This is a genomic window from Streptomyces sp. NPDC079141 (assembly GCF_040686775.1).
Classification (GTDB): domain Bacteria; phylum Actinomycetota; class Actinomycetes; order Streptomycetales; family Streptomycetaceae; genus Streptomyces.
The window spans coordinates 666956-723719 of the sequence record NZ_JBFBLP010000002.1 but is presented as its reverse complement, the minus strand read 5'-3'; the positions used below and the strand labels follow the sequence as shown (position 1 = coordinate 723719).

The 56764-nt window shown below is 70.8% G+C and carries 53 protein-coding genes and 1 tRNA gene (2 of these 54 cut by a window edge); 25 read left to right on the top strand and 29 right to left on the bottom strand.

The window, feature by feature from the left end; all coding sequences use genetic code 11:
- Both AB0Q90_RS08385 and AB0Q90_RS08380 read left to right on the top strand, forming a co-directional pair.
- Window positions 1–829, top strand: the 3' portion of a protein-coding gene (locus tag AB0Q90_RS08385; protein WP_363158233.1) for a hypothetical protein. 92 nt of this gene lie to the left of the window's left edge; 829 of the gene's 921 nt are visible here — the last part of the coding sequence; the start codon falls outside the window, past its left edge; its stop codon occupies window positions 827–829.
- A 129-nt stretch (window positions 830–958) separates the two neighbouring features.
- Window positions 959–1642: a dual specificity protein phosphatase family protein gene (locus tag AB0Q90_RS08380; RefSeq protein WP_363158232.1), complete on the top strand. Its 684-nt coding sequence runs from the start codon at window positions 959–961 to the stop codon at window positions 1640–1642.
- 21 nt (window positions 1643–1663) lie between these two features.
- Here AB0Q90_RS08380 and AB0Q90_RS08375 read toward each other — a convergent pair whose 3' ends face one another.
- From AB0Q90_RS08375 to AB0Q90_RS08365, 3 genes are all read right to left on the bottom strand, one after another.
- Complete coding sequence (locus tag AB0Q90_RS08375; protein WP_363158231.1) at window positions 1664–2470, bottom strand: SAM-dependent methyltransferase; 807 nt, start codon at window positions 2468–2470, stop codon at window positions 1664–1666.
- A 72-nt stretch (window positions 2471–2542) separates the two neighbouring features.
- Entirely contained in the window at window positions 2543–2797 is a 255-nt protein-coding gene (locus AB0Q90_RS08370) for a DUF397 domain-containing protein (RefSeq protein WP_015661207.1), read from the bottom strand.
- Window positions 2798–3658 carry a helix-turn-helix transcriptional regulator gene (locus tag AB0Q90_RS08365; RefSeq protein ID WP_363158230.1) on the bottom strand — a complete coding sequence of 287 codons (861 nt, stop codon included), beginning with the start codon at window positions 3656–3658 and terminating at the stop codon, window positions 2798–2800.
- A 201-nt stretch (window positions 3659–3859) separates the two neighbouring features.
- Between AB0Q90_RS08365 and AB0Q90_RS08360 the strand changes: the two genes are divergently transcribed.
- The 3 genes from AB0Q90_RS08360 to AB0Q90_RS08350 all read left to right on the top strand — a co-directional run bounded on the left by AB0Q90_RS08360 (window position 3860) and on the right by AB0Q90_RS08350 (window position 6969).
- Window positions 3860–4480 (top strand): ATP-binding protein, encoded by a 621-nt coding sequence (locus tag AB0Q90_RS08360; RefSeq protein WP_363158229.1) that lies wholly within the window; start codon window positions 3860–3862, stop codon window positions 4478–4480.
- Window positions 4477–4899, top strand: coding sequence for a hypothetical protein (locus AB0Q90_RS08355; RefSeq protein ID WP_363158228.1), 423 nt, complete (start codon window positions 4477–4479; stop codon window positions 4897–4899). The genes AB0Q90_RS08360 and AB0Q90_RS08355 overlap by 4 nt, the downstream gene beginning before the upstream one ends.
- 123 nt (window positions 4900–5022) lie before the next feature.
- A complete protein-coding gene (locus AB0Q90_RS08350) occupies window positions 5023–6969 on the top strand; it encodes an ABC transporter ATP-binding protein (protein ID WP_363158227.1) in 1947 nt (648 codons plus the stop codon).
- 6 nt (window positions 6970–6975) lie between these two features.
- On the opposite strand, the gene AB0Q90_RS08345 is transcribed toward AB0Q90_RS08350, so the two are convergent.
- The 3 genes from AB0Q90_RS08345 to AB0Q90_RS08335 form a co-directional block, all read right to left on the bottom strand.
- Window positions 6976–7158 (bottom strand): hypothetical protein, encoded by a 183-nt coding sequence (locus AB0Q90_RS08345; RefSeq protein WP_363158226.1) that lies wholly within the window; start codon window positions 7156–7158, stop codon window positions 6976–6978.
- Between the two features lie 155 nt (window positions 7159–7313).
- Entirely contained in the window at window positions 7314–8003 is a 690-nt protein-coding gene (locus AB0Q90_RS08340) for a DUF899 domain-containing protein (protein ID WP_363158225.1), read from the bottom strand.
- A 98-nt stretch (window positions 8004–8101) separates the two neighbouring features.
- Complete coding sequence (locus AB0Q90_RS08335; RefSeq protein ID WP_363158224.1) at window positions 8102–9466, bottom strand: amidohydrolase; 1365 nt, start codon at window positions 9464–9466, stop codon at window positions 8102–8104.
- A 126-nt stretch (window positions 9467–9592) separates the two neighbouring features.
- Between AB0Q90_RS08335 and AB0Q90_RS08330 the strand changes: the two genes are divergently transcribed.
- On the top strand, window positions 9593–10543 hold the full coding sequence (locus AB0Q90_RS08330; protein ID WP_363158223.1) for an endonuclease/exonuclease/phosphatase family protein: 951 nt from the start codon (window positions 9593–9595) through the stop codon (window positions 10541–10543).
- Between the two features lie 135 nt (window positions 10544–10678).
- Here AB0Q90_RS08330 and AB0Q90_RS08325 read toward each other — a convergent pair whose 3' ends face one another.
- On the bottom strand, window positions 10679–11149 hold the full coding sequence (locus AB0Q90_RS08325) for a nuclear transport factor 2 family protein (RefSeq protein WP_363158222.1): 471 nt from the start codon (window positions 11147–11149) through the stop codon (window positions 10679–10681).
- Window positions 11150–11211: 62 nt separating this feature from the next.
- On the opposite strand from AB0Q90_RS08325, the gene AB0Q90_RS08320 reads away from it, so the two are divergent.
- Complete coding sequence (locus AB0Q90_RS08320) at window positions 11212–11712, top strand: helix-turn-helix domain-containing protein (RefSeq protein WP_363158221.1); 501 nt, start codon at window positions 11212–11214, stop codon at window positions 11710–11712.
- Here the strand turns inward: AB0Q90_RS08320 and AB0Q90_RS08315 are convergent.
- From AB0Q90_RS08315 to AB0Q90_RS08305, 3 genes are all read right to left on the bottom strand, one after another.
- Window positions 11709–13553, bottom strand: coding sequence for an FUSC family protein (locus AB0Q90_RS08315; RefSeq protein WP_363158220.1), 1845 nt, complete (start codon window positions 13551–13553; stop codon window positions 11709–11711). The two genes, AB0Q90_RS08320 and AB0Q90_RS08315, sit on opposite strands and share 4 nt — an antisense overlap.
- A 180-nt stretch (window positions 13554–13733) precedes the next feature.
- Window positions 13734–14405, bottom strand: coding sequence for a thermonuclease family protein (locus tag AB0Q90_RS08310; protein WP_363158219.1), 672 nt, complete (start codon window positions 14403–14405; stop codon window positions 13734–13736).
- 293 nt (window positions 14406–14698) lie between these two features.
- Window positions 14699–15475 (bottom strand): nucleotidyltransferase domain-containing protein, encoded by a 777-nt coding sequence (locus AB0Q90_RS08305; RefSeq protein ID WP_363158218.1) that lies wholly within the window; start codon window positions 15473–15475, stop codon window positions 14699–14701.
- Between the two features lie 189 nt (window positions 15476–15664).
- Between AB0Q90_RS08305 and AB0Q90_RS08300 the strand changes: the two genes are divergently transcribed.
- Together AB0Q90_RS08300 and AB0Q90_RS08295 are read left to right on the top strand one after the other, a co-directional pair.
- The gene (locus tag AB0Q90_RS08300; protein WP_363158217.1) at window positions 15665–16090 is read left to right on the top strand and encodes a RidA family protein; all 426 of its coding nucleotides are present in this window, start codon (window positions 15665–15667) and stop codon (window positions 16088–16090) included.
- Window positions 16087–16545, top strand: coding sequence for a GNAT family N-acetyltransferase (locus tag AB0Q90_RS08295; protein WP_363158216.1), 459 nt, complete (start codon window positions 16087–16089; stop codon window positions 16543–16545). Before AB0Q90_RS08300 ends, AB0Q90_RS08295 begins: the two co-directional genes overlap by 4 nt.
- Window positions 16546–16569: 24 nt before the next feature.
- Here AB0Q90_RS08295 and AB0Q90_RS08290 read toward each other — a convergent pair whose 3' ends face one another.
- Together AB0Q90_RS08290 and AB0Q90_RS08285 are read right to left on the bottom strand one after the other, a co-directional pair.
- Entirely contained in the window at window positions 16570–17283 is a 714-nt protein-coding gene (locus AB0Q90_RS08290; protein WP_363158215.1) for an aspartate/glutamate racemase family protein, read from the bottom strand.
- Between the two features lie 5 nt (window positions 17284–17288).
- A complete protein-coding gene (locus AB0Q90_RS08285) occupies window positions 17289–18740 on the bottom strand; it encodes an NCS1 family nucleobase:cation symporter-1 (protein ID WP_363158214.1) in 1452 nt (483 codons plus the stop codon).
- Window positions 18741–18900: 160 nt separating this feature from the next.
- Between AB0Q90_RS08285 and AB0Q90_RS08280 the strand changes: the two genes are divergently transcribed.
- Entirely contained in the window at window positions 18901–19560 is a 660-nt protein-coding gene (locus tag AB0Q90_RS08280; RefSeq protein WP_363158213.1) for a GntR family transcriptional regulator, read from the top strand.
- A gap of 156 nt (window positions 19561–19716) precedes the next feature.
- Here AB0Q90_RS08280 and AB0Q90_RS08275 read toward each other — a convergent pair whose 3' ends face one another.
- Window positions 19717–20409: a uracil-DNA glycosylase gene (locus tag AB0Q90_RS08275; protein ID WP_363158212.1), complete on the bottom strand. Its 693-nt coding sequence runs from the start codon at window positions 20407–20409 to the stop codon at window positions 19717–19719.
- A 54-nt stretch (window positions 20410–20463) separates the two neighbouring features.
- Here AB0Q90_RS08275 and AB0Q90_RS08270 point away from each other — a divergent pair, with 54 nt between their 5' ends.
- Window positions 20464–20937, top strand: coding sequence for an RNA-binding S4 domain-containing protein (locus AB0Q90_RS08270; protein WP_363158211.1), 474 nt, complete (start codon window positions 20464–20466; stop codon window positions 20935–20937).
- A gap of 111 nt (window positions 20938–21048) precedes the next feature.
- Here the strand turns inward: AB0Q90_RS08270 and AB0Q90_RS08265 are convergent, their stop codons facing one another.
- Together AB0Q90_RS08265 and AB0Q90_RS08260 are read right to left on the bottom strand one after the other, a co-directional pair.
- The gene (locus tag AB0Q90_RS08265; protein WP_363158210.1) at window positions 21049–21495 is read right to left on the bottom strand and encodes a DoxX family protein; all 447 of its coding nucleotides are present in this window, start codon (window positions 21493–21495) and stop codon (window positions 21049–21051) included.
- 66 nt (window positions 21496–21561) lie between these two features.
- Window positions 21562–22482 (bottom strand): acyltransferase domain-containing protein, encoded by a 921-nt coding sequence (locus tag AB0Q90_RS08260; protein ID WP_363158322.1) that lies wholly within the window; start codon window positions 22480–22482, stop codon window positions 21562–21564.
- A gap of 71 nt (window positions 22483–22553) precedes the next feature.
- Between AB0Q90_RS08260 and AB0Q90_RS08255 the strand changes: the two genes are divergently transcribed.
- Entirely contained in the window at window positions 22554–22814 is a 261-nt protein-coding gene (locus AB0Q90_RS08255; protein ID WP_363158209.1) for a DUF6343 family protein, read from the top strand.
- Window positions 22815–22827: 13 nt separating this feature from the next.
- Here the strand turns inward: AB0Q90_RS08255 and AB0Q90_RS08250 are convergent, their stop codons facing one another.
- From AB0Q90_RS08250 to rpsA, 4 genes are all read right to left on the bottom strand, one after another.
- Window positions 22828–23208 (bottom strand): tetratricopeptide repeat protein, encoded by a 381-nt coding sequence (locus tag AB0Q90_RS08250; RefSeq protein ID WP_363158208.1) that lies wholly within the window; start codon window positions 23206–23208, stop codon window positions 22828–22830.
- Between the two features lie 50 nt (window positions 23209–23258).
- On the bottom strand, window positions 23259–23876 hold the full coding sequence (gene coaE / locus AB0Q90_RS08245; RefSeq protein WP_363158207.1) for a dephospho-CoA kinase: 618 nt from the start codon (window positions 23874–23876) through the stop codon (window positions 23259–23261).
- A 31-nt stretch (window positions 23877–23907) separates the two neighbouring features.
- On the bottom strand, window positions 23908–24846 hold the full coding sequence (locus AB0Q90_RS08240) for a PAC2 family protein (protein WP_363158206.1): 939 nt from the start codon (window positions 24844–24846) through the stop codon (window positions 23908–23910).
- Window positions 24847–25075: 229 nt separating this feature from the next.
- Window positions 25076–26575 carry a 30S ribosomal protein S1 gene (rpsA, locus tag AB0Q90_RS08235; protein WP_363158205.1) on the bottom strand — a complete coding sequence of 500 codons (1500 nt, stop codon included), beginning with the start codon at window positions 26573–26575 and terminating at the stop codon, window positions 25076–25078.
- 369 nt (window positions 26576–26944) lie between these two features.
- Between rpsA and AB0Q90_RS08230 the strand changes: the two genes are divergently transcribed.
- Complete coding sequence (locus AB0Q90_RS08230) at window positions 26945–27757, top strand: class I SAM-dependent methyltransferase (RefSeq protein WP_363158321.1); 813 nt, start codon at window positions 26945–26947, stop codon at window positions 27755–27757.
- A 55-nt stretch (window positions 27758–27812) separates the two neighbouring features.
- The gene (gene hrpB / locus AB0Q90_RS08225; protein WP_363158204.1) at window positions 27813–30341 is read left to right on the top strand and encodes an ATP-dependent helicase HrpB; all 2529 of its coding nucleotides are present in this window, start codon (window positions 27813–27815) and stop codon (window positions 30339–30341) included.
- Here hrpB and AB0Q90_RS08220 read toward each other — a convergent pair.
- The 3 genes from AB0Q90_RS08220 to AB0Q90_RS08210 form a co-directional block, all read right to left on the bottom strand.
- Entirely contained in the window at window positions 30331–31323 is a 993-nt protein-coding gene (locus tag AB0Q90_RS08220) for a DUF3068 domain-containing protein (RefSeq protein ID WP_363158203.1), read from the bottom strand. The genes hrpB and AB0Q90_RS08220 overlap by 11 nt on opposite strands.
- A 21-nt stretch (window positions 31324–31344) precedes the next feature.
- A complete protein-coding gene (locus AB0Q90_RS08215; RefSeq protein WP_363158202.1) occupies window positions 31345–31479 on the bottom strand; it encodes an SPW_0924 family protein in 135 nt (44 codons plus the stop codon).
- Between the two features lie 138 nt (window positions 31480–31617).
- Window positions 31618–33327 carry a lytic transglycosylase domain-containing protein gene (locus AB0Q90_RS08210; RefSeq protein WP_363158201.1) on the bottom strand — a complete coding sequence of 570 codons (1710 nt, stop codon included), beginning with the start codon at window positions 33325–33327 and terminating at the stop codon, window positions 31618–31620.
- Window positions 33328–33611: 284 nt separating this feature from the next.
- On the opposite strand from AB0Q90_RS08210, the gene AB0Q90_RS08205 reads away from it, so the two are divergent.
- On the top strand, window positions 33612–34451 hold the full coding sequence (locus tag AB0Q90_RS08205; RefSeq protein WP_363158200.1) for a DUF4184 family protein: 840 nt from the start codon (window positions 33612–33614) through the stop codon (window positions 34449–34451).
- Here AB0Q90_RS08205 and AB0Q90_RS08200 read toward each other — a convergent pair.
- The 3 genes from AB0Q90_RS08200 to AB0Q90_RS08190 all read right to left on the bottom strand — a co-directional run bounded on the left by AB0Q90_RS08200 (window position 34387) and on the right by AB0Q90_RS08190 (window position 41239).
- Window positions 34387–34731, bottom strand: a complete 345-nt coding sequence (locus tag AB0Q90_RS08200; protein WP_363158199.1) for a hypothetical protein — start codon at window positions 34729–34731, stop codon at window positions 34387–34389. The two genes, AB0Q90_RS08205 and AB0Q90_RS08200, sit on opposite strands and share 65 nt — an antisense overlap.
- Window positions 34732–35100: 369 nt before the next feature.
- Window positions 35101–37827, bottom strand: a complete 2727-nt coding sequence (gene polA / locus AB0Q90_RS08195) for a DNA polymerase I (protein WP_363158198.1) — start codon at window positions 37825–37827, stop codon at window positions 35101–35103.
- Window positions 37828–37873: 46 nt separating this feature from the next.
- Complete coding sequence (locus tag AB0Q90_RS08190) at window positions 37874–41239, bottom strand: trypsin-like peptidase domain-containing protein (protein ID WP_363158197.1); 3366 nt, start codon at window positions 41237–41239, stop codon at window positions 37874–37876.
- Between the two features lie 75 nt (window positions 41240–41314).
- Here AB0Q90_RS08190 and AB0Q90_RS08185 point away from each other — a divergent pair, with 75 nt between their 5' ends.
- The 8 genes from AB0Q90_RS08185 (at window position 41315) to AB0Q90_RS08150 (ending at window position 51000) form a co-directional block, all read left to right on the top strand.
- A complete protein-coding gene (locus tag AB0Q90_RS08185; protein WP_363158196.1) occupies window positions 41315–41704 on the top strand; it encodes a CU044_2847 family protein in 390 nt (129 codons plus the stop codon).
- A gap of 110 nt (window positions 41705–41814) precedes the next feature.
- Entirely contained in the window at window positions 41815–44094 is a 2280-nt protein-coding gene (locus AB0Q90_RS08180) for an FdhF/YdeP family oxidoreductase (RefSeq protein ID WP_363158195.1), read from the top strand.
- A gap of 44 nt (window positions 44095–44138) precedes the next feature.
- The gene (locus AB0Q90_RS08175; protein WP_363158194.1) at window positions 44139–44627 is read left to right on the top strand and encodes a hotdog fold thioesterase; all 489 of its coding nucleotides are present in this window, start codon (window positions 44139–44141) and stop codon (window positions 44625–44627) included.
- A gap of 688 nt (window positions 44628–45315) precedes the next feature.
- Window positions 45316–46530, top strand: coding sequence for a branched-chain amino acid ABC transporter substrate-binding protein (locus tag AB0Q90_RS08170; RefSeq protein ID WP_363158320.1), 1215 nt, complete (start codon window positions 45316–45318; stop codon window positions 46528–46530).
- A 114-nt stretch (window positions 46531–46644) separates the two neighbouring features.
- Complete coding sequence (locus AB0Q90_RS08165; RefSeq protein ID WP_363158193.1) at window positions 46645–47574, top strand: branched-chain amino acid ABC transporter permease; 930 nt, start codon at window positions 46645–46647, stop codon at window positions 47572–47574.
- A 5-nt stretch (window positions 47575–47579) separates the two neighbouring features.
- On the top strand, window positions 47580–49409 hold the full coding sequence (locus AB0Q90_RS08160) for a branched-chain amino acid ABC transporter permease (RefSeq protein WP_363158192.1): 1830 nt from the start codon (window positions 47580–47582) through the stop codon (window positions 49407–49409).
- A gap of 5 nt (window positions 49410–49414) precedes the next feature.
- Window positions 49415–50287 carry an ABC transporter ATP-binding protein gene (locus tag AB0Q90_RS08155; protein ID WP_363158191.1) on the top strand — a complete coding sequence of 291 codons (873 nt, stop codon included), beginning with the start codon at window positions 49415–49417 and terminating at the stop codon, window positions 50285–50287.
- Window positions 50284–51000: an ABC transporter ATP-binding protein gene (locus AB0Q90_RS08150; protein ID WP_363158190.1), complete on the top strand. Its 717-nt coding sequence runs from the start codon at window positions 50284–50286 to the stop codon at window positions 50998–51000. The genes AB0Q90_RS08155 and AB0Q90_RS08150 overlap by 4 nt, the downstream gene beginning before the upstream one ends.
- Before the next feature lie 69 nt (window positions 51001–51069).
- Here AB0Q90_RS08150 and AB0Q90_RS08145 read toward each other — a convergent pair whose 3' ends face one another.
- Complete coding sequence (locus tag AB0Q90_RS08145; RefSeq protein ID WP_363158189.1) at window positions 51070–51726, bottom strand: response regulator; 657 nt, start codon at window positions 51724–51726, stop codon at window positions 51070–51072.
- Window positions 51727–51825: 99 nt separating this feature from the next.
- On the opposite strand from AB0Q90_RS08145, the gene AB0Q90_RS08140 reads away from it, so the two are divergent.
- Window positions 51826–51900 (top strand) — tRNA-Leu (locus tag AB0Q90_RS08140).
- Window positions 51901–51965: 65 nt separating this feature from the next.
- On the opposite strand, the gene pyk is transcribed toward AB0Q90_RS08140, so the two are convergent.
- Together pyk and AB0Q90_RS08130 are read right to left on the bottom strand one after the other, a co-directional pair.
- Window positions 51966–53402, bottom strand: coding sequence for a pyruvate kinase (gene pyk / locus AB0Q90_RS08135; RefSeq protein WP_363158188.1), 1437 nt, complete (start codon window positions 53400–53402; stop codon window positions 51966–51968).
- Window positions 53403–53538: 136 nt separating this feature from the next.
- Window positions 53539–54261, bottom strand: a complete 723-nt coding sequence (locus AB0Q90_RS08130) for an SIMPL domain-containing protein (RefSeq protein ID WP_363158187.1) — start codon at window positions 54259–54261, stop codon at window positions 53539–53541.
- 200 nt (window positions 54262–54461) lie between these two features.
- Between AB0Q90_RS08130 and AB0Q90_RS08125 the strand changes: the two genes are divergently transcribed.
- On the top strand, window positions 54462–56267 hold the full coding sequence (locus tag AB0Q90_RS08125) for a 5'-nucleotidase C-terminal domain-containing protein (protein WP_363158186.1): 1806 nt from the start codon (window positions 54462–54464) through the stop codon (window positions 56265–56267).
- Window positions 56268–56311: 44 nt separating this feature from the next.
- Here AB0Q90_RS08125 and AB0Q90_RS08120 read toward each other — a convergent pair whose 3' ends face one another.
- Window positions 56312–56764 carry the final stretch of a SidA/IucD/PvdA family monooxygenase gene (locus tag AB0Q90_RS08120; protein WP_363158185.1) on the bottom strand. Its footprint extends 957 nt past the window's final position, so 453 of the gene's 1410 nt are visible here — the last part of the coding sequence; its start codon lies beyond the right edge, outside the window; it ends in the stop codon at window positions 56312–56314.

Below are 56764 nucleotides of genomic sequence, written 5' to 3'. Positions count from 1 at the left end.
GGCGATGATCTGCGGGGTGCTGCTGCTGGTCGTCGAGGTGCTGCTGTTCGGTCTGGTGCTGCTGGGGCGGCTGACGCGCATCGAGGAGCGGCTGCGCGACTCCGACCGGCGGCAGCGGGAGCTGGCCGCGCGCCAGGAGGACGCGCTCGCGCGGCTGCGCTCCGCGCCCGAGCCGGAGCACAGCGGCAGCGGACGGTTCCGCTGGCTGGACGAGCCGGCGGAGCGGACGTACGTCTTCGTGCCGGTGCTCATGGTCGCCGGTGTGGCGTTGTCCGGGCTCGCCTGGGTGGTCCAGCGCATCGCGTCGAAGACGGCCGGCCCCGCGGAGCGGCGGCTGGCCGGGCGGCTGGCCGTTCTCACCGCGCCCGATCCGGCCGCACCCGACGATCTGGACGACCTGCCGCCGCTCGGCGCCCGCCCCTCCCGGGGCCGCACGGTACGGACCGCGGCGGCCGGGGTCGTCGGCGCCTCCGTGCTCGCCGCGCTGGTCGTGGGACTCGCCGATCTCACCCAGACCCGGGCGGAGAAGGCGGACGAGAGTGCGGCGACCTCGCTGGTCCTCCAGGTCGAGCTGCGCGGCGCGGACATGACGGACGCGCGGCGGTCGCTGGCCGCGCAGCAGGTCTGGGAGCGCTGCCGGGACTCCACGTCCGTACCGCTGCGCCACGCGGCCCTCGGCGACCTGGGGGACGGCCTGTACGCCGGGGTCGTGCGGCCCGCCCTCACCGAGCACGACCGGATGCGGCTGCGCGGCTGTCTGGAGGACGCGACCCTCGAACGCGCGCATCTCACGGTGGTCGGCATCGGCGACGCGGACGCCGACGACTGAACATGACAAGTGAGATATACGGCACAAAACGGACGTAATATATAGATGATCATCAACCCGGGGTACTCTGCATAGGCGCCCACCGTCCCCTAGTCCCCCGGGTCGCTCATGGCTGTCCTCACCGCAACCTTGCCCACCCCTGCCCTCCAGAAGCGTCCGCTGTCCAAACGTGCCCTGCGGATCGTTGCCTCCGTCGTCATCGGTTACCTGCTTCTGTGGGCCGTCGGCGCGGGCGGCATCCTGGGACTGTCGTTCTGGGCCAAGGCGGAGACCCCGGCGCCCGCCGGAACCCGCACCGTCCAGGGCGTGCACAACTTCCAGCCCGTGGACACCTCCGGAAAGCTGTGGCGAGGCGCCGCACCCTCCCCGGCCGGTTACCGCGAGCTGGCGAGCATGGGCTTCACCACCGTCGTCGACCTGCGCGCCGAAGACCTCAGCGCCGCCCAGCTCGCCGAGCCCGGCGAGGCCGGTCTCGACGTCGTGCACCTGCCCATCCGCGACGGCCAGACGCCGACGCCGCACCAGGTCCAGCAGCTGCTCGACGTGGTCAAGGACGCGTCCGGCCCGGTGTTCGTGCACTGCGGCGCGGGAGTCGGCCGTACGGGCACGATGGCGGCGGCCTATCTCGTGCAGACCGGTGAGGAGTCGTCCGCGCAGGCGGTCCGGCGCAATCTCTCGGTCGGACCGCCGTCGATCGAGCAGATCTACTACGGCCTGAACCTCAGCCCCAGCAAGGCCGAACAGCCGCCGCTCCCGGTGGTCGTCATCAGCCGTCTGGTGGACGCCCCGCGGCGCATCGCCTCCTACTTCTGACCCCGCGGACCCCGCGGTCCGTCAGGGCTTTCGCCCCACCGCCGCGTACCCGGGCATGACCCCGTCGTCCTGTCCGGGCACGGGGTCGCCCAGCTCGGGATGCCACCGGTGGGGCAACTCGATGCCGGGCTCGACCAGTTCGAGCCCGTCGAAGAAGCGGGCGAACTCCTCGCGGGAGCGCAGGGTCAGGCCGACCCCGGAGGCCCTGAGCTTCTCCACGGCGATCCGCGACTCCTCGGGAGAGAAGTCCGCGGTCCCATGAGTGACCGTCAGAAAGCTGCCGGAGGGCAGGGCCGCGATCAGTCGGCCCACCGCTTCGTGCGCACCGTCCTCGTCGGGGACGAAGTGCAGCAGCGCCACGAGGGAGAGCGCCACGGGCCGGTCGAAGTCCAGGACTCTGCGCGTGCCCTCCAGGATCTTCTCCGGCTCGCGCAGGTCGCACCGGAGGTACTCGGTGGCGCCCGCGTCCGTGCCGCGCAGCAGCGTGACCGCGTGCGCGAGCAGCACCACCGGGTCGTTGTCGCAGTAGACGACGCGCGCCTCGGGCACGATCGCCTGGGCCACCTGGTGCAGGTTGGGGTCGGTCGGGATTCCGGTGCCGATGTCCAGGAACTGGTCCACGCCCTGGTGGGCCAGCCAGCGGGTACTGCGGTGCATGAAGGCGCGGTTGACCCGCGCCATCACCGGAACGCGCGGGTCGAGGTCCACCAACTGCTGCGCCATGGCCCGGTCCGCGGGGTAGTTGTCCTTGCCTCCGAGGTACCAGTCGTACATCCGCGCGGAATGGGGCTTGTTCGTGTCGATCTCGGCTGGGGGCTGTCCGGTCATGTCGGACTCCAATGTGTGCCGTGATTAGTCATCAACTCAGCGCTGTACAAGGGGAACACAAGGGAACAAGGCTCACGAGAGCAGGAAGTCGGCCACCCCCGCCTTGGCACCCTCGATGAAGGCCGTCATCTCGTCGGTGGTGTAGATCAGCGCCGGACCGTCCGGGTCCGTCGACTGCCGGACGGCGATCCGGCCGTCCGCCAGCTTCATCGCCTCCAGGCAGTTCCCGCCGTTGCCGCCGCTCCACGGCTTGTGCCAGCCTTCGCTGCCCAGCTCCCGCGCGGGCATGCCGTTGTAGACGGGTATGCGCGGCTTGATGCGATCCATTCACAGCTCCTTGCGGAGATCCCGGAGGATCTCCTTCGTGCGATGTGCCGTAGCGGCCTGCGCCGCCATGCGGTCCATGACCTCCAGGTGGGTCGCCACCTCGGGGCGCGCGTCGAGATAGACGGCGCCGGTCAGGTACTCGCTGTAGACCATGTCCGGCAGTTCTGACATGGCAAATCGGAACAGCACGAAGGGCCCGTACGTGCCGGGGTGCGGTCCGCTCTCGAACGGGGCGACCTGCAACGTCACATGGGGCAGCTTCGTGGCTTCGAGCAGTCGGTCGATCTGGGCACGCATCACCTCCGGGCCGCCGACCTGGCGGCGCAGCACGGTCTCGTCCATGACGACCCACAGCCGGGGGGCGCCCTCACGGGTGAGCAGTTCCTGGCGTTGCATGCGCAGCGCCACATGGCGCTCGATGTCGTCGGGCTTGGTCTGGCCGATGGCGCCCGACCGCAGCACCCCGCGCGCGTAGTCCTCGGTCTGCAGCAGACCGGGCACGAAGTGGGGCTCGTAGGACCGGATGAGACTGGCGGCGCCCTCCAGGCTGACGTACATGGAGAACCAGCCCGGCAGGATGTCGTGGAAGCGCTGCCACCAGCCCGGTTTGTTGGCCTCCTCGGCGAGCTGGACGAACAGGTCGGCCTCTTCGTCGCCGACGCCGTAGGCCTTCAGCAGCAGCTGGAGGTACGGGATCTTGAGCGCGACCTCGGCCATCTCCATGCGGCGGACCGTGGCGGGGGCGACACGGAGGACACGGGCGGCCTCCTCGCGCTTGAGCCCAGCGCGTTCCCGCAGGTCCAGCAGGCGCCGGCCGAGGACGACCTGGCCGACCGTCGGCGCGGACCGCGGCTCGCTCACGCTCCCACCTCCACAAGGAATCCTGACAGCCCGGCGGCGCCATTCGAAGACCTATTCGAAGATCCGGGCAGACCTCCGGCGATCCCAATTGGCGCCGCTCAACACGCTGTTGCGAGCAGTGTGCCACGGCCACCCACCGCGTCACACAGCACTCTGCAATTTTCAGAGTGACACTTGCCAAGTGTTCACGGCGGGGCGATAGTGGCAAGCGTGATTCCGTCCGCGCCCTTAGGAACAGACGTCGCCGCAGACCTGATCGGCCTCGGTGCGGCCCCGGGAGTAGGCCCTCAGCGGGCCGCTGCCGAGCGCCGGTTCCGCTTCGAGCTGGCCGCACATCCGGGCTCCCCCGCACAGGCCAGACGCCTGACCCGGGGGCGGCTGAGCGGCTGGTCGGTCTGCGAGGACACCTGCGACTCGGCGGCCCTGGTGGTCTCCGAGCTCGTCACCAACGCGATCGTGCACACCGCGAGCAGGCACATCGTCTGCGAGCTGCACGACGGCGAGGACCTGGTGCGAATAGCCGTGCGCGACCAGGGCTGCGCACCGGGTGAGCCGCATCCGGCCGCGCAGCGCCCCGACGAGGAGCACGGGAGGGGACTGCTCCTGGTCGACGCCCTCTGTCACGCCTGGGGAGCCCATGAGCACGGCCCCGGGCTGCTGGTCTGGGCGGAGCTGCCCCGCAAGGCGGACGGCCCCCGCACGGACTCCGGCCCGCGCAACGACCTGGGCTGGGGAGCCCGCCCGAAGCCCGGCCCCACCGGTGGCTCGGGCGGCGACGACGAGGCGGAGGCGCAGGCATTCACTCCACGGGGTTCCGAGTGAGCAGCGGCCAGGTTCTGAGCCTGGACACGCTGGTCCGTGTGCAACGCGAACTGCGCACGTCGGGGGTACCGAAGGCGAGACGGCTGCCGGTGCCCGACGGCATGACGGCTCCCCTCGGCTTCGACGCCGTGGCGGTGCCCGCCCGCTTCGGTCCGCTGGTGCTGCCCCGGCTGCCCCGCGTGGGGTGCGTCTACGCCGACGACGCGCACTGGTGGTGGATCGTTCCGTCCGACTCCGACTACGCGCTGGAGTGGCCGGCGCCGGTGCGGTACGCGACGGGGGCGGTCGTCTTCGACACCCCGCGACTGATTCACAAACCGGATGACACGGTGCCGTACACGCCGCCGATTCCGCTGTATCTCGCTCTGTGCCGGTTGATGGGTACGACGCCGTCCTGGTCCCGGCACGTGAGCGCCTGAGGGAGGCTGCGGGCCGGTTGGGGGCTTGTCGCGCAGTTCCCCGCGCCCCTGGAGGGCGCTGGTGTGCGCCCCTCCCTGTCGTATGCGCCCTGCCTCGGAGCGCGCCTCGCCGCGATAGTGGCGATGGTGGGGAACAAGCATGACGCGGACAAACCCGGGGTCTCCGAATCGGAGCAGCTGCTCTTCGGTGGGCCCCTTCGGTACGACACGGGCTGGAATCAGTACGGGGACGCGTTTCTGGAACTGAACCTCCGGTCGATGGTGACCCGGCTGCCCGCCCTGCTGGCGTCCAGTTTCCGGCTGGCCTGGCAGGCCGACCGGCGGGCCGCGCGGACCGTACTGACGGCCGAGGTCGCCCGGGGCCTCGCCCAGGCGGTCGGCCTGCTCGCCGTGAACAGCGTCCTGGGCCGGCTGGTCTCCGCCGGCCCGATCGAGGACCGGCTGCGCGACGCCGTCCCGGCGCTGGTCACCATGGCCGCCGTACTGCTGGTCGGGGCGCTGCTGCGGGCGATGTCGACCTATGCCACCGGTCGCCTGGAGCCCAAGGTGGAGCGGGTGGCGACCGAGCTGTATCTGGAGCGGGCGGCGGCGGTGGAGCTGGCCGCGATCGAGGACCACGCCTTCCACAAACTGCTGGACACCGCCCAGTACGGCGCCTCCTCCGCGCGCCGCATGATCGCCCACAGCGCACGCGTCATGAACGCGCTGATCTCACTGATCGCGGCGGCCGGGGTACTGACCGTGCTGCACCCGGCCCTGCTCCCGCTCCTCGCGACGATGACCCTGCCCAGCGCATGGAGCGCCCTGACGAACGCCCGGCGCCGCTACGAGTCCTTCCACACCTGGGTGCAGCACGCCCGGGCCGGCTATCTGATCAGCGGCCTGCTCACCGAACCGGCGGCCGCGCCGGAGATCCGGGTCCACGGCGTCGGCCCGTTCCTGCTGCATCACTTCCGGGCGATGTCGGAGACGGCCGAGACGGAGCAGGCGCGGCTGGCCCGGCTCGCCGCCCGGACCGGGCTGATCGCGGCGGCCTGGACGGGCCTCGCCACGACGGCGACGTATCTGACGCTCGGCGGGCTGCTGCTGACCGGGGCGACGGCCCTGTCCGTGGCGGGCACGGCGGTGATCGCCATCCGTACCGGGTCCGCCAGCCTGAACAGCCTGGTCCTGGAGATCAACCAGCTGCACGAGGAGGCCCTGTTCGTGGGCGACCTGCAACGGCTGTACGTCGAGGCGGCCGAACGGGCGATCCCGGTCGGCGGCGAGCCGCTGCCGGAGGACCCGCGAGAGATCCGCTTCGAGAACGTCACCTTCAGCTATCCGGGCGAGTCCGCCCGCCCCGCCCTGGACGACGTCACCCTCACCCTGCCGCTCGGGCGGATCGTGGCGCTCGTCGGCGAGAACGGCTCCGGCAAGACGACCCTGGTCAAGCTGCTCGCGGGCCTGTACCGCCCGGACCGGGGCCGGATCCTGTGGGACGGCGTCGACGCGGCCGACGCCGACCGGCGTCTGCTCGCCGAGCGCATCGCGATGGTCGCGCAGGACTTCAAGCGGTGGCCGTTCACGGCGCGGGTCAATGTCGCCGTGGGCCGGTCCTCGGCGCCGCTGACCGAGGACCGCCTGGCCACCGCGATCGCCGAGGCCGGGGCCGAGGAGGTGGTGGCCGATCTGCCGCGCGGCCTGGACACGCTGCTGGCCCGCCAGTTCAACGGCGGGCACGAGCTGTCGGGCGGGCAGTGGCAGCGGCTGGGCATCGCGCGGGCCGCGTACCGGCGCGGGCGCATCCTGGTCGTGGACGAGCCGACCGCCGCGCTGGACGCGCGGGCCGAGCTGGAGGTCTTCGACAAGATCCGCGCCCTGGCCTCGGCCGGGCAGACGGTCGTCCTCATCACCCACCGGCTGGCGTCGGTCCGCCATGCCGACCTGGTGCACGTCCTGGACCAGGGCCGACTGGTGGAGTCCGGAACGCCCGACGAGCTGCTGGCCACCGGGGGGCTCTACGCGGAGCTGTACGCGCTCCAGGCGGAGCAGTTCACGATGCCGGTGCCCGCCCGGAAGGCGGGCTGACAGCCGTCAGGCGGCCGCGTCGGCGGCCAGGTCGCCGCGCACGATGACCAGGAAGGCGTCCGTCGCCAGGTCCATCACGACCTCGGCGGGCAGGCCCTCCGACCGCCGCGCCTGCGCGAACTCCTCCGCCGGCCATGAGCCGCGCGGCCCGCCGGCGGGAAAACGCTCAAGCACCTTTCGCCCGTTCACCCTGCACCTCCATGTAGCGCTGTACTCGATGAGTTAAACGCCAACGACGGGGTGAACGCCTCGCGAAGTGACGGTACTGAGACATAGTTGACACTCGTCCACCACCAGGTGTGAGCCGCGTCTCAGCTTTGCCCTGGTTTCGGTTACTTTCCGCGTCAGTCCTCGTACTCGTCGTGATAGCGCACGCGTTCACTGCCCGCAGGCGCCCCAAGAGCCGACGCGCGTCCCTTGGGCTCCTCCCACTCCTCCTGCCGGCCGAGCGCGGTCAGGTCCAGGAAGCTGGTGGTCGAGCCCAGCCCGTCGAGTCCGCGCTCGTACGTCGAGTAGGTGTGGAAGACCCGGTCGCGCTCCCGCAGGAAGCAGCTCACCCCGGGCCGCTCGACGAGCTCCCCCTCGTGCTCCAGGGTCACCTCGAAGTCACGGTTGAAGTCGCTGCCGTAGGACGAGTACCAGGGCAGCGTCCAGCCCATCCGCGCCTTGAACGGCAGGATTCTGGTGTACGGCGCCCTGGACACCACGGCGAACGACGTCCCGCGCGCGTGCAGATGCGCGAGGTGCCCGATCTGGTCCAGGAACGCCGAGCAGCTGCGGCAGCCGGCGTCCCACTCGGGGGCGAACATGAAGTGGTGGACGACGAGTTGGCTGCGTCCCTCGAAGAGGTCGAGCAGGGTGGCCTTTCCGTCGCCCCCTTCGAAGACGTACTCGGTGTCGATCTCGACCATGGGCAGCCTGCGCCGCTCGGCGTTGAGCGTGTCACGCGCGCGCGTGGCCGCCTTCTCCCTGAGCAGTAACTCCTCGCGTGCCGCACGCCACTGGCGGCGCGAGACGATCTCCGGAAGCGACATGGGCCCTCCTGTGCAACGGTCCGTTCCGGGTGGTGACCGGCCGGAGGAGCGGAACTCATCGCTCGGCCCCAAGATTTTTTCGGCGGACTATGTGCGGACTATGTGTCGTAGTCCTGGATCCGTTTGCCGTGACCGCGGTCCAGGAGGCCGGGAAGTCTCTCCCGCAACTCCTCGACGACGGACGGCACGTCGAGGGTGAGGAGCTCCCGGTCGCGCATCAGGATGCGGCCGTCGACGATCGTGGTGCGTACGTCGGAGGAGCGGGCGCTGTGCACCAGGGTGGCGGCGAGGTCGTGGACGGGCTGGGTGTGCGGGCCGCCGAGGTCGACGAGGATGATGTCCGCCCGCCGTCCGGGGGCGATGCTGCCGACGCGGTCGCCGAGCCCGACGGCCCGCGCGCTCTGGAGGGTGGCATGGTGGAGGGCCTGGCGGGAGGTCAGCCAGCGGGGGTCACCGGTGGTGGACTTCTGAACGAGGGCGGTGAGCGCCATCGACTCCCACACGTCGAGGGAGTTGTTGGAGGCGGCGCCGTCGGTGGCGAGTCCGACGGGGATGCCGAGCTCGTGCAGGGCGCGGACCGGTGTGGTGGTGGGCCAGGCGAACTTGAGGTAGCCGCGGGGCGCGGTGGCGACGGCGGTGAGGCCGTCGGCGGCTTCGAGGAGGGGCAGGTCGCGGTCGAGGATGCCGGTGCCGTGCGCGATGAGGACGTCGGTGTCGAGGATCCCGGTGCGCTGCAGGACCCCGATGGGGGTGACCCCGTGCCGGGCGAGGCTGGTCTCGGCCTGGTCGCGGTTCTCGGAGGCGTGCAGATGCACGGGCAGGCCGTGCGCGCGGGCGAGTTCGGCGGTGGCGGCGAGGTCGGCGTCGGTGACGGTGTAGGGGGCGTGCGGGGCGAGGGCGGTGGTGATACGGCCGTCGGCGCCGCCTCGGTGCCGTAGCGCGAACTCCAGGGATTTCTCCCGCCCTTGGGGGCCCTGGGAGGAGAAGAACGCCTCGCCCAGGTGGGCGCGCAGCCCGCACTCGGCGACGACGGCGGCGACCGCGTCCATCGCGAAGTAGTGGTCGGCGAAGCAGGTGACACCGCCGCGGATCATCTCGGCGCAGGCCAGCCGCGCCCCCAACTCCACATCCCGTTCCGAGAGGTTGGACTCGACGGGCCAGACGACGTCGTTGAACCACTCCTCGGTGGGCAGGTCCTCGGCGACCCCGCGCAGCGCCACCATCGGGGCGTGCGTATGGCAGTTGACCAGGCCGGGCAGGGCGACCTGGCCGCGGGCGTCGAGGCGTTCGGCGGCGGGCCGGTCCGCGGCCTCCGCGGCGGTCGTGACGGCCTCGACGACCCCGTCCCGTACGACGATCGCGGCGTCCTCCGCGAACCCGGTCCGCTCTTGATCGTCGTGCGTGAGGACGGTACATCCGGTGATGATGAGATCGGCGGTTCTCTGGACAGCAGAGGACGTCATCCCGCCAACGTACGACGCCGTACAGGCCTCGCGTGAGCCGAACCGTGCATGTCGGCGCGGCTCTGTCGTCGCGGGGCCCGGGCGAGCACTCTGGCCTCACCTCAGCGCGACGGATGGGAGCCCGGCATGATCCTCGGTACCTGGAACCTGGAGAACCTCTTCCTGCCCGGCGGCCCGTCGGGGCCCAAGGACAAGGCCGCGTACGAGACGAAACTGGCCGCCCTCGCCGCCGTGATCACGGAACTCGATCCCGTGCTGCTCGGCGTGCAGGAGGTCGGGGAGGCGGAGGCGCTGCGCGACCTGGTCGGGATGGTGGGCGGCGACTGGCACACCGCGCTCTCCGAGCACGCCGACCGCCGGGGCATCCGGGTGGGCTTCCTCAGCCGGGTGCCGCTGGAGGTACTGGCCGACACGACGGCGTTCCCGCCGAAGCTGCGCCCGGTGCAGACCGACGACACGGGCGGTGAGACGGCCGCGGCGGGCCGGGGCTTCCTGGCGGTGGAGGCGGCGACGGAGGCGGGGCCGCTGCGGGTGGCGGTCTGCCATCTGAAGTCGAAGCTGCTGACGTATCCGGGCGGCCGGTTCCAGCCGCGCGACGAGGGCGAACGGGCTCGTTTCGGCGCGTACGCGCTCTACCGGCGGGCCGCCGAGGCGGCGTCCCTGCGGGCGCTCGCGGACGAGCTGCTGGACGGGGACGGCCGGGAGCGGGACGTGGCGGTCCTCGGCGATCTGAACGACGAGGTGCAGGCGGCCACCACGCAGATCGTGCTGGGCCCTGCCGGCTCCGAGATCGGCTCGCGCGGCTTCGAGACACCCGACAAGGGCGACGCGGCCCGGCTGTGGAACGTGGCCCCGCTCATCCCGCCGGAGGAACGGTTCTCCCGTATCAATTCCGGGCGGCGCGAGCTGATAGACCACGTGCTGGTCAGTCATCGGCTGGTCCATCGCCTGACGACGGCGGGCACGGGCCTGCCGAACGGAGCCGACCTCCATCTGCCCTCGGTCGGCCCCGACCCGTCCGAGCGGCGCGGCAAGCCGGGCTCGGACCACGCGCCGGTGTGGGTGCGGGTCGGCTGATCTCCAGCGGTCTGCCTGGGCGGATCCGGTACGCGCGGCCGGGCCCGGAGGGCGGCTGACCTCCGGCCGTCTGCGCACCGGCGTGGGTGCGGGTCAGCCGGCCTCCAGCCGTCTGCGCACCGGCGTGGGTGCGGGTCAGCTGATCTCCAGGGCCGCCTGCTGGATCCGGTACGCACGGTCGAGGCGCAGGGTGTCCTCCAGGACCGTGTCCTCGACCATGCGTCCCCAGCGCAGCCGCACCCACTGCATGGCCTCGTTCTCGTACCCGCTGCCGTCCGCGAGCGTGCCGCGGACGTGCAGCCGGGTCACGACCGTGGTGTTCCAGGGCGGGCCCTGCACGGCGACGTCCCGCAGGGTCAGCCGGAGCCCGGGGAAGACCTCCTCGAACCGCCGGAACCACTCGGCGAAGGCCTCGCGGCCGCGCACATCGGCTCCCATCGGGGTGTCGCCGACGAACCTGAAGTGCACGTCGGGGGCGGCGAGTTCGACGGCCTGCCGGTAGGCGCCGTCACTGCCGCCGACGGCGCGCCAGAGGTTGCGGACCTTGCGGCGGACGATGGCGTGGTACACGCGGCACACCTCCAGGAAGTCACTTGCTCTTTGCAAGGAACTCTCCCCATCGAGGCTAGGCAGATCCCTTGCACATTGCAAGGCACTACCCTGACGGCATGAGAGGTGAGCGCTTCGCCCGCATGCACTGCTCGGTCGCGCGCGCGGCGGCCGTCGTCGCGGACCAGTGGACGGTCGTGATCCTGCGCGACCTCTTCCTCGGCCTGAGCCGCTACGAGGACCTCCGCGCCGACCTGGGCATCGCCACGAACATCCTGGCGGACCGGCTCGACCACCTCGTGGCCGAGGGGATCGTGGAGCGGGTGGCCTACCAGGAGCGCCCACCGCGCCACGAGTACCGACTGACGGACTCCGGCCGCGAGTTGTACGGCGTCACCCTCACGCTCCTGACCTGGGGCGACCGGCATCGGGCAGTGGCCGGCCCGCCGCTGGTGCTGTTCCACGAGACGTGCGGGAGCGCGGCCGAGGCGCGGGTGACGTGCTCCGAGTGCGGCACCGAGCTCCGCCCCGACGAGGTCAGACACCTGCCCGGGCCGGGCGGACGGACGGGGCCGGGGACGGCGCTGGTGCATACGGTGCTGGCCCCCGCCCCCGACTAGACCGCCAGCGACAGCCCTTCAGAAACCCGCGGCTCCCCCAGCCCCGCGCGCTCCCGCAGCACGGCCAACTCCTCCAGCAGCGCGGCGAGTTGGTCGGCATGCCGGAGTGTGAGCCGGCCCGTGTCGTCGAGGTGGACGGCGCAGGCGGTGGTGGTGTCGACGAGCCGCTCCAGAACCGCTGCCACTTCCTCCGCGCCCTCGGAGTGCCGTGCGAGCGCGGGGAGTTCGGCAGCGGCGAGGGAGACGGCGGCGCGGGCTTCGGACAGCGTGCGGTAGGCCTCGCGCCGGAGGGTCCAGCGGGCGGCACGGTCGCCGGACTCGCCGAGGACATGGGCGAGGTAGGCGTGCGCGGCACCCTCGGCCACGCCGAGCCGCGCCCGCACTCCCCCACCGCGCTGCCCCGGCATCGGCAGATGCCCGACGACGAGGACGATCGCGCAGGCCAGCAGCGTCTCCCCGATCCGGCCGGCGGAGGCCTGCGGCTCGCCCCCGACCATCACCAGGGCGAGTACGAGCACGGTGACGACGGCGGTCTGCGCGGCGAAGTGCCGGGTGGCGACGGGAATCAGCGCGCCGCTGACGGCGACGAGCACGACGAGCCCCTCCGGCCGGGGCAGAACGGCCGCGAACCCCGCGAACAGCAGCGCCCCCAGCACCGTCCCCGCGGCCCGGCACAGCACCCGGGACACCAGCGGCCCGAGGTCGGGCTTGACGAGGAAGACGACGGTGGCGGGCAGCCAGTACCAGTGCACGTGGTGCAGAGCCTGGGCGATGGCGACGGCGGCCCCGAAGCACAGGGCGACCCGCAGCCCGTACTCCCGCCCACCGGCCCCGAGGGCCACCCGGACGAGCGCGGCGACGGAGAGCCTACGGGTGTGCAGGTCCCCGCCCCCGGCCTGGTCGAAGGCCTCGGCGGCGTGCAGGAGGGCGTCGTCGAGGGCCCGCAGGGCGGGCGCGGAACGGGAGGGCGCGGGCAGCGGCCCGGTGTGCGTGTTCCCGCGTACGGCGGCCGCGAGCCGCCGGGGCCCTTCGGCCGCCTGCCCGGACCTGGCCTCCCCCGCCCAGGCGAGCGCGGTCGCGGCCTCGGCGAGCGGCAACGCGGCCGCGTACTGGGCATGCAGCCGCCGCTCGGCCGCGGACGAGGCGTACCGCCGCAGCCGGGGCCCCGCGAGCGCGTCCTGCGCATGATCGAGAGCGGCGGTCAGAGCGGCCCGCCGAGCGGTGGCGTCCGGAGTGCCCGCAGCATCGAGGAGCGCGGCTACGGCGTCGTAAACGGCGGCGACGGCATGGCGCTCCCCGTCGAACCGGTAGTCCCCGGCGATGGCCCCGGGCGTGGGCAGCACGAGCCGCAGGACGAGCAGCCAACCGGCCCCGGCGACATAGGCGAGCGCCCGCTGCCACCCCGTACCGGGCAGGGGCATCCCGGCGCCGATCGCAGTAGCGACGAGCAACTGCGTACCGGCTCCGGAGGCAACGGGCCCGACGGCGCTCACACTCCCGGCGACGAGCCCGACGAGGGTGAGAAGCAGAGTGAGGGCGACCGCCCCCGTCCACTCTCCGGCATACGTCCCGACGAACAGCCCGACCGCCCCGGCGAGCGCCGGCACCCCGAGCCGCCTGACCGCCGCCCGCCGGCTGCCGGGCCGGTCGTTGATCCCGGCGAGCATCGCGGCGATGGCGGCCACGACCCCCACAGAGGCATGACCGGCAAGAACGGCCACGAACAACAGCGGCCCCGCAGCAAGCCCGCCCCGCACCACCGCACTCCAGGGAACGGGCCCCCGCTGAGCACGCAGGGCATGGGCAAGCCAGGGCGGAAGGACGAACGCGGCGCGGGACACAGGGCTCCTGTCGAGTCGAGGCGGGGTGTGCCTTCGGGCGACGGTGGCCGGGCTGTGAGGTGTGATGTCCACGGTAGATCGCGAACTTGGAGGAGATGGAACGTCCGTATTTCAACGGTGTGACGATGAGCGGGAGACCGGCGTTCTTTATGAACGCAACCCCTCGCGGCAGCGCGTCGCTCAGTTGCTGTCGCACCCGATTCCGTCACCGTCGCGGTCGAGCCGATGCGGGTCCTCCTGGCCGACCCATACCGGACCGGACAGATCGGAGCAGTCGACGTCGGGCACACCGGCCGGGGGCCCGTCGGGCAGATCGGGACGTGCGGGCGTGTCGGGTACTGCGGGCTCGGGACTCTCGGAAGCGGCCCCGGCGCAGGCGGTCCACAGACCGGCCCCGCGCTGCTTGGCGACCTCCTCGGCACGGGAGATCTCGGGCCAGTGCTTGTCATTGGGCTGGTAGAGAACCGCCTCGGCGTGACCACTGCGGACGAGCGACTCGTTGACGAAGACGCCCTCGTCGTTCCAGACGTACAGCAGATGACGGTCGTAGCGGTCGGTCAGGTCGACATCCCGCTGAATACGTACGGTGCTGCCCGGGGGCAGCAAGGCGGTCGTACGCTCGGTCGCGGCCTCGGCGAAGCAGGCGCCGCTCTCCGGCGTGTCGATCTCCAGGAGACGGACGCGCACCACGCTGTCCTTCGGCACGATGCGGCCGTCGCCGCGTATCTCGACGGTGTCGCCGTCGATCACGCGCACGATCTCCGCGGTCGGCGGCGCCTGCGCGGACGCCGGGGCGCCGCCGAGCCCCACGAAGGCGGCGAGAAGGAGCATGACCGGGGTGGAAGGACTCATGACGCCCTCCAGAGGGTTGAGGAGAAATACCCTCCTCAACCCTCTGTCTACATTTCCCCCCATTTGTAGAGGCTCAACGGCCCAAGGACGGACCCGAACGTCCCGTCAGCCGTGTGCCCGCGCCGTGAGATACGGATCCCGACGCAGCACCTCCCAACTGCCCAGAACCGTACCCACGGCCAGCCCGCCCCCGGGAAGCAGCAGCGCCGCGGCGGCCGAGACCGGGCTGGGTAGGGCACCGGCCGGCCACCCGGCCTCGACCGGATTCACGCCCAGGGGCGATGCGCGGCCGGTTACGAGCGCCGCGCCTCCGTAGCCCCGCTGAGGATTCCCTCCACATCGGCGACGGCCGACGTCAGCGTCTCCGGATCTGTGTTCAGCCTGGCCACGACCGCGTCGATCTCCCGCAATCCCGCGCGCTCCAGCAGGCGCTTCTCGTTCGTCACCCACTCCCCCCGCGCCGCCAGCACTCCGTGCGCGGCCTGTGCCGCGGCTGTGGCGATCGCGCCTGTGACCTCTGTGAGGCGGCCTTGCGGGGCGTGGTTGGACTTGGCGTAGGCGAGGGTGGCACGAGCCGTACCGAGCCAGCGTTCGGGGGCCGAGCTGCGCAGTTTCGGCGGGTAGGCCGTGGGCTGCGGCAGGTCGCCTCGCAGCACCTGATTGATCGCCAGCTCCGCCACCACCAAGTAGCTGGGGATCCCGGCCAGATGGAACAGCAACGGCTCCACCCGGAACCGGCCCTCCTCCGCCTCCGCCAACTCCCGCCCTACGACGTCGAGATCGCGGTAGTGGACGTCGACACGTCGGCCGTCGACGGTCAGCCACGCGCCGCCGTTGAAGACCCCGCCGCCCCAGCCGCCGATCTCCGACACCTCGCCTTCCCAGCCGAGTGCACGGAGGTCGGCGGGATCGAAAGCACCCCGGTAGTAGATCGCCAAGTCCCAGTCGCTGTCCGGTCGTTCGGTGCCCTGTGCGCGGGAGCCGCCGAGTGCCACCGCACACACGGCGGGGAGGGCGGCGAGGCGGTCGGCGGTCGCGTCGAGGAATGCGGCGTCGGAAATCGTGGCCATGGCCGCAGCGTAGGCAACCCTGCGCCATACCTCCACGCGATTACGCCCGCCCCCGGCGCCCCGCCGGGAGCGCCCGGCAGGGAGAAATTCGGATGCGGTGGTGGCCCCGGGCCTCGAAGATCAGTGGGTTGTCCGCCGTTCGCTGCCCGCCACCCGTCACTCCGCCGCCCACCCCCTCAAGGAGCCGCCGTGATACGCCGCGTCACCAGCCCCGCCCTCTTCCCACCCCCCACCTACTCCCACGCCTCCGTCGTCGAGGCCGGGACCAGGCTCGCCTTTCTCGCCGGGTCGGTGCCGCTGGATGCGCAGGGGAACCTCGTGGGGGAAGGAGACCCCGTACGGCAGGCCAAGCAGGTCGTTGCCAATCTTGAGGAGCAACTGCGGGCGGTCGGCAGCGACTTGGGGCACGTGGTGGCGACCGAGGTGTATGTCGTGAGCGGTGAGACCTCGGTGCTGTCCGCTGTGTGGGAGGTCGTCGAGGCGTCGGGGCTCAGCAGTGGGCCGCATTCGTCGACGCTCCTCGGGGTGGCCTGCCTCGGGTACACGGGGCAGTTGGTGGAGATCACCGCCACGGCTGTTGTTCCGAACGACCTGGCGGAGGGCGCGCGGTCATGAACGCCATCGCACTCCGCCGAGCCACGGCGAGCGACGCCGGCGCTGCGGCCGACGTCTGGCTCCGTTCCTTCAATGCCGCGCTGCCCACGGTCGTCCGGCCGCGCACCGACGACGAGGTGCGGACGTACTTCCGGGAGGTGGTGGTACTGCTGCGGGAGACCTGGGTGGCCGAGACCGCCGACCGTGTGGTCGGGCTGATGGTGCTCGACGGCGGCCATCTCTCCCAGCTCTACCTCGACCCCGACTGGCGCGGCCGGGGCCTCGGGGACCGCTTCGTCGAGCTCGCCAAGCAGCGCAGTCCGGAAGGGCTCGACCTGTGGACCTTCCAGGTCAACAAGCCCGCCCACCGCTTCTACGAGCGCCACGGCTTCGTCGCCGTGGAGCACACGGACGGCAGCGGGAACGAGGAGCAGGAGCCGGACGTCCGGTACGTCTGGCGGCCGGGGCACCCGTAAGACGCCCCCAGGCGACCGTCACCCCTACGGCGCCCCCCAACTCCGCCGCTTGGGCACCGGCTTCGCATAGCTCCCGACCCGGCTCGTCGTCAGCCCCAGCGCCACCAGGGACTCGGCGAGCCTGACGGCCGCTCCCACCCCGTCGACCACCGGAACCCCCAGCTTGTCCCCCACCGCCCGCTGGAGTCCCGTCATGCCGGCGCAGCCGAGCACCAGCACCTCGGCCCCGGCTGCCCGGACCCGCTCGGCCGCGGTCAGGAAGGCCGCCTCCGTACGAGCGCCGTCTCCGAGGTCGAGCACGCTCAGGCCCGTGCCGACCACGGCGACGCAGTTGCGCCCGACTCCGGCGAGCTCCAGGCTGTCCTCGATCTGCCCGCAGGACCGTTCCAGCGTGGTGACGACCCCGTACCGCCGGCCCAGCAGACAGGCCAGGTGTGCCGCGGCCTCCGTGATGTCGACGACCGGTACGTCCACCAGCTCCCGTACGCCCTCCCGCCCGTGCTCGCCGAAACCGGCCATGACGACCGCGTCGTAGGAGGGACCCTCGTAGGTCCGCAGCGCGTCCATCACCGCCGCCGCCGACAGGTGGCTGTCCAGCCAGCCCTCCGCCGACTCGGGGCCCCACGCGGGGGTCAGCCCGGTCACGGTGGTGCCCGGGCCTGCGGCGGCCCGGGCACCTCGCACGATCTCCTCGGTCATCTCCTGCGTGGTGTTGCAGTTGGTGACGACGATGCGCACGTCCGTCAGACCTCCGCCGCCGTGCGCTCGGACCGGCACAGGACGGCGTACAGGCCCGCCGCCAGCGCCGTACCGATGAACCACGAGTACGGGGCCACATCGCTGAAGGTCTTCACCAGCGCCAGCACCGCCGCGACCCCGGCCGCCGGCAGGAACGCCCACAGGGCCTTGGGGTTGACGCCCTTGCGGTAGTAGTAGCGGGAGCCGGGCTCTGCGGAGAACAGCTCGTCCACGTCCACCCGGCCGCGCTTGACCAGGTAGTAGTCGACCATGATCACCCCGAACAGCGGGCCCAGGAAGGCGCCGAGGCCGCCGAGGAAGTACTGGACGACCGTGGGGTTGGAGAAGAGGTTCCACGGCGTCACCAGCAGCGCGGCGACCGTGCTGATCATGCCGCCGACCTTGAAGGTGATCTTCTGCGGCCAGACGTTGGCCAGGTCGTACGCCGGTGAGACGAAGTTGGCGACGATGTTGACGCCCATGGTGGCGATGGCGAAGGTCAGGGCCCCCAGGACCAGGACCCACGTGTTGCCGACCTTGGCGACGAGCTCCGCCGGGTCGGTGATGGCCCCGCCGAACACCTCCAGCGAGCCCGCCGTGACGATCACCGAAACGACCACGAACGCCGTTGAGTTGATGGGCAGGCCCCAGAAGTTGCCCTTCCGGACGGTCCGGTAGTCGGGCGCGAAGCGGGAGAAGTCGCAGAAGTTCAGCATCAGCGTGCCGTACGTGGCGAGGATCAGGCCGATCGCGCCGAACCACTGCCGCCACTGCTCGCCGACGGAGACGGGGTGCGGGGTGGAGGTGAGCGAGATCGTCCAGCCCGCCTTGGCCAGGATCCAGACCGCCAGCGCGATCATCACCAGCCAGATCGCCGGACCGCAGAAGTCCTGGAACTTCCGTACCGACTCCATGCCCCGGCTGATGATCGCCGCCTGGATCAGCCACAGCGCGAGGAAGGAGACCCAGCCGAGCCCGTCGAGCCCCAGGAACGAGCCGTGCGTCCAGGACTCCAGGCCGGGCCAGGCCGCGAGCAGCATGATGTTGACGGCGACGGAGGCCAGATACGTCTGGATGCCGTACCACATGATGGCGATCACGGCCCTGATCAGCGCGGGGATGTTGGCGCCCCAGACGCCGAAGCTGATCCGGCTGACGACGGGGAACGGCACACCGTGACGCTGGCCGATCTTCCCCATCCAGTTCATGCCGATGTAGATGAGCACGAAGCCGACGAGCAGGGAGGTGAAGACCTGCCACACGTTCATGCCGAGGACCAACAGCCCGGCCGCGAACGTGTAGTTGCCGAGGTTGTGGACGTCGGACATCCACATGGCGAAGAGGTCGAAGACCTTCCAGTTGCGCTTGCCCGCGGGCGCGAGGTCTTCGTTGGTGAGCCGGGGATCGGGGACGAACGCTGGGGTGCCGGTGGCTTCGGCACGGTCGGCGAGGGACACGGGGCCTCCATGGACAGGGGACGGAGGAGGGCGGACGACTGCTTTCCGAGCGTGTTTGGTATACCAAACTGCGGTCATGGTCCTCCCGTCAACCGTTCCGACAGATATCGCTGCCGTTAACGCTCCGTAAAACACCCCCGGAGTCGGAGAGGATGGGCCCATGACGAAGATCGAACCCCTCGGCGCGGTGCGCGAACGCGTCCTGACCACGCTGCGGCAGGAGATCATCGCGGGCCGGCTCCGCCCCGGCGACCGCCTGGTCGAACGCGAGCTGGCCGAGCGGTTCGGGGTGTCCCGGGTCCCGGTCCGGGAAGCGATCCGGGCCCTGGTCGCCGAGGGATTCGTCCTCTTCGAGTCCGCGCGCCGCACGGTCGTACGCCGGCTGACACCGTGCGACGTCAAGGAACTCTTCGAGCTGCGTGAGGCGTTGGAGGTGTACGCGGCGGGCCTGGCCGCGTCCCGGGCGACCCCTCAGGCGCTGGCGGAGCTGCGGGAGCTGCTGGACAGCGCGGCCGTCGCCACCGAGGCCGCGGACGCCGAGACGATCACCGACGTCAACACCCGGTTCCACGACCGCATCCTCGCCATGGCCGACAACAGCCTCCTGGTCTCGGTGCTGGAACCGCTGGACGGCCGCCTGCGCTGGATGACCCGGCGCAACGAGGAGTGGTCCCAACTCCTCCTCGAACACCGGGAGTTGTACGAGGCCATCGCCTCCGGCGACCCGGAACGCGCCCGCGCGCACGCACTGAGCCACGTCCGGGCCAACTACCGCTCGACGGTACGGCAGCTCTTCGAGGACGCCGACGGACCGGTCTGAGCGGGTCGGGTGAAGTCGGCTGCGGTTCGGTAGCGCCCCGAAGGGGCGCGGGGCCGTATCGATATGCGGCTCCACCGGGCGGGCGCGACCAGCCACGACGGCACCGCAGCCGACCGACGGCACAGCGCCGCAAGCGCCGCACTTCGAGCGGAGCGCTCAGCGCGGACTCAGCCCCGCCTCCGTGGCCGCCGTACGCAGCACGCCCCGCAGCATCTCGGGCGTGAGCCGGCCGGTGAAGGTATTGCGCTGGCTGACGTGGAAGCAGCCGTAGAGCCCGAGCCCGTCGAGCGGGACGCGCACGCCGTGGGCGAAGACCGGCCGGGGTCGCGGCACCTCCCAGCCCGCCTCCGCCAGCGCGGGCAGCGCCGCCTGCCAGCCGAACGCCCCGAGCACCACGACCGACCGCAGTGTCGGCCGGAGCAGCCGCAGCTCCTGCACGAGCCAGGGGCGGCAGGTGTCGCGCTCCCCGGGGGTCGGCTTGTTGGCGGGCGGCGCGCAGTGCACGGGCGAGGTGACGCGCACACCGCACAGCTCCAGCCCGTCGTCGGCGGCGACCGACGTGGGCCGCGAGGCGAGGCCGATGTCGTACAGGGCCCGGTACAGCACGTCGCCGGACCGGTCGCCGGTGAACATGCGCCCGGTGCGGTTCCCGCCGTGGGCGGCCGGGGCGAGACCGACGATCAGCAGCCGGGCGTCGGCCGGCCCGAAGCCGGGTACCGGACGCCCCCAGTACGTCTGCTCGGCGAACGCCGCCCGCTTGGTCCGGGCCACTTCCTCGCGCCAGTCGACCAGCCGGGGGCAGGCCCGGCAGTCCACGATCCGCCGGTCCAGCTCGGCGAGAACGTCCATGCCCCCACCGTAAGGCCCGGTCGGCCGCCCAGCTCAGCGACTAAGGTCGGAAGCATGACGTTGCAGGGTGACGAGGACAAGGCCGCCGTCGACCGCAAGAGCGACGCTGCCGCCGCCGACGCCGCCGGTCCGCAGTCCGGCGAAACCGTGCGGATCGACAGCTGGATCTGGGCCGTGCGGCTGATCAAGACGCGCTCGCTGGGCGCCGCCGCCTGCAAGGGCGGGCATGTGCGGGTCAACGGCGAGCGGGTCAAGCCCGCCTACGCCGTGCGCGTCGGCGACGAGGTGCGGCTGCGGCACGAGGGCCACGAGCGGATCGTCGTGGTCAAGCGCCTGATCCGCAAGCGGGTCGGCGCCCCGGTCGCGGTCCAGTGTTACGTCGACAACTCCCCGCCTCCCCCGCCCCGCGAGGCCGTCGCACCGGCCGGAATCCGCGACCGCGGCGCGGGCCGCCCGACCAAGCGCGACCGCCGCGACCTGGAACGCCTGCGCGCACTGGAGAAGGGCGGCCGCCCCGGGGCGCGGTGACGGGAGACGGTCGTACGGAGACAGACATACGGAGACGGACGTACGGTGACGGCCGCGTCCGCGGGACCGAGGTCCCGTGCCGGACGCAGCCGTCACCGTACGTACGCCGTGTCACGCGCCGCGCCTGACCAGCCGCAGCAGCTCCGCGTTGTGGCCGCGCCGCGCCCAGGCGATGAGGGCGAGCGGGACGATCAGGATGAGCGGGGTGGCCGCGTTCTCCCCGTCGAAGACGGAGACCTGGACGACGAACGCGCCGACCATCAGCGCGCTCAACGCGATGCCCGCCAGCGATCGCAGCACCGGGACCAACAGGGCGACGGCTCCGGCCAGTTCGAGCAGGCCGATGGTGTACATGCCCGCGCTGCCCCAGCCCATCTCGTCGAAGGCGTCGGCGGCCGAGGAGTGCGCGATCAGCTTCGGCAGCGCGCTCGCCACGGCGAAGAACAGCGCGAGCAGGATCTCCAGGCCGCGCAGGGCGATCCGGGCGCGGCGGCCGCGGGCGGTCGCGGACTCGGCGATGACGGTGCGGGCGGGGGCGGGAGCGGTGGTCTCGGACATGGGGGTCTCCTGTGGAAAGCGGTCCGTGATGCTGTCAGGGAGGTAGACCGCGCCCCGATGCAAAACTCATCGCTGTCCGGCGGAAGTTGACTCCTCCGGCGGGACGAGCGGAAACCACCCGTGCCCGACGTACCAGTGACCGCCCGCCCGCAGATGGTCCCCCACGGCCCGCTCCACGGCCGTACGCCGCGACAGCCTCTCGACCCCCAGCTCCGGGTCCCCGAACACGAACCCGACGGGATCGGTGTCGGCCGGTTCCGCGTCCTCGTGGGCGGTGCGGAAGCGCTCCTGGAAGCGGACGATGTTGGAGTCGGCCGGCAGATACCGCTTGAGCTGCGGGTCGAGCAGCCAGGAGTGACAGGTCACGACCCGGTGCTTCTCCTCCGGGAAGTGCCGGGCGAAGAACTCCCCGGCCAGCGCCACGGACCGGTCGCAGGCGGCCGGGGACAGCGGTCCGTGACAGTCGGGGATGTGCAGGTTCAGACACGGTGTGCCGGGGATCGCGCCCATTCCGGCCGCGGTGCGCCGCCCCAGTCGCGTCCGCTCGAACTGGAGCCGTCCCAGCTGGTACAGCTCCCCGCGGAAGTGGTGCGTCAGCCAGTACGGGGCCAGGACGCCCGCGCTGCCGTACCGCCTGCGGTGCAGGGCCATGTTCCGCCCGAGGTCGGCGAGGGTGCGCCGGGACACCTCGGCGGGGATGCCGCGTTCGCGGTGGTACGCGCGCGTGTGCGGCAGCGTTGCGACGAAGACGTACAGGGGGAAGCAGCGTTGCAGCGGGCCCGCCGGCCAGTCCGGCTCCAGCAGTTCGACCGTCGTGCCGGTTTCCCCGATGCCCCGGGCGAGCTCCTCGACCGACGTCTCCAGGAAGCGCCGCAGCTCCGGATCGTCGGTGACGCGTCGGCCCATGCGGGCGAGTTCGTTGATGTCCTCGTGCGGGACGCCCAGGTCGATCAGGATCTCGGGCAGATCGTCGCCGTCCGGCAGCAGCACGACGGAAACCCCCTCTTTGTGAACGCCTGTTCCAAAGAGTACGGTCCACAGCAGGAGCGGTGATTGCGATGCGTACGGGCAGTGAACCGACGACCGCGCGCAGTGCCCTGCGGACGCGGTTCTGGCTGAGCGTGTGGGGGCTGGTCTGGGCGCTCTTCGGGACGGTCGCGTTCACGCTGGCCGGACGCCCCGGCTGGGCAGTGGCCTGCGGGGCGCTGACCCTGGTGGTCACCGTCGACATGATCATGATCGTCCGGCACATCCGCCAGGGCCCGCACTACCAGCCGGGCCCGGACATCCCGCCGTACCGGCCGCCGGAGGATCGCTGACTCCGCCGGGCGCTCACGACTCGAACCGCGCCGCCTTCAGATACTGCGGATTGGGGTCCAGCGCGGCGGCCAGCCGGAAGTGACGTACGGCCTGCTCGTCCCGCCCCTGACGCTCGTAGGTGCGGGCGAGCGCGAAGTGCGCGAACGCGTTGTCCGGCTCACGCTCCAGAACGATGGTGAACTCCAGCTCGGCGGGCCTCAGTTGCGCGGCGGCGAAAAAGGCGCGCGCACGCAGCAGGCGCGCTGCGGTGTTCTCCGGATGCGCGGCGATGACACCGTCGAGCAGCTTCACCGCGCCCCGCGGATCCCGCGCGGCAAGCAGATGCTCGGCGGCACGGAAGTCGATGACATGCGTCTCCGGAGTACGTCCGGTCGAACCGCTGGTCTCGGGCACGGCAGAGTCCTTCCCTTGCTGGGTGGGTTCAACGCGCCGGTGAGGGGCGGCTATTCCCGCGCGTCCCCGGAGTCGTGCGCTCTGCCCACCAACTCGGCCCACACGTCCTTCACCCGCTGCTCCAGCTCCGGCAGGGGTACGTCGTTGTCGATGACGATGTCCGCGATGTCCCGGCGCTGCTCGCGGGTCGCCTGGGCGGCCATACGGGCGCGGGCGTCCTGCTCGGTCATGCCGCGCAGCCGGATCAGACGGTCGAGCTGGGTTTCGCGGCTCGCGTCGACGACGACCACGACGTCGTAGAGCGGCGCCAGGCCGTTCTCGGTGAGGAGCGGCACGTCGTGCACGACGACGGCGTCCTCGGCGGCGGCCTCCTCCAGCTCGCGGGAGCGGGCGCCCACCAGGGGGTGCACGATCGAGTTGAGGACGGCGAGCTTCTCGGGGTCGGCGAAGACGATCGAGCCCAGCCGGGGCCGGTCCAGGCTGCCGTCCGCGGCGAGCACCTCCTCGCCGAAGGCGTCCACGACCGCGGCAAGGCCGGGCGTACCCGGCGCCACGACCTCGCGCGCGATGCGGTCCGCGTCGATCAGCACGGCACCGCACGCCACGAGCAGCCGCGACACCTCGCTCTTGCCGGCGCCGATGCCGCCGGTCAGGCCCACTTTCAGCATGACCGGCAGCTTAGGGCCTGGCCCGTGGGCGTCAGCCGTCGCCCTCCCGCTCGGCCAGGAACTTCTCGAACTCCCGCCCGATCTCGTCCGCCGACGGGATGTCCACGGGCTCGGCGAGCATGTTCCCCCGCGTCTCGGCCCCGGCCGCCGCGTCGTACTGGTGCTCAAGGCCCTGTACGAGCGCCACGAGCTCCTCGTCGCCCTCGCGGATCTGCCGGTCGATCTCCGTCTGCGTGCGGTGGGCGTCCGTGCGCAGGGCGTGCGCGACGCCGGGGAGCACCAGACCGGTGGCGGCCGTGATGGCCTCCAGGACGGTCAGGGCCGCGTCCGGGTACGGCGACCGGGCGATGTAGTGCGGCACGTGCGCGGCGACGCCCAGCACCTCGTGCCCGGCCTCCATCAGCCGGTACTCCAGCAGCGACTCGGCGCTGCCGGGGACCTGAGCCTCCTCGAAGGGGCTGCGGTGGCCCGGGACGAGGTCGGCGCGGCTGCCGTGCGGGGTGAGGCCGACGGGACGGGTGTGCGGGACGCCCATGGGGATCCCGTGGAAGTTCACGGACAGGCGGACGCCGAGCCGCTCCACGACCTGCTGGACAGCAGCGGCGAAGCGCTCCCACTCCACGTCCGGCTCGGGGCCGGACAGCAGCAGGAAGGGCGCCCCGGTGGCGTCCTGGACGAGCCGTACCTCAATGGCTGGCACCTCGTACTCGGTCCAGCGGTCGCGCTTGAACGTCAGCAGCGGGCGGCGGGCGCGGTAGTCCACGAGCCGGTCGTGGTCGAACCGGGCCACCAGCTGGTGGGGCAACGAGTCGAGCAACCGGTCGACGATCTGGTCGCCGGTCTCACCTGCGTCGATGTATCCGTCGAAGTGGTAGAGCATGACAAGTCCGGCCGACTCCTGGGCGAGCGCCATGTCGACGACGGCCAGGCCCTTCGGCTCCCAGGCGTACAAATCCTGCGGATCAAGCACAGTGACCGCTCCTCCTCGTGTTCAAAGTGAACAACCAGGCGGAGAGCACACGCATTCCCGCGATCATGAAAACTCAGGGGAGTGCAACTCCCTCAGGGGCGCGGGGAACTGCGCGACCAGCCCCCACCGGCCGGCAGCCGACCATCAACCCAAAGGCGCACAGCAAAGGGGCCGCACCCCGAAAGGTACGGCCCCTCACAGCTAACTGCTAAGCCTCAGCGGCCAGCGTTCAGCTCTGACCACCGGCCAGCTTCTCGCGCAGCGCGGCGAGCGCCTCGTCCGAGGCCAGCGCGCCGGAGTTGTCCGGGCCCTCGGAGGAGTACGAACCGCCACCGGACGCGGCCGGAGCCGCACCCGCAGCGTCGCCGCCCTCGGCGGCAGCCGCGGCGTCCGCCTCACGGGACTTGATGACCTGCTGCTGGTGCTGCTCGAAGCGGGTCTGCGCCTCGGCGTACTGGCGCTCCCACTCCTCACGCTGCTTCTCGTACCCTTCGAGCCAGTCGTTGGTCTCGGGGTCGAAGCCCTCGGGGTAGATGTAGTTGCCCTGGTCGTCGTAGGACGCGGCCATGCCGTACAGGGTCGGGTCGAACTCGACCGACGCCGGGTCGGCACCGAAGGACTCGTTGGCCTGCTTGAGGGACAGCGAGATCCGGCGACGCTCCAGGTCGATGTCGATGACCTTGACGAAGATCTCGTCGTTGACCTGGACGACCTGCTCCGGGATCTCCACGTGGCGCTCGGCCAGCTCGGAGATGTGGACCAGACCCTCGATGCCCTCGTCCACGCGGACGAACGCACCGAACGGAACCAGCTTCGTGACCTTGCCGGGCACGACCTGGCCGATCTGGTGGGTGCGGGCGAACTGCTGCCACGGGTCTTCCTGGGTCGCCTTCAGCGACAGGGAGACACGCTCGCGGTCCATGTCGACGTCGAGAACCTCGACGGTGACCTCCTGGCCGACCTCGACAACCTCGGACGGGTGGTCGATGTGCTTCCAGGACAGCTCGGAGACGTGGACCAGACCGTCGACGCCACCCAGGTCCACGAAGGCACCGAAGTTGACGATCGAGGAGACGACGCCGGAACGGACCTGACCCTTCTGGAGGGTCGTGAGGAACGTCTGGCGGACCTCGGACTGGGTCTGCTCCAGCCAGGCACGGCGGGACAGGACCACGTTGTTGCGGTTCTTGTCCAGCTCGATGATCTTGGCCTCAAGCTCCTTGCCCACGTAGGGCTGGAGGTCGCGGACGCGGCGCATCTCGACCAGGGAGGCCGGCAGGAAGCCACGGAGGCCGATGTCGAGGATGAGACCACCCTTGACGACCTCGATGACGGTACCGGTGACGATCCCGTCCTCTTCCTTGATCTTCTCGATGGTGCCCCAGGCACGCTCGTACTGGGCGCGCTTCTTCGAGAGGATCAGGCGGCCTTCCTTGTCCTCCTTCTGGAGGACAAGGGCCTCGATCTCGTCACCCACGGCGACGACCTCGTTGGGGTCGACGTCGTGCTTGATCGAGAGCTCGCGGCTCGGGATAACGCCTTCGGTCTTGTAACCGATGTCGAGCAGGACCTCGTCCCGGTCGACCTTCACGATGACGCCGTCGACGATGTCGCCGTCGTTGAAGTACTTGATCGTCTCGTCGATCGCGGCGAGGAAGGCTTCCTCGTTACCGATGTCGTTGACCGCAACCTGCGGGGTGGTGGCGGTGGTCTCGGTGCTGCTCGTCATGTGGGAAAGGGCTCCGGTTACGGACAGAAGGTCGTAGGTACTGCTACGCCGGGAGCCCGTATCGCTCTGAAGAAGCCGGACAGCCAAGGAAGCGCCCCACCAGCAAAGTGGTGATGCGCCTCGAAAACCGAGGGGACATACAACAGATGCGAGCGCAGCCTGCTACGTCTGAGGTGCGCAGGCCCGCAGCGCAACTTGTAGCATACGGGGGCAGCCGGGCAGGGTCAATGCGCGAAGGCGCACACCCGGGGCGGATCGCCGCATTCCCGGCACAAGAACTGTCTCTGGAGGCCACACAGGCCTGAGACATCTCTCCCGTGACACCCCCCGTGGGGACGAGTTGGAGGGAAGAGTACGACGAGGGAGCCGATCATCCAAGAGCGTGAGTCGTTCGAACCGGAAGCCACCCGTCGGGCGGCCGACGTCACGGAAAGCGCCCGGGCCAACCGGGGCTGGTGGGACCGGAACGCGGACGAGTACCAGGTCGAACACGGCACATTCCTCGGCGACGACCGCTTTGTCTGGGGCCCCGAGGGCCTGGACGAGGTGGAGGCCGAGCTGCTCGGCCCGCCGGAGGAACTCAAGGGCAAGGACGTCCTGGAGATCGGCGCGGGCGCGGCCCAGTGCGCGCGCTGGCTGGCCGAGCAGGGCGCCCGCCCGGTCGCCCTCGACATCTCGCACCGCCAGCTCCAGCACGCCCTGCGCATCGGCGGCTCGTTCCCGCTGGTGTGCGCCGACGCCGGCGCCCTCCCCTTCGCCGACGCCTCCTTCGACCTGGCCTGCTCGGCGTACGGGGCACTGCCCTTCGTCGCCGACCCGGTGCTGGTCCTAAGGGAGGTGCGCCGGGTGCTGCGCCCGGGCGGCCGGTTCGTCTTCTCGGTCACGCACCCCATCCGCTGGGCCTTCCCGGACGAGCCCGGCCCGGAGGGGCTGAGCATCTCCGGCTCCTACTTCGACCGCACGCCCTACGTCGAGCAGGACGAGGCGGGCCGGGCCGTATACGTGGAGCACCACCGGACCATCGGCGACCGGGTGCGGGACGTGGTGGCCGGCGGCTTCCGCCTGGTCGACCTGGTCGAGCCGGAGTGGCCGGCCTGGAACACCTCGGAGTGGGGCGGCTGGTCCCCGCTGCGCGGAAACCTGATCCCGGGCACGGCGATCTTCGTCTGCGAGCGGGACTGACCGAGAGGCACGCGCGCGTGGAGGGGCGTTTCGGCGCCGTAAGACACTAGGGGGCGTGATCCGCTACGACGCCCTGGACGCCCTTCCCGTACGCAGTGCCCTGCCCGGGCTGACCGACGCTCTGGAGGCGCACGGCACCGCTGTCCTGGTGGCGCCGCCCGGGACCGGCAAGACGACGCTCGTGCCGCTGGCGCTGGCGGGTCTGCTGGACTCCGGCGCGCCGGCACGGAAGGTCGTCGTCGCGGAGCCCCGCCGTATCGCCGCCCGCGCCGCCGCCCGGCGCATGGCGTGGCTGCTGGGCGAGAAGGCCGGCGGGAACGTCGGCTACACGGTGCGCGGGGAGCGCGTCGTCGGGCGGCACACGCGCGTGGAGGTCGTCACGACCGGCGTGCTCCTCCAGCGCCTCCAGCGCGACCAGGAGCTGGCCGGGGTCGACGCGGTGGTGCTCGACGAGTGCCACGAGCGGCATCTGGACGCGGACACGGCGGCAGCCTTCCTGTGGGACGTACGGCAGGCGCTGCGGCCGGAGCTGCGGCTGGTGGCCGCATCGGCGACGACCGACGCGGAGGGCTGGGCGCGGCTGCTGGGCGGGGCGCCGGTGGTCGAGGCGGCGGGCGTCTCGCACCCCGTGGAGACGGTGTGGGCACCGCCCGCGCGTCCCGTACGGCCGCCGCACGGGATGCGGGTGGATCCCGCGCTGCTGACGCATGTGGCGTCGGTGGTGCGGCGGGCGCTGGGCGAGCGGGACGGGGACGTGCTGTGCTTCCTGCCCGGCGTGGGCGAGATCGCCCGGGTCGCCGGGCAGCTCGGCGAGCTCGGTGGCGTCGAGGTGCTCCAGGTGCACGGGCGGGCGCCGGCAGCCGTGCAGGACGCGGTCCTGGCGCCGTCCGAGCGGCGCCGGGTGGTGCTGGCGACGGCCGTGGCCGAGTCCTCGCTGACGGTTCCCGGAGTCCGGGTGGTGGTGGACTCCGGGCTCGCGCGGGAGCCGCGTGTGGATCACGCGCGCGGGCTGAGCGCGCTGACGACGGTACGGGCCTCGCAGGCGGCGGGACGGCAGCGGGCGGGGCGCGCCGGGCGTGAGGCGCCGGGGGCGGTGTACCGCTGCTGGACGGAGGCGGAGGACGTCCGTCTGCCGCGTTTCCCGTCCCCGGAGATCAAGGTGGCCGACCTGACGGCGTTCGCCCTTCAGACGGCCTGCTGGGGGGATCCCGACGCCTCCGGGCTGGCGCTGCTGGATCCGCCGCCGGCCGGCGCGATGGCGGCGGCACGGGCGGTCCTGACGGCCGTGGGGGCCGTCGACTCCGCCGGGCGGGCCACGGAGCGGGGCGTACGGCTGGCCCGGCTGGGCCTGCATCCCCGGCTGGGGCGGGCCCTGCTGGACACCTCCGGCGCGGGGGCTTCCCCGGGTGCGGGGGCCGAGGTGGTGGCGCTGTTGTCGGAGGAGGTTCCGCGGGAGTACGGCGTCGATCTGGCGGCGGCCCTGCGAGCCGCCCGGCGTGGGGGTGACGGCTACTCGGGGCGGTGGCGGGCGGAGGTGCGGCGGCTGCGGGCCGTCGCCGGTGCGGACCCCGGGGGCGGTCCGGGCGCGCCCGGTCAGGACGTGGCGGGCTCCGCCGACCGCCTCGCCGGACTCGTCGCCGCCCTCGCCTTCCCCGAGCGCGTGGCCAAGCGGGACGGCGGCTCGTATCTCATGGCCTCCGGGACCAGGGCCGATCTTTCCGACGGCTCCCCCCTGCACGGCGCCCCCTGGATCGCCGTCGCCGCGGCCGACCGGCCCGTCGGCAAGGGGCACGCGCGTGTGCAGCTCGCCGCGGTGGTCGACGAGGACATGGCCCGGTCGGCGGCGGCCTCGCTGTACTCCGAGAGCCAGGAGGTGCACTGGGCCGACGGGGACGTGGTGGCGCGGCGCGTGGAGCGGCTCGGGGCGATCGAGCTCGCCGCCCGGCCCCTGAAGGACGCCGACGCCGCCCTCGTACGCGAGGCGCTGCTCGAAGGGCTGCGGCAGGAAGGGTTCTCGCTGCTGCGGTGGTCGCCGGAGGCCGGGCTGCTGCGGCAGCGGCTCGCCTTTGTGCAAGCGCGTCTCGGGACGCCCTGGCCCGATGTTTCCGACGACGCGCTCCACGCGCGCGTGGACGAGTGGCTGGAGCCGGAGCTGAGCCGGGCCCGGCGGCGGGCCGATCTCGCGCGGATCGACGCCGGGGAGGCGCTCGCGCGGCTGCTGCCCTGGGCCTCCGGGGAGGCCGGGCGGCTCGACGAGCTTGCCCCCGAGCGGATCACCGTGCCCAGTGGGTCCAGGATCCGGATCGACTACTCCGACCCCGAGCAGCCCGTGCTCGCCGTGAAGCTCCAGGAGATGTTCGGACTGCACGAGTCGCCCTCCCTCGCCGGGGTGCCCGTCCTCGTCCATCTCCTCTCCCCCGCCGGCCGCCCCGCCGCCGTCACCGCCGACCTCGCCTCCTTCTGGAGGGACGGCTACAAGGGCGTACGGGCGGAGTTGCGCGGCCGCTACCCGAAGCATCCGTGGCCCGAGGACCCGGCGTCCGCGGAGCCGACGCGGCACACCAACGCCCGGCTCAGGCGCTGACCGGTTCGGGCTCGTCGGCCTTCGCGGGTTGCGGACCGGCCGGGCGGCGGCTGCGGGCCTCCAGGTACAGCGACAGGGACAGCAGCGCCAGGCCGAGGACCAGGAAGCCCCACGGCAGGTACGAGGTCATCAGCAGGACCAGGGTGCGGTTGGACTTGACCAGGTCCACCGTGTGGTCGATGTAGTCCTCGCGCATCTTCACGTGGCCGGCGAACGCCGTGACCTTGTCGCGGTCGCCGAGGAGGGTGCCGCCGCGCAGTTCCTCCCGGTGGATCTCCTCGCCGTAGACGGGGGCGCCGGTGACGGGTTCGACCCAGAACTTGCGGACCGTGGTGTACCAGCGGGTCGTGCCGGTGTCGGCGAGCGTCTCGGCGCTGACGCCGTCGACCGGCAGGACCTTGGGGTACTTCACCTTCGTCCACGGGACGGTCTGCTCGAAGTAGTAGACCTCCAGACCGCGGAAGTCCTGGGTGCCCTTGTAGTGGATGGGGGCCGAGGTCCGGGTCTGGGCGTCGAAGTACTCGTAGTCCCGTTTCTCGGTCAGGAACGGCCACTTGAACTCGATGCCCTCGCGCCGCACGGGGTCGCCGTCGACCGACTCGCCGGTGGCGTGGACGGGTTCCTGTGTGTGGGCGTCGAAGATGTAGCGCTCGGGGATCTTGGAGACCATCTTGCCGTCGGGGCCCTGGACGTAGGACAGCCCGTCCCAGACGACCACGTCGCGGCCCGCCGTCCTCTCGATCCGCTCGGAGGCCTCCACGTTGCCCTTGAGGGTCTGCACGATGGTGACCGCGGAGACCTTGCGGGCCTTCATCGTGCCGTAGTCGAGGAGGGTGACGTCCTTGGCCTCCAGGACCATGTCCTGGTACTGGTTCGCGGGGATCTTGGCCAGCCGCGGGAAGGCGTACCAGCGCAGCATCGGGGACAGCGTCGCGAAGAACACGGCGAAGGCGAGCAGGATCAGACTGGCCTTGCGGCGCATCTCGGCCTCCCTCCCGGGCGGTTACGGGTGTGCGGGCACCGTCGTCAGCAGCGGCTTCGGGGAGGTCTCGCCGGACGGGGAGCCCAGTGCGGTGAGCGTGAACACGAGAGCGAGCGCCACCGCGAGACCGGTGGCGGCGGCGATGAGGGCGCGCATGAGGCCTCCCCACGGGCCGGAACTGATGCATCGTCAGTTCCGGCACCGTAGCAACGGCCGGCCGAGATGAGAACACGTTGCACACACAACGACGGCGCCCCTCCGTGGGGAGGGGCGCCGCCAGTGTCGTACGGGGTGTTACGCGCTCGGCGACTCCGAGGTGGACTCGGACGGGGTCGGCGACGGCGACTCGGCCGCCGCCACGGTCAGCTCGACCGTGAGCGTGGCGCCGCCCGCGGTGTTGATGCGCAGCAGGAACGTGCCGGCGGTGTCGTCCGCGAACAGCTTCGGCAGCGTGAGCAGACCGTCGGCGTTGGTCTCCAGGCCGGTCAGGGTGCGTACGGCGTTGCCTTCGGCGTCCTTGAAGTAGGGGCCCTTGGTGTTCTCGGACGGGTCGTCCGCGGAGGTGATCAGCGTGGCCGTGGCCGCGACGCCGTCCGCCACCGCGCCCTGGTACGTGGCCTTCACCTGCACCTGGTCGGCGAACTCGCCGCCCGGCGTGCAGGTCAGCGCGGTGTCGCTGGTGCGGGCGAGGGCGTCGGCGACGCGCTCGGTGACGGTCGCCGTGTAGTCGAGGCCGGTGATCGAGCGGCCCACGACCGTGGCGCGGACCACGAACTCACCGGTCTTCTCGCCCGCCTGGAGCGCCGGCGCGACGGCCGTGCCGCTGCTGTTGGTGAGGGCCGTGGCGTACTTCTCGCCGCCGGTGAAGGTGGCGTCGGTGTCGCCGACGATGGTGAAACGGATCCGCACCTTGGCGACGCCCTTGCCGGCCGAGGTCTCCGCGCGGGTGCTGATCTTCTCGCCGAACGTGTCGCCCGCCATGGCGGTGAGCTTGGCGGTGGCGGCGTCCTCAAGGTGGTGCACCGTGTCGGTGGGAGTCTGCGGAGTCTCCGTGGCCGGCGGAGGCGATGACGGCGGCGGGGTGGGGCTCTGGGAGCCGCCGTTGCCGCTCGGCGGGGTGCTCGGCGGCGTCGTGTCCCCCGGGTCCGGCGACGGCGTCGGGTTGGCCCCGCCGTTGTCGTCGCTGCGGTCCTCCGGGATCGTCCCGGTGCCGTCGGGGATCTCGTGGGTGCCCTTGCGGTAGTGCTCCAGCCACGCCAGGACGGTGTTCAAGTAGTCCGTGGAGTTGTTGTAGCTGAGGATCGCGCTCTTGAGGTCGGACGGGGAGGACAGGTCCCAGCCGAAGCGGCACAGGTAGTGGCCGGCGGCGAGCGCGGCGTCGTAGACGTTGTTGGGGTCCTTCTTGCCGTCGTCGTTGCCGTCGCGGCCCGCCCACGCCCAGGTGGACGGGATGAACTGCATCGGCCCCACGGCACGGTCGTAGGAGCTGTCCCCGTCGAACGCGCCGCCGTCGGTGTCGCTGATGCTGGCGAAGCCGACGCCGTTGAGCTGCGGGCCGAGGATCGGCGAGTACGTCGTGCCGCTCGCGTCGACACGGCCCCCGCGCGCGTGTCCCGACTCGACGTGACCGATGGCCGCGAGGAGCTCCCAGGGCAGGTTGCAGCCGGGCTTGGACTCCTGGAGCGAGGTCGCGGCCTTCTTGTAGGCGTCCAGGACGGTCGCGGGTATGCCGGACTCACTGCCGGTGCTTCCCGATCCGTCCGCGCTCGGCGACGGGCTGGGGCTGTCGAGGGGCGGCAGGTCCGTGTAGTACGGCGAGTTGCCGGTCGCGCTCTCCTCGGCGGGAACGTCGGGAGACGGCTGGGAGTCGCCGGTCGTCCGTCTGCCCTGGTCGTCGACCGTCACTCCGGGAGCCTGGGACGCTGCCAGTGCCGCGACCGCCACTGCGGCAACGGCGGTGTTGGCCGCCCCCTTGCGCAGCCTCCTGCCGAAATGCGCCGACATAGAGTGAACCCCTCCCGCGGACGCCGGAGCGCCCGTCTCTACCTGTCCCGTCGCCCTGTTGTGACGAACGACCCGCCTCGGTGGTTGCACCCACAGGGCCGTTCGATACTCGGCCCGCGCAGATCCGTCCGTATTTATCCGTACGTCGCCGTGCTCCCCGCGCGTCAACCCAAGTGACCCTACGACAACTTCCGCGTCACGGGCACCCGTTCGTGCCCGATATTCACCGGTTGGCCATGCGTGATACTGGGCGGGCCGATCACATCCCCTCGCGAGGAGCCGCGTTGCCGTTCACCCTGAGCCATGCGGCGGCGGTCCTCCCCGCCGTGCGCACCGACGGAACGGGCCGGGGCCGACTGGTGCCGGCCGTCCTCGTCGCGGGGTCCTTCTGCCCCGACATGACCTACTACGCGGCGAGTGCGCTGCCCGGTGCGATGGAGTTCGGCGAAGTCACGCACTCCTTCCCGGGCGTCTTCACCGTCGACGTGGCCGTCGCCTGGGCGCTGGTGGGACTGTGGCTGCTGATGCGCGAGCCGCTGGTGGCGCTGCTGCCGCGGACCCGGCAGGGCAGACCGGCCGCCCTGCTGCGCTGCGGGACACCACGCGCGCGCGTGCGGCCCTCCTTGCTGCTGTGGTGGTACGCCTCCGCGGCCCTCGGCGCACTCACCCACGTCGTGTGGGACGCGTTCACACATCTCGACCGCTGGGGGATGCGGCTGTTCCCCGTCCTGGGCGAGGAAATCGCGGGCTCCCCTCTGTACTGGTACCTCCAGTACGGCGGTTCGGCGGTCGCGGCAGCCGTCATCGCGGTGTTCGTGGCAGTGGCGCTACGGCGGACTCCGGTGGCCCCTCCGGTCGGGGTCCCGGCGCTCTCGGTGCGGGACCGGTGGGTGGCGGGCGCGGTGCTCGGCGGCTGTGCGGTGGTGGGGGCGGTGCAGCGGGCCGTGCGGTGGTGGGCGTACTGGGGTTCGTCCGCGAAGCCGTGGGAGCTGATTCCCACGGTGTGCTTCGGGGCGGGCGCCGGGCTGGTGCTGGGGCTGCTGCTGTACGCCGTGGGCGTCAGGGTGTGGCGTCCGGCTCCGGTGTCGGACCGTTCCGGTGCGCTGGAGAAGGCGGCTCGCTGATGAAGACGGTGACCGTACGGATGTGGCCCGGCCGTGGGAGCCGGGCGAGGACGAGGTCGAGGTAGCCGCGGCCGGCCTCGGCCCACAGGCGCGGGCGCAGGCTCCGGAGTGTGGTGACTGTTCGGCGCAGGGCCGTCTTCAGGTCGACGGGGACGCGGGCGGTGCTCGCGGCGGCGGCGAAGGCCGGGACCGGGAGGAGCGGGACCTTGGGGGCGGCGTCGGGGTGGACCCCGGCGGGCTCTGCGGGGGCCGTCCGGCGGTGGAGCATGCGTATACCCATGCCCGCATCCTTACGGGGGTCGGGGGTCAGGGGCGTCTTCGCGGGGGCCACGTGGGTGATGGGGCTGGGCCCCGAGCGTCTGCCCGGTAACAGTCGTGCGGGGGCTGCGGGTCGCTTGTGGCCGGTCGCGCCCACGCGGCGGAGCCGCACATCGATGCGGCCCGCGCCCCTTCGGGGCGCTGGAGCTCGCCCCACGCCCTCTTCCCGCCGCCGCGGCAACAACCACGACGGCGGCTGCCGGCGGTGCCGAGCCAGCCGCAAGCCATGACCTCACCGCCCCAGCCGGCACGCACCCGACACCTGACCGACTCCGACCGGCCCGACCGGCCCGACCGGCCCGACCGGCCCGACCGGCCCGACCGCCGGAGGCTAGTGCGCTGCCGACTCCCAGTCAGCCCCCGCGCCCACCGAGACGCCCAGAGGGACGTTGAGCTGGACCGCGGACGACATCTCGCGGCGGACCAGTTCCTCTGCGGTCGTCCGCTCGCCGGGGGCGATCTCCAGGACGATTTCGTCGTGGACCTGGAGGAGCATGCGGGACTTCAGGTCCGCCTCGCGCAGCGCCTTGTCCACGTTGAGCATGGCGATCTTGACGATGTCCGCCGCCGTGCCCTGGATGGGTGCGTTGAGGGCCATGCGCTCGGCGGCCTCGCGGCGCTGGCGGTTGTCGCTGTTGAGGTCGGGCAGGTAGCGGCGGCGGCCGAAGAGCGTCGCCGTGTAGCCCGTCGCCCGCGCCTCGTCCACGACGCGGCGCAGATAGTCCCGTACGCCGCCGAAACGCTCGAAGTACGCCTCCATCAGCGCGCGGGCCTCGGCGGCCTCGATGTTCAGCTGCTGGGAGAGACCGAAGGCCGACAGGCCGTACGCGAGGCCGTACGACATCGCCTTGATCTTGCGGCGCATCTCCGCGTCCACCGCGCCGGGCTCGACCGCGAACACCTGCGAGGCGGCCGTGGTGTGCAGGTCCTCGCCGGAGGTGAACGCCTCGATCAGGCCCTCGTCCTCGGACAGGTGGGCCATCACGCGCAGCTCGATCTGGCTGTAGTCCGCCGTCATCAGGGACTCGAAGCCCTCGCCGACGACGAAGCCGCGGCGGATCGCCCGGCCCTCGTCGGTGCGGACCGGGATGTTCTGGAGGTTCGGGTCCGTCGACGACAGACGGCCGGTCGCGGCGACCGTCTGGTTGAAGGTCGTGTGGATACGGCCGTCCGCCGCGATCGTCTTGATCAGGCCCTCGACCGTGACCCGCAGCTTCGCCTGCTCGCGGTGGCGGAGCATGATGACCGGCAGTTCGTTGTCGGTCTGGGTGGCGAGCCAGGCCAGCGCGTCGGCGTCGGTGGTGTAACCGGTCTTGGTCTTCTTCGTCTTGGGCAGGCCCAGCTCGCCGAAGAGAACCTCCTGGAGCTGCTTGGGCGAGCCCAGGTTGAACTCGTGCCCGGCCGCCGCGTGCGCCTCCTTCACCGCCTGCTGGACGGCGCCGGCGAACATCTGCTCCATGGCCTGAAGGTGGTCCCGGTCGGCGGCGATGCCGTGCCGCTCCATGCGGGCCAGCAGAGTGGAGGTGGGCAGCTCCATGTCGCGCAGGAGGTCGGCCGCGCCGACCTCCTGGAGGCGGCCCTCGAAGGCCTCGCCGAGGTCGAGGATCGCGCGGGCCTGCACCATCAGCGCCTCGGCCTCGGCGCTGTCGTCCGCGCCGAAGGCCAGCTGGCCGTCGGCCGCCGCGGCGGGGGCCAGCTCGCGGCCCAGGTACTCCAGGGACAGCGCGTCCAGGTCGAAGGAGCGGCGGCCAGGCTTGACCAGGTAGGCGGCGAGGGCGGTGTCCATGGAGACACCGTCGACGGTCCAGCCGTGCTCGGCGAAGACGCGCATCGCGCCCTTGGCACTGTGCAGGACCTTGGGGCGGGCGGCGTCGGCCAGCCAGGACGCGAACGCCGTCTCGTCGGCCTCGTCCAGCTCGGACGGGTCGAACCAGGCGGCCGCTCCCCCGGCCGCGGCGAGCGCGACCTCGGCCACCGAGCCGGTGCCCAGCGCCCAGGTGTCGACGGTGGCCAGACCGAGCGGCTCGGTGGCGTGCTCGGCCAGCCAGCCGGCCAGCTCGCCGGTGCCCAGCACCGTGCCGTCCAGCTCCACGCCGGCCGCGACGACCGGGGTCTCCGCGGCCTCGGCGGAGCCCGGGTCGACCGCCAGCAGCCGCTCCCGCAGGGACGGGTTGCGGATCTCCAGGGTGTCGAGGACCATCGCGACCGCCGTGCGGTCGTAGGGGGCGCGCTCCAGGTCGGTCACGGTCTTGGGCAGCTCGACGGTGCGCACCATCTCGGTGAGCCGCCGGTTGAGCTTGACCGCCTCCAGATGGTCGCGGAGGTTCTGTCCGGCCTTGCCCTTGACCTCCTCGACCCGCTCGACGAGCTCCGCGAACGACCCGAACTGGTTGATCCACTTCGCGGCGGTCTTCTCGCCGACGCCGGGGATGCCCGGGAGGTTGTCGGACGGGTCGCCGCGCAGGGCCGCGAAGTCGGGGTACTGCGCGGGCGTCAACCCGTACTTCTCGACGACCTTCTCCGGAGTGAACCGGGTCAGCTCGGAGACGCCCTTCGTCGGGTACAGCACGGTCGTGTGCTCGCTGACCAGCTGGAAGGAGTCCCGGTCGCCGGTGACGATCAACACCTCGAAGCCCTCGGCCTCGGCCTGGGTGGCGAGCGTGGCGATCACGTCGTCGGCCTCGAAGCCGTCGACCGCGAAGCGGGAGACGTGCATCGCGTCGAGGAGCTCGCCGATCAGCTCGACCTGGCCCTTGAACTCGTCCGGGGTCTTGGAGCGGTTCGCCTTGTACTCCGTGAACTCCTCGGAGCGCCAGGTCTTGCGGGACACGTCGAAGGCCACCGCGAAGTGCGTGGGCGCCTCGTCGCGCAGCGTGTTGGCCAGCATCGACGCGAAGCCGTAGATCGCGTTCGTCGGCTGGCCCGTCGCGGTGGTGAAGTTCTCCGCGGGCAGCGCGAAGAACGCGCGGTAGGCCAGGGAATGCCCGTCCATGAGCATCAGCCGCGGGCGGCCGGCGCCGGGGGTGCTGTCGGTCTTCTTCGATGCTGTCTCTGCCACGTCCCCGATCCTGCCACGAGCCACTGACAGTCCATGCCCACGGCTCTCATTCGGCCGGGCCCGCGGCCTCCTCGATCTCGCGGAGCACCCGCTGTGCGTGGGGCAGCTCCCCGTCGTCCTCGGCAGCCGGCATCGACTCAACTGCCGACCTCACCAGTGCGAGGGCGCGTTGTGGGTTGACCGCGGCCAGGCAGCGGGCCACCTCCCACTTGTCCGCGAACCAGAACGCGTCCTCGTCCTCGAACATCTCGACTAGTACGGCTTCGCCCGCTTCCCGGTCGATCTGGGCCAGCATGTACACGTCGTCGAGCGAGTCGCCCATGTCGTTCTCGATGCGTTCCTTGAGTGCCGACGCGGCGGCGTCCCGATCCACCTCGGCCAGGAGGTTCACAGCATCGGAGCCGAGGAAATGGACATCGGTGATCCACTGCGACAGGCCGTGTACACCCCGAGCGCGATCGAGCCCGAGCAGGTTCTCCGCGGCCCACACCGCCTCGGCCTCCCAGTAGACGCCCACTCCGCTGCTGGACAGGAGTTCCTCCAGCAGCGCGGCGCCCGCTTCCACGTCGTGCAGGACCAGCGCCAGTGCGGTCAGAACCCGCACACCGTCCGTGCGCGCACGGTCCCTCGCCCACTCGGTCAGCAGGCGACCGGGGTCTTCGGGCGCGTCCTGCTCGGCCGCCCGGAGGATCACCTCGGCACGCAGTGCCCGGTCTCCGTCCATGCCGGCGACGAGAGGCGGGGCGGTCAGCGTCCTGGGTTCCGGATCGAGTTCGGCCAGGGCCCACGCGCCGCGCAGACGATCGCCGACCGGCAAGGACTCGTCCGATGCCACACCGCTCAGGGCGCGCAGACCCAGTTCCAGGTCCAGATCGCCGAGCATCATCGCCGCCTCGATGCGGGACATCACGACAACCTGCGGCCCGACCTCGAAATACTCGGTGTGTGTCGTGTTCCCCCGCGTCTCGCGCGTGGAGGTGCGTTCCTCGGAGAAGTCCATCCCGCGCGCGGCGATCTCCTGGAGCAGCGCCACCGCCCGGTTCCAGTCCCAGACGGCGAGTTCCCAGGCCGCGGCCAGGCGCTGGTACGCCGCGAGGTGCGGTGCGGTCACCATGGCCACGAGCAGCGCGATCCCGGCGTCCGCGTCCTCGTGGGCCACGGCGCCCGCGGCCCAGGCACAGCCGTGTTGCAGCGCGGCCGAGCGGAGTCTGTCGATGACCTGGGGCAGCACCCGACGGGGCAGGGTCGAGGTGAACAAGAGCCGTGCGGCAAGACCGGTGCCCTGACCGGGCCCTCGTTCCTCGTTGTCCCGCGGTGCAGGAGTCGCGAACGCGTTCAGTACGAGGTCTCCGGCGTCCTTGCCCTGTTTCGCCCAGAGCCCGAAAACGAACTCCAAGTAGGCGTTCTCCTCCGGGAAGTGGTGGACTTCCCAGCTCTCGTTCACCTTCCCCGCCATGAACCGGGCGCCCGCCTCCCCGGCCGGATCGGTGGTACGCGCCGTGACGCACGCCGCCAGGAACTCCTGCACGGTCTGGTGCAGGAAGACCAGGTCGTCGTCCTCGCCCAGCATGAGACCGGTGCTCAGCAGCAAAGCGCGCAGTACGTCGCGCCAGTCGTCCTCGGGCAGGTACGGCGGGCGCAGCGCGGCGGTCTCCTGGGCGGCGAGGTCGACCGCCGGGACGTCCGGCCCGTGCTGCTGGCGGTGCCGGGCGATCGACTCGACGAGACCACGTACCCCCTTGATCAGTTCCTGTACGGCCTCGGGGGCGTCGGGGTAGCCCTCGACCCTGGCGCGCAGGGCGTCGACGGCCAGTGTCGGACGGTGGTGCATCTTCTTTAGGAGACGGGCCGTGAACCGTTCGTACAGCTCGATCCTGTCGCTCGGCAGCTCGCTGTGCGGATTCTCGGCGAACAGCACGACGAGCATGGTCGCGAGCAAGGGGATGCCCGCCAGGTGGAGCATGTTCCCGCGCACCGTGGCCTGCATGAACTGTTCGGCGAGGTCGTCCGGGTCCGGGCGCTCCAGGCTGCGGAACCACTGACCGGCGAAGCCGGGCAGGACGTCGGGGCCGAATGGCTGAATGCGGAAGAACAGGGGTTTCAGGGCGAGCAACGGTTTGAGGTCGTCGCGCGGGAGGGGGCGTGTGGTGACGAGGAAGTGGAAGTCGGGCGAGCGCCACATGGCCGCGACGCTCTGCAGGACGTACGTGCGCTCCTCCTGGTCCAGGACTTCGTCCACACCGTCGACGAGGACCAGCCAGGGCACCCCGGGCAGGGGCGGTCTGTCGAAGAAGTCGTGCGGCAGCCGGCTTCTGAGCCGGAGCGAGCCGTCCCGCTCCACCGCGGTGCGCAGCAGATCGGAGAAGTACCCGCCCTCCGCCAGCACACCGGCGGGCACCCGAACCGGAACGGCCTCGGGTGCCGGCCCGTTCAGCCAGGCCTCGGCCAGCTGCGCGGTCAGCCGTAGTCCCAGGCTGGACTTCCCCGTACCGGGGCCGCCGACCAGTACCGCGCCCTGGGCGACGTCCAGCAGGCACTCGGCCGGCAGCAGTGGGGTGTCGCCGAGCCCGGCATGCGGCCCGACCTCGCCCTCGGGGGCGACCTGCTGGTTCACGTACACCTCCGCCAGGGGCGGTGTGCCGGCCCCGGGCACCCGGATCGTGTACGGGTGATCACGTGCGGCCTCGCGTGCCGCCTCCAGGTATGCCCGCAGCACCGGACCGGGGAACCGCCAGCCGCCGGCCCGCAGTTGGTCGTCGTCCAGCAGGCCGAGCCAGTCACGACGGTAGTCGGTGACGCTCTCCGGGTGGTCGAGGAAGGGATAGGCGGCGCGCAGTTCGGCGACGGGAACGAGGCGTGCGCCGGGCACTCCGCGTTCCAGCGAGTGTGCGAAGCGCAGCACTCCGCAGACGGCTCCGGTGCGCCAGTTGAGTACGGGGGATCCGCTGAATCCGGGCGTGGCCCTGCCGTGCGTGGCGTGGAACAGGGTGAGCGACCCGCCCCCGTCGTGGGTGCGGCGGGATGGCCCCTGCGCTGTGAAGGTGACGGAGTCACCGGCCCGGTAGCGGCCCCGGGGATGGCCGTAGGCCCACAGCTCGTCGCCCGGTTCCATGGCGGGCGCCAGGCACACCACGGGATGGTCCAGGCTCTCCGGCACGCTCAGCAGTGCCAGATCGGGACCCGAGCCGTCGGCCCCCGGCGGCCGGAACCACTCGGGCACGACTGTGAGCGTCAGGTCCTGCCCGCGCCAGCGAGCGGCCACCTCTGTCGGGGTGTCCCCGGCCCCCACCACATGCGCGCAGGTGAGCACCAGACCGGGCGCGACGAAGAAACCGGTGCCCTCGGCCCCGTCGGCACCGACGAGGGAGAGGACCGCATCGGGCAGTGCATCGACCAGCGCGGACCGTGTCACAGGCCGATTGTGGCCCCTGACATTCCTCTGCGCATCTAACATCCCGATCAATAGCGGAAGTAGGGGTAAACCATCATGGACGAGACGATTCCGGTACGTCTGCCGGACGGCAGCCGGCTGCTGGTCCGGGCGGAAAGGGCCGTACCCACCATTGACGGCGGGGCCGACGACGAGCAGGAGATCGCGGCGCGGCTGCCCGACATCGACCAGGTCACCGCGGCCGTCGGCGCCTTCAGCCAGCGCATCGGGGCGGCTCTCAAGCGATCCGCGCCCACCCGCTTCACCGTGGAATTCGAGTGCGAGATCGGCTTCGACTCGGGCGGCCTGGTCGCCATCGTGGGCAAGGGCAGCGCCAAGAGCGCGTTCCGTGTCGTCATGGAGTGGGAGAAGGACGCGATGGCGCCGGAGCCAGAGCAGGACGCAGCCGAGCCGCAGAGGGACGCACCACCCACCGGGGCGGTCTGATCCGCAACCATTGCTCGTGCCACCAGCAGTCCCGGGCCACACCGCTGTCACTGCCACGTGCGAGGATCGGAGACGTACCTCACATACGCAGTCGCAAGGGAGAGCGTGCGATGGCAACGAAGCCGCCCAAGGGTGACCCGGTTCAGGACGCGCCGCAGGTTGCCGAGCCGAAGCACGCGGCGGCGGGCCTGCCGGCCATTGGGCACACCCTGCGCATGGCACAGCAGCAGATGGGCGTGAAGCGCACCGCGCTGACCCTGCTGCGGGTCAATCAGAAGGACGGCTTCGACTGCCCGGGCTGCGCCTGGCCGGAGCCGGATCACCGGCACGCCGCGGAGTTCTGCGAGAACGGCGCGAAGGCGGTCGCGGAGGAGGCCACCCTGCGCCGGGTCACCCCGGAGTTCTTCGCCGCGCACTCCGTCGCCGACCTCGCGACCCGCAGCGGCTACTGGCTCGGACAGCAGGGGCGGCTCACGCACCCCATGTACCTGCCCGAGGGCGGCGAGCACTACGAGCCCGTCACCTGGGAGCGCGCCTTCGACATCATCGCCGAGGAGCTGACGGCCCTCGCCTCTCCGGACGAGGCGCTGTTCTACACGTCCGGGCGCACCAGCAACGAGGCCGCGTTCCTCTACCAGCTGTTCGCCCGCGAGTTCGGCACGAACAACCTGCCGGACTGCTCGAACATGTGCCACGAGTCCTCGGGCTCGGCGCTGAACGAGACGATCGGCATCGGCAAGGGCAGCGTCCTGCTGGAGGACCTCTACAAGGCCGACCTGATCGTCGTCGCCGGGCAGAACCCGGGCACGAACCACCCGCGCATGCTCTCCGCCCTGGAGAAGGCCAAGGCCAACGGCGCGAAGGTGATCAGCGTCAACCCGCTGCCCGAGGCGGGCCTTGAGCGGTTCAAGAACCCGCAGACCCCGCAGGGCATGCTCAAGGGCGCGGCGCTCACCGACCTGTTCCTGCAGATCCGCATCGGCGGCGACCAGGCGCTGTTCCGGCTGCTGAACAAGCTGATCCTGGAGACCGAGGGCGCCGTCGACCAGGCCTTCGTCGACGCACACACGCACGGCTACGAGGAGTTCGCGGCCCAGGCGCGCGCCGCCGACTGGGACGAGACCCTCACCGCGACCGGTCTGACCCGGGCGGAGATCGAGGAAGCCCTCGCCATGGTCCTCGCCTCCGAGCGCACGATCGTGTGCTGGGCGATGGGCCTCACCCAGCACAAGCACTCCGTCCCGACCATCCGCGAGGTGGTCAACTTCCTTCTGCTGCGCGGCAACATCGGCCGTCCGGGCGCGGGCGTGTGCCCGGTGCGCGGCCACTCCAACGTGCAGGGCGACCGCACGATGGGCATCTTCGAGCGGCCCGCGCCCGCCTTCCTGGACGCCCTGGAGAAGGAGTTCGGCTTCGCGCCGCCGCGCGAGCACGGCTACGACGTCGTACGGGCCATCCGGGCGCTGCGCGACGGCGAGGCGAAGGTGTTCTTCGCGATGGGCGGCAACTTCGTGTCGGCGTCGCCCGACACGGAGGTGACCGAGGCGGCGATGCGCCGCGCCCGGCTGACCGTGCACGTGTCGACCAAGCTGAACCGTTCGCACGTGGTCACGGGCGCGCGTGCGCTCGTCCTGCCGACGCTGGGCCGCACCGAGCGCGATCTTCAGGGCAGCGGCGAGCAATTCGTGACCGTCGAGGACTCCATGGGCATGGTGCACGCCTCGCGCGGGCGGCTGGAGCCGGCGAGCCCGCAGCTGCTGTCGGAGCCGGCGATCGTGTGCCGGATGGCGCGCCGCGTGCTCGGCGAAAACAGCGCCACCCCCTGGGAGGAGTTCGAGAAGGACTACGCGACGGTCCGTGACCGTATCGCGCGCGTGATCCCCGGCTTCGAGGACTTCAACGCGCGCGTGGCCCACCCCGGAGGCTTCGCCCTCCCGCACGCCCCGCGCGACGAGCGCCGCTTCCCGACCGCCACCGGCAAGGCCAACTTCACCGCGGCGCCGGTGGAGTACCCGAGGCTGCCCGAGGGCCGGCTGCTGCTGCAGACGCTGCGCTCGCACGACCAGTACAACACCACGATCTACGGACTCGACGACCGTTACCGGGGCATCAGGAACGGCCGCCGGGTGGTGCTGGTCAACCCGGAGGACGCCCGGCGGCTGGGCGTCGCCGACGGCTCGTACGTGGACCTCGTGAGCGAGTGGAGCGACGGCGTCGAGCGCCGCGCCCCCGGCTTCCGGGTCGTGCACTACCCGACGGCCCGGGGCTGCGCGGCCGCCTACTACCCCGAGACCAACGTCCTGGTGCCGCTGGACGCCACCGCGGACACCAGTAACACCCCGGCCAGCAAGTCCGTCGTCGTGCGTCTGGAACAATCGGCGGCCGACTGAGCGTTTGCTCAGTCGGTTGATCCCGACGAATGGAGCCGGTCCCCATGGGCGAGCAGCAGCAGGTGAAGTTCCCGCAAGAGGTCATCGACGAGTACGCCGCACTCGGCGTCGACCTGCCGGCGCTGTTCTCGGCCGGGCATCTGGGCACGCGGATGGGCGTGCAGATCCTGGAGGCGTCGGCGGACCGGGTCGTCGGGACGATGCCGGTGGAGGGAAACACCCAGCCGTACGGCCTGCTGCACGGCGGGGCCTCCGCGGTGCTCGCCGAGACGCTCGGATCGGTGGGGTCGATGCTGCACGGCGGCAGCTCCAAGATCGCGGTGGGTGTGGACCTGAACTGCACGCATCACCGCGGGGCGCGTTCCGGCCTGGTGACCGGAGTGGCGACGCCGGTGCACCGGGGCCGCTCGACGGCGACGTACGAGATCGTGATCAGCGACGAGGAGGAGCGGCGGGTGTGCACCGCGCGGCTGACCTGTCTGCTGCGGGACGTACGGCCGGGCGACGAGGAGGCCGTGCGCGCCGCGCGCTGAGTCAACACCCTTGTCTTTCCCCGCCGTTGAATCACCGGCCCCGGCAACATAGCGTCGGGGCATGAGGACTTGGAGAGGCCCTCCGGGCGGGGGCGGTGGCCGAACTGACGCTGTCGGCCGCCGGGTTGACGGCGCCGGACGCCTCGGAGCGACACCGGCGCACCGTCCCCGCCCCCGCCCCGCGCCCCAGGTTCCGGATCGTGAGCACCCCGCATGTCATGGAATGCGCGAATGCGATGACAAACGCCGGAATCTCTTTCACCGGTGTAACTCTGCGTAATACATGCGCAATACAGGACTCCCGGCGCCCTCCCGGGCGACCGCTGCCCACACACGCCACAGAGGCCACTCAAGTCGCCCGCGGCAACATATCGCTGTCATCACCAAAGCCGTGAACACTCCTGAAATCATCCGCGCGCAGCCTGCGAGTTCTCAGAATGCGGACAGGGCGAATCGGCTGGAATTCCGCGCATCCCCCCACCGGGTACCGCTCTGCATTACGTCGTGTCATAACAAGAGCGTCACAGCCTTGGTCAGACCCTCCTCCACCTTCCCTACCCGCGCTTAGAGTCACGCCCAGTCACCGCGCCTTCGGACTCGAAGTCATTTCGACCCAGCGCTCGACTCGGCGAGCTCCATCGGGAACCGCCGTGCCAGGGAAAGGACCTGATTCGTGCGTCAACGTTCGATCATCGCAATCACTGCCGCCCTCGCGGCGGGATCGCTGACACTCACTGCCTGCGGGTCGCGTGACGACGACGGCAAAAGCAGCAGCGGCGACAAGACCACTGTTGTGATCGGCGTCGACGCCCCGCTGACCGGCGACCTGTCCGCGCTCGGCCTGGGCATCAAGAACTCCGCCGACCTCGCCGTGAAGACGGCCAACAAGGAGGAGTACGTCGAGGGCGTCGAGTTCAAGATCGAGGCTCTGGACGACCAGGCCCAGCCCTCCGTCGGCCAGGCGAACGCCCAGAAGTTCATCAGCAACAAGGACGTCCTCGGCGTCGTCGGCCCGCTGAACTCCAGCGTCTCGCAGCAGATGCAGAAGCCGTTCAACGACGCCGGTCTGACCCAGGTCTCGCCGGCCAACACGGGTACCGAGCTGACCCAGGGCGACGACTGGGCGGCCGGCAACTCGGTCCGGCCGTTCAAGACCTTCTTCCGTACGGCCACCACGGACGAGATCCAGGGCGCCTTCGCCGCGGACTACCTCTTCAACCAGGCCAAGATCGACAAGGTCTACCTGATCGACGACCAGAAGACCTACGGCGCGGGCCTGGCCGCCTCCTTCAAGACGAACTTCACCAAGCTCGGTGGCAAGATCGTCGGCAGCGACCACGTCAACCCCGAGGACCGCGACTTCAACTCGGTCGTCGCCAAGATCAAGAAGACCGGCGCCAAGGCCCTCTACTACGGCGGCGAGTACCCGGCCGCCGCGCCCCTGAGCCAGCAGCTCAAGGACAGCGGCCAGAACATCCCGCTCATGGGCGGCGACGGCATCGTCTCCACCGACTACCCCGAGCTCAACAAGAAGGCCGCGGGCGACCTCGGTACCTCCGTCGGTGAGCCGGTCGAGAAGCTCGACTCCGCCAAGAAGTTCATCGCGGACTACGAGGCGGCGGGCTACGAGGACCCGTACCAGGTGTACGGCGGCCTCACCTACGACGCCACCTGGTCGATCATCGAGGCCGTCAAGACGGCGGTCGAGGGCAACGACGGCGAGCTCCCGTCCGACGGCCGCAAGGCGGTCCTGGACGCCATGAGCAAGATCAAGTTCGACGGCGTCACCGGCCAGATCTCCTTCGACGAGTTCGGTGACACCACGAACCACACGATGACCGCCTACAAGATCGAGAACAACGCGTGGGCTCCGGCGTACAGCGGCACCCCCAAGGTGGGCTGAACAAAGGACGGATAGGGACGACTCCCCTCACACATTGATCCAGGCCGCGCGGGTAGCGCCCACCAGCGCTCCCGCGCGGCGCCATATCCGAACCACTCCCACGGAGGCCCTGCGGTGAACGAACTGCCGCAACAGCTGGCCAATGGACTCATCCTCGGCGCGATGTACGGACTCATCGCGATCGGCTACACGATGGTCTACGGCATCGTCCAGCTCATCAACTTCGCCCACGGCGAGATCTTCATGGTCGGGGGCTTCGGGGCCCTGACCGTGTGGCTCGTACTCCCCGAAGGCTTCGCCCTCGGCGCGGCCGTCCCCCTCATGATCCTCGGCGGCATCCTCGTCTCGGTCGCCGTCGGCACCGCGGCGGAACGCTTCGCCTACCGGCCACTGCGCAGCGCGCCACGACTCGCACCCCTCATCACCGCGATCGGCCTGTCCATCGTCCTCCAGCAGGCCGTATGGATGTGGTACCCGGACGCCAAGAAGGACCGCTCCTTCCCCCAGTTCAGCGGCGAGCCCTTCGACGTCCTCGGCGCCACCATCCAGCGCGGTGACCTCTTCGTCCTGATAGCCGCCCCGCTGTGCATGGTCGCCCTCGGCGTCTTCGTCACGAAGACCCGCTCCGGCCGCGGCATGCAGGCCACGGCCCAGGACCCCGACACCGCCAAGCTCATGGGCATCAACACCGACCGCATCATCGTCATGGCCTTCGCCATCGGTGCCGCGTTCGCCGCGATCGCCGCGGTCGCCTACGGCCTGAAGAACGGCCAGGTCGGCTTCCGCATGGGCTTCCTGATGGGCCTCAAGGCCTTCACCGCCGCCGTCCTCGGCGGCATCGGCAACATCTACGGCGCCATGCTCGGCGGCATCGTCCTCGGCCTCGCCGAATCCCTCGCCACCGGCTACATCGGCGACATCCCCGGCATGGAACTCTTCGGCGGCGGCGCCTGGAAGGACGTATGGGCATTCGCCCTGCTCATCCTCGTCCTGCTGTTCAGGCCACAAGGCCTGCTCGGCGAACGCGTCGCGGATCGGGCGTGATACCCATGACGACCAACACCTCCACCGACAACACCGCGGGCACCGGCAAGGTGTCCCCCGTGCCGGCCACCCCGGTCGTCCCGCTGCCGCCCGCCGCGGCACGCGCCACCACGGTCCTCGGCTCCGTCGTCGCCCTCGCCGGCACGTTCATGGCCTGGACATGGACGGACGAGTTCCCCGGCGACCTCACCGTCACCGGCTACCCCGGCGGCCTTCAGGTGCTCACGCTCGTGGGAGCACTCCTGACGCTGCTGTTCACGCTCTCCGGCTACGGCATCCGGGGCCTCGGCTGGCTCACCCCCGGCGGCACCAACAGCCCCGTCCTGCTCAGCGCGCTCGGTGTCCTCGGCACCACCGGCTACACCATGGGCGCGATCAGCGACCAGCTCGGCGGCCTGGTCAACCTCGAACCCGGCGCCTGGGTCTCCGGCATCGGCGCGCTCGTCGCCGTGATCGGCGCCCTCGGCCTCCCGGTCGACCAGCCCTACGCCGCCGACGACCCGCACCCGAACCTGTGGGGCCGTATCCGCCACTCGTTCACCGCGCCCGACCCCGGCCGCGCCAAGGAACTGCCCTCCTGGGCGGAGATCCTGGTCATCGCCGCGGGCTTCGGCGTCGGTATGTACGTCTTCGCGTACGGCATCGGCACCGAGGACTCGGAGCTGTTCATCGGCTTCCTGATCGTCACCGGGTTCGGCTTCACCGCCGTCAACCGCGCGGGGCTGCTCAAGCGGCTCTCGCACCTGACCGCCAAGCACCGCAACGTCACCCTCACGGCGGCGTTCGTCGCGGCGATCTGCTTCCCCTTCACCCAGAGCAACGACCAGTTCGCCCTCATCGGCGCGAACATCCTGATCTTCGCCACGGTCGCCCTGGGCCTCAACGTGGTCGTCGGCCTCGCCGGCCTCCTCGACCTCGGCTACGTCGCCTTCCTCGGCGTCGGCGCCTACGCCGCCGCCCTGGTCTCCGGCTCCCCGCAGTCGACCATCGGCGTCCAGTTCCCGTTCTGGGCGGCCGTTCTCACCGGTGCCGCCGCCTCGCTGATCTTCGGCGTGGTGATCGGTGCCCCGACCCTGCGACTGCGCGGCGACTACCTCGCCATCGTGACGCTCGGTTTCGGTGAGATCTTCCGCATCACCATGAACAACCTGAACGGCAACAGCGGTCCGGACGTCACCAACGGCTCCAACGGCATCCCGAACATCCCCGACCTGGAGATCTTCGGCTTCAACCTGGGCCTGTCGCACACGGTCCTGGGCCACGAGCTGACCCGCTCCGGCAACTACTACCTGCTGATGCTGCTGTTCACGGCGATCGTCGTGATGGTCTTCCGCCGCTCCGCGGAATCCCGCATCGGCCGCGCCTGGGTCGCCATCCGCGAGGACGAGACCGCCGCCACCGCCATGGGCATCAACGGCTTCCGCCTCAAGCTCCTCGCGTTCGCCCTCGGCGCCTCGCTCGCCGGCCTCGCCGGCACCGTCCAGGCGCATGTGTCGTACAGCGTCACCCCCGAGCAGTACCAGTTCGCCGGCTCCGTGCCGCCGAACTCGGCCTTCCTGCTCGCCGCGGTGATCCTCGGCGGCATGGGCACCATCAGCGGTCCGCTCATCGGCGCCGCGCTGCTCTACCTGATCCCGGCCAAGCTCCAGTTCATGGCCGAGTACCAGCTGCTCCTGTTCGGCTTCGCCCTGATGCTCCTGATGCGCTTTAGGCCCGAGGGTCTGGTCGCCGACCGCAGGAAGCAGCTGGAGTTCCACGAAACCGGACAGCTCGACGTACCCGAGGGCGCCGAACTGCCCGAAGGTGCCACCGGCGTCGCCAAGGCAGGGGCGTGAGCGAGATGACCACCACCACTACCGCCACCACCACGACGGTGCTCGACGCCACCGGTGTGACCATGCGGTTCGGCGGCCTCACGGCCGTACGCTCCGTCGACCTCACCGTGAACAGCGGCGAGATCGTGGGACTGATCGGCCCCAACGGCGCCGGCAAGACCACGTTCTTCAACTGCCTCACCGGCCTGTACGTGCCGACCGAGGGCACCGTCTCCTACAAGGGCACCGTGCTCCCGCCCAAGCCGCACCTGGTCACCCAGGCCGGCATCGCCCGCACCTTCCAGAACATCCGGCTCTTCGCCAACATGACCGTTCTGGAGAACGTGCTGGTCGGGCGGCACACCCGGACCAACGAAGGCCTCTGGTCGGCGCTGCTGCGCCTGCCCGGCTTCCACAAGGCCGAAGCGGCCTCCCGGGAACGGGCCATGGAACTCCTGGAGTTCACCGGCCTGGCCGCCAAGGCCGACCACCTCGCCCGCAACCTGCCCTACGGCGAGCAGCGCAAGCTGGAGATCGCCCGGGCACTCGCGAGCGAGCCCGGTCTGCTCCTCCTCGACGAGCCCACCGCCGGCATGAACCCGCAGGAGACCCGGGCGGCCGAGGATCTCATCTTCGCCATCCGGGACAAGGGCATCGCCGTCCTCGTCATCGAGCACGACATCCGGTTCATCATGAACCTCTGCGACCGGGTCGCCGTGCTCGTCCAGGGCGAGAAGATCGTCGAGGGGCCCGCCGAGGTCGTCCAGGCCGACGAGCGCGTCATCGCCGCCTATCTCGGCACGCCCTTCGAGGGCGCGCCGGGCGCGGAGGAGGACGCGGAGGTCGAGGCGGCCGAGGCGGCCGAGGCGCACAGCACCACGGAAGGAGACGAGCAGTGACCGCACTGCTTGAGGTCGAGGACCTGAGGGTCGCCTACGGCAAGATCGAGGCGGTCAAGGGCATCTCGTTCAAGGTCGAGGCGGGCGAGGTCGTCACCCTCATCGGCACCAACGGCGCCGGGAAGACCACGACCCTGCGGACCCTGTCCGGCCTTCTCCAGCCGCTGTCCGGGCAGATCAAGTTCGACGGCAAGTCGCTGAACAAGATCCCCGCCCACAAGATCGTCTCGCTGGGTCTGGCCCACTCCCCCGAGGGCCGGCACATCTTCCCCCGCATGACGATCGAGGACAACCTCCGGCTCGGCGCGTTCCTGCGCACCGACAAGGAGGGCATCGAGAAGGACATCCAGCGCGCCTACGACCTCTTCCCGATCCTCGGGGAGCGGCGCCGGCAGGCCGCGGGCACCCTCTCCGGCGGTGAGCAGCAGATGCTCGCCATGGGCAGGGCGCTGATGTCCCGCCCGAAGCTGCTCATGCTCGACGAGCCCTCGATGGGCCTCTCCCCGATCATGATGCAGAAGATCATGGCGACCATCCAGGAGCTGAAGTCCCAGGGCACCACCATCCTGCTCATCGAGCAGAACGCCCAGGCGGCTCTGTCCCTGGCCGACCACGGCCATGTCATGGAGGTCGGCAAGATCGTCCTCTCCGGCTCCGGCCAGGACCTGCTGCACGACGAGTCCGTGCGGAAGGCCTACCTGGGCGAGGACTGACCGCTCGTACGACGAGGCCCGCGCCCCCTGTTCGCAGGGGACGCGGGCCTCTGTGCTTGCTGCCGGACGTCAGCCCTTGGCGGCCTTCTTCTCGTCGGCGTCCAGGATGACGGCCTCGGCGACCTGCTGCATGGACATCCGGCGGTCCATCGAGGTCTTCTGAATCCACCGGAACGCGGCCGGCTCGGTCAGCCCGTACTCGGTCTGAAGAATGGACTTGGCGCGGTCCACCAGCTTCCGCGTCTCCAGGCGCTGGGTGAGGTCGGCGACCTCCCGCTCCAGCTCCTTCAACTCGGTGAAGCGGGAGACGGCCATCTCGATCGCCGGGACGACGTCGCTCTTGCTGAACGGCTTCACCAGATACGCCATGGCACCGGCGTCACGGGCCCGCTCAACGAGGTCGCGCTGCGAGAAGGCGGTGAGCATGAGCACGGGGGCGATGCTCTCCTCGGCGATCTTCTCGGCCGCGGAGATGCCGTCCATCTTGGGCATCTTCACATCGAGGATGACAAGGTCCGGCTTGTGCTCACGGGCCAGCTCGATGGCCTGCTCTCCGTCACCGGCCTCGCCGACGACGGTGTACCCCTCTTCTTCGAGCATCTCTTTGAGGTCGAGCCGGATCAACGCCTCGTCCTCGGCAATGACGACACGGGTCGTCAGCGGAGGCACGTGCGACTTGTCGTCGTCGGGCGCGTCTACGGGCTGGGGCGACTCGGGGGCGGTCACGAAGGCTCCTCGTTAGGGCAGGGGTGCTGCTCCCAAGAGCCTACCTAGCTACGGTATGGTGGACGCGCGGAGGGTCGGGGGAAACCTTTGATTCTTCGAGCCCCGGTAGCCCAATTGGCAGCAGGCAACGGATTCAAAACCCGTACAGTGTCGGTTCGAGTCCGACCCGGGGCACTTTTCCTTGGATTCCAAGGTCGGTATTTTATGGGCCCCTCCGGTGAGAGGGGCCCTTCGCTTTTCTACTTCGGGCTGTCGTCCTCGCCGATGTGATGCACCCGCACCATGTTCGTGGAGCCGGCGACTCCGGGAGGCGAGCCCGCGGTGATGACCACGGTGTCGCCCTTTTGGCAGCGGCCGTACTTCAGCAGGAGTTCGTCGACCTGATTCACCATCGCGTCCGTGGATTCCACGCGCGGACCGAGAAACGTCTCCACACCCCAGCTCAGATTCAACTGGGAACGCGTGGCGGGTTCCGGGGTGAACGCCAGCAGTGGGATCGGGGAGCGGTAGCGGGAGAGGCGGCGGGCCGTGTCGCCGGACTGGGTGAAGGCGACCAGGAACTTGGCGCCGAGGAAGTCGCCCATTTCTGCTGCCGCGCGAGCGACCGCGCCGCCCTGTGTACGAGGCTTGTTGCGTTCCGTCAGGGGCGGGAGGCCCTTGGCCAGGAGGTCCTCCTCGGCCGCTTCCACGATCTTCGCCATCGTGCGAACGGTCTCGATGGCGTACTTGCCGACGCTCGTCTCGCCGGACAGCATCACCGCGTCCGTGCCGTCGATGACCGCGTTCGCGACGTCGCTCGCCTCCGCCCTGGTCGGGCGGGAGTTGTCGATCATCGAGTCGAGCATCTGGGTGGCGACGATGACGGGCTTGGCGTTGCGCTTGGCCAGTTTGATCGCGCGCTTCTGGACGATCGGGACCTGCTCCAGGGGCATTTCGACGCCGAGGTCGCCGCGGGCGACCATGATGCCGTCGAAGGCGGCCACGATGTCGTCGATGTTCTCGACGGCCTGCGGCTTCTCGACCTTCGCGATGACGGGGAGGCGCCGGCCCTCCTCGTCCATGATGCGGTGGACGTCCTCGATGTCGCGGCCGGAGCGGACGAAGGACAGTGCGATGACGTCGAAGCCCGTGCGCAGCGCCCAGCGCAGGTCCGCCTCGTCCTTCTCGGAGAGGGCGGGGACGGAGACGGCGACGCCGGGGAGGTTCAGGCCCTTGTTGTCGGAGACCATGCCGCCCTCGACGACGGTGGTGCGGACGCGGGGGCCGTCGACGGCCGTGACCTCCAGGCAGACCTTGCCGTCGTCGACGAGGATGCGCTCGCCCGGGGTGACGTCGGCGGCGAGGCCGGCGTAGGTGGTTCCGCAGCTCTCGCGGTCGCCCTCGGCGCCTTCCTCCACGGTGATGGTGAAGGTGTCGCCGCGTTCAAGGAGTACGGGTCCTTCGGTGAAGCGGCCGAGGCGGATCTTCGGGCCTTGAAGGTCGGCGAGGGCGCCGACGCTGCGGCCGGACTCGTCGGAGGCCTTTCGCACGCGCTGGTAGCGCTCCTCGTGTTCGGCGTATCCGCCGTGGCTGAGGTTGAATCGGGCGACGTCCATTCCGGCTGCGACCAGTTCCTTGATCTGGTCGTACGAGTCGGTGGCGGGCCCCAGGGTACAAACGATCTTTGCTCGGCGCATGTTTCGAGCCTAGGCCTTACCGGTCGGTAGCGAATTGGCCGCGCATGACTACTCAACAACCTTTGCGTGAAGGGCTATTGACAAGTGTTGAATTGTGCGCCGGGGCGCTCCGATGAGCGAATTCCGGAGAATTGCCCTACAACTGCGGGGGCCACATGGTGAATCGGGCATTGACCTGCGCATAGATGTGCTGACGCTCCGGTTCGAGGTCGAGCGCGGCCACCGCCGTGTCCTCGGCGGCCTCCGCGAAGGCGAGGGTGCGCATGCGTCCCGCGGCGCTCATCGGGTGGTTTCCGCCGCCCTCGGCGCCGATGTCGGCGAGTTCCACCAGGGCGGCCAGTGAGGTGCCGAGCGCCTCGGCGTACTCGCGGGCCCGCTGGACGGCCTCGCGGACGGCCTGCTCACGGGCGCGGCGGTGGGCGGGCGAGTCGGGGCGCAGGTCCCACCAGGGGCCGTCGACCCGGGTGAGCTCCAAGTCGGCGAGTCGCGTGGCGAGTTCGCCCAGGGCCGTGAAGTCGGTGAGTTCGGCGGTGAGATGGACGGTGCCGTGGTAGGTACGGATGCGTTCGCCGCGGCCGTGCTTGGTCAGTTCCGGCCGGACGGAGAAGGCGCCGGTCTCCAGCCGCTCCACCGCTTCCCCGTAGGACTTGACCAGGTCGAGGGCGGTGGCGTTGCGGCGGGTGAGGTCCTCCAGGGCGGAGCGGCGGTCCTTGCCGCGGGAGGCGACGGTGACGCCGATCCGGCCGATCTCGGGGTCGACCTCCAGATGGGCCTCGCCGCGGACGGCGATGCGCGGGGCGTCCGGGGTGCCGTAGGGGAGGGCGGACTCGGGAGCTGCTGATCCTTCAGGAGTGGCCATACGCCCCACTGTGTCACTTCTTGCCTGGTTGTGGACCCGGCCGGAATGCGCCAACTCGCAGCTTCGGTCACCAGATCGCAACCTCGCAGACCTATTGCCGCTCGCCATGCACGGGTCAGAATCTACGGATCTACGCGCGTCAGACGTGACTGAATCTACGCGCGTCGCCATCACTGCCCTCCCCGAGGAGAACACCGGACATGCCCCTCAACCGTCGGAAGTTCCTGAAGAAGTCCGCCGTGACCGGAGCGGGGGTCGCGCTGGCCGGCGCGGCGGCGGCTCCGGCAGCCGAGGCCGCGGAGACGAAGAAGGGCCCGAAGCCGCCCAAGCGGTACTCCCTGACGGTGATGGGCACGACCGACCTGCACGGCAACATCTTCAACTGGGACTACTTCAAGAACGCGGACTACGCCGACGCCAAGGGCAACGCCAAGGGTCTGGCCCGTGTCTCGACCCTCGTCGACCAGGTCCGCGAGGAGAAGGGCCGGCACAACACCCTGCTCATCGACGCCGGTGACACGATCCAGGGCACCCCGCTGACGTACTACTACGCGAAGGTCGACCCGATCACCGCCCCGGGCGGGCCGGTCCACCCCATGGCGCAGGCGATGAACGCCATCGGCTACGACGCGGTGGCCCTCGGCAACCACGAGTTCAACTACGGCATCGAGACGCTGCGCAAGTTCGAGGAGCAGTGCGACTTCCCGCTGCTCGGCGCCAACGCGCTGGACGCGAAGACGCTGAAGCCGGCTTTCCCGCCCTACTTCATCAAGAAGTTCCATGTGAAGGGCGCCCCGCCGGTCAAGGTCGCCGTCCTCGGCCTCACCAACCCGGGCATCGCGATCTGGGACAAGGCGTACGTGCAGGGCAGGATGACCTTCCCCGGCCTGGAGGAGCAGGCGGCGAAGTGGGTGCCCAAGCTGCGCTCGATGGGCGCGGACGTGGTCGTCGTATCGGCACACTCCGGCTCCTCCGGCACCTCCTCCTACGGCGACCAGCTGCCGTACATCGAGAACTCGGCGGCGCTGGTGGCGCAGCAGGTGCCGGGGATCGACGCGATCCTGGTGGGCCACGCGCACACGGAGATCGCCGAGCTGAAGGTGACCAACGAGAAGACCGGCAAGACCGTGATCCTCTCGGAGCCGCTGTGCTACGCGCAGCGCCTGTCGCTCTTCGACATCGAGCTGGTCTTCACCAAGGGCCGCTGGACGGTCGAGTCGGTCGCGGCGACGGTCCGGGACTCGAAGACGGTCGCCGACGACCCGGAGATCACCAAGCTGCTCCAGGACGAGCACGACCTCGTCGTGGCGTACGTCAACCAGGTCGTCGGCACCGCCACCGAGACCCTGACGACGGTCGAGGCCCGTTACAAGGACGCCCCGATCATCGACCTGATCACCAAGGTCCAGGAGGACGTCGTCAAGGCGGCGCTGGCGGGCACGGAGTACGCCGCGCTGCCGGTGATCGCGCAGGCCTCGCCGTTCTCGCGCACCTCGGAGATCCCGGCCGGCGACGTGACCATCCGGGACCTGTCGAGCCTGTACGTCTACGACAACACGCTGGTCGCCAAGTTGATGACGGGCGCGCAGCTCAAGGCGTACCTGGAGTACTCCGCGGAGTACTTCGTGCAGACGGCGCCGGACGCGGCCGTCGAGGTGGACAAGCTGACGAACGCCAACAGCCGTCCGGACTACAACTACGACTACGTGTCGGGGCTTTCGTACGACATCGACATCGCCCAGGCGGCGGGTTCGCGGATCAAGAACCTGGCCTACAACGGTGCCGCGCTGGACGACGCCCAGCAGTTCGTGTTCGCGGTGAACAACTACCGTGCCAACGGCGGCGGCGCCTTCCCGCACGTCGCCTCGGCGCAGGAGCTGTGGGCGGAGTCGACGGAGATCCGCACCCGGATCGCCGAGTGGGTCACCGCCAAGGGCGTGCTGGACCCGAAGGACTTCGCGTCGGTGGACTGGAAGCTCACGCGGAACGGCACGCCGGTCTTCTAGAGCGGACTCGGGGCGGATCCGGTCGGTGTTGTGCCGGGTCCGCTCTACCGTCCTTCGACGAGCGGGGTGAGGGCGGGTGCCTGACGTGCGGGCGGGATCTGCGGCTGCTGCTGTTCCAGGCCGAAGGTGGTGAAGGCGGTGCGGGTGGGGAGCGGGTAGGTCTCCTTGCCCGTCAGGGTGTTGAGGACGGTCGCGCTGCGCCAGGCGGCGAGGCCGAGGTCGGGGGTGCCGACGCCGTGGGTGTGGCGTTCGGCGTTCTGTACGTAGACGTTGCAGCCGGAGCCGGTGACCGACGGGTCGAGAACGAGGCGGAACTGCTCGTCCACGCGCGGGCGTTCACGGCTGTCGCGGCGCATGTAGGGGTCGAGCCCGGCGAGGATGCGGTCGAGGGGGCGTTCGCGGTAGCCGGTGGCGAGGACGACCGCGTCGGTGGTGAGGCGGGAGCGGGTGCCCTGTTCGACGTGCTCCAGGTGGAGTTCCACCTTGGTGGTCGCGAC

Bases quoted from the DNA above. Each gene is read 5' to 3' on its own strand.
- coaE (WP_363158207.1), bottom strand. From the start codon at position 23,876: ATGCTGAAAGTGGGCCTGACCGGCGGCATCGGCGCCGGCAAGAGCGAG.
- AB0Q90_RS08295 (WP_363158216.1), top strand. From the start codon at position 16,087: ATGAACGCCATCGCACTCCGCCGAGCCACGGCGAGCGACGCCGGCGCT.
- AB0Q90_RS08305 (WP_363158218.1), bottom strand. From the start codon at position 15,475: ATGGCCACGATTTCCGACGCCGCATTCCTCGACGCGACCGCCGACCGC.
- AB0Q90_RS08125 (WP_363158186.1), top strand. From the start codon at position 54,462: ATGCCCCTCAACCGTCGGAAGTTCCTGAAGAAGTCCGCCGTGACCGGA.
- AB0Q90_RS08370 (WP_015661207.1), bottom strand. From the start codon at position 2,797: ATGGATCGCATCAAGCCGCGCATACCCGTCTACAACGGCATGCCCGCG.
- AB0Q90_RS08280 (WP_363158213.1), top strand. From the start codon at position 18,901: ATGACGAAGATCGAACCCCTCGGCGCGGTGCGCGAACGCGTCCTGACC.
- AB0Q90_RS08175 (WP_363158194.1), top strand. From the start codon at position 44,139: ATGGGCGAGCAGCAGCAGGTGAAGTTCCCGCAAGAGGTCATCGACGAG.
- AB0Q90_RS08275 (WP_363158212.1), bottom strand. From the start codon at position 20,409: ATGGACGTTCTCGCCGAGCTGGACCGGCGGATCGTGGACTGCCGGGCC.
- AB0Q90_RS08350 (WP_363158227.1), top strand. From the start codon at position 5,023: ATGGTGGGGAACAAGCATGACGCGGACAAACCCGGGGTCTCCGAATCG.
- AB0Q90_RS08210 (WP_363158201.1), bottom strand. From the start codon at position 33,327: ATGTCGGCGCATTTCGGCAGGAGGCTGCGCAAGGGGGCGGCCAACACC.
- AB0Q90_RS08320 (WP_363158221.1), top strand. From the start codon at position 11,212: ATGAGAGGTGAGCGCTTCGCCCGCATGCACTGCTCGGTCGCGCGCGCG.
- rpsA (WP_363158205.1), bottom strand. From the start codon at position 26,575: ATGACGAGCAGCACCGAGACCACCGCCACCACCCCGCAGGTTGCGGTC.
- AB0Q90_RS08340 (WP_363158225.1), bottom strand. From the start codon at position 8,003: ATGTCGCTTCCGGAGATCGTCTCGCGCCGCCAGTGGCGTGCGGCACGC.
- AB0Q90_RS08130 (WP_363158187.1), bottom strand. From the start codon at position 54,261: ATGGCCACTCCTGAAGGATCAGCAGCTCCCGAGTCCGCCCTCCCCTAC.
- AB0Q90_RS08155 (WP_363158191.1), top strand. From the start codon at position 49,415: ATGACCACCACCACTACCGCCACCACCACGACGGTGCTCGACGCCACC.
- pyk (WP_363158188.1), bottom strand. From the start codon at position 53,402: ATGCGCCGAGCAAAGATCGTTTGTACCCTGGGGCCCGCCACCGACTCG.
- AB0Q90_RS08310 (WP_363158219.1), bottom strand. From the start codon at position 14,405: ATGAGTCCTTCCACCCCGGTCATGCTCCTTCTCGCCGCCTTCGTGGGG.
- AB0Q90_RS08215 (WP_363158202.1), bottom strand. From the start codon at position 31,479: ATGCGCGCCCTCATCGCCGCCGCCACCGGTCTCGCGGTGGCGCTCGCT.
- AB0Q90_RS08330 (WP_363158223.1), top strand. From the start codon at position 9,593: ATGATCCTCGGTACCTGGAACCTGGAGAACCTCTTCCTGCCCGGCGGC.
- AB0Q90_RS08180 (WP_363158195.1), top strand. From the start codon at position 41,815: ATGGCAACGAAGCCGCCCAAGGGTGACCCGGTTCAGGACGCGCCGCAG.
- AB0Q90_RS08220 (WP_363158203.1), bottom strand. From the start codon at position 31,323: ATGCGCCGCAAGGCCAGTCTGATCCTGCTCGCCTTCGCCGTGTTCTTC.
- AB0Q90_RS08270 (WP_363158211.1), top strand. From the start codon at position 20,464: ATGACGTTGCAGGGTGACGAGGACAAGGCCGCCGTCGACCGCAAGAGC.
- AB0Q90_RS08335 (WP_363158224.1), bottom strand. From the start codon at position 9,466: ATGACGTCCTCTGCTGTCCAGAGAACCGCCGATCTCATCATCACCGGA.
- AB0Q90_RS08375 (WP_363158231.1), bottom strand. From the start codon at position 2,470: ATGACCGGACAGCCCCCAGCCGAGATCGACACGAACAAGCCCCATTCC.
- AB0Q90_RS08160 (WP_363158192.1), top strand. From the start codon at position 47,580: ATGACGACCAACACCTCCACCGACAACACCGCGGGCACCGGCAAGGTG.
- AB0Q90_RS08265 (WP_363158210.1), bottom strand. From the start codon at position 21,495: ATGTCCGAGACCACCGCTCCCGCCCCCGCCCGCACCGTCATCGCCGAG.
- AB0Q90_RS08200 (WP_363158199.1), bottom strand. From the start codon at position 34,731: ATGGGTATACGCATGCTCCACCGCCGGACGGCCCCCGCAGAGCCCGCC.
- AB0Q90_RS08185 (WP_363158196.1), top strand. From the start codon at position 41,315: ATGGACGAGACGATTCCGGTACGTCTGCCGGACGGCAGCCGGCTGCTG.
- AB0Q90_RS08255 (WP_363158209.1), top strand. From the start codon at position 22,554: ATGCGTACGGGCAGTGAACCGACGACCGCGCGCAGTGCCCTGCGGACG.